Source organism: Cupriavidus sp. 05T42 (assembly GCF_056396345.1).
The window spans coordinates 1-56443 of sequence record NZ_JBFTLH010000013.1 but is presented as its reverse complement, the minus strand read 5'-3'; the positions used below and the strand labels follow the sequence as shown (position 1 = coordinate 56443).

The 56443-nt window shown below is 68.4% G+C and carries 56 protein-coding genes (1 of these 56 cut by a window edge); 26 read left to right on the top strand and 30 right to left on the bottom strand.

The genetic code is table 11. The features are described 5' to 3' along the window. From AC1EJR_RS18105 to AC1EJR_RS18090, 4 genes are all read left to right on the top strand, one after another. Nucleotides 1–319, top strand: the 3' portion of a protein-coding gene (locus AC1EJR_RS18105; protein ID WP_092299146.1) for a carbohydrate-binding family V/XII. Its footprint begins 2108 nt before the window's first position; only the last 319 of its 2427 coding nucleotides appear in the window; the start codon falls outside the window, past its left edge; it ends in the stop codon at nt 317–319. Between the two features lie 171 nt (nt 320–490). Next, nucleotides 491–1684 (top strand): efflux RND transporter periplasmic adaptor subunit, encoded by a 1194-nt coding sequence (locus AC1EJR_RS18100; protein ID WP_092299143.1) that lies wholly within the window; start codon nt 491–493, stop codon nt 1682–1684. 13 nt (nt 1685–1697) lie between these two features. Then, nucleotides 1698–4871 carry an efflux RND transporter permease subunit gene (locus AC1EJR_RS18095; RefSeq protein ID WP_477147348.1) on the top strand — a complete coding sequence of 1058 codons (3174 nt, stop codon included), beginning with the start codon at nt 1698–1700 and terminating at the stop codon, nt 4869–4871. After that, on the top strand, nt 4868–6343 hold the full coding sequence (locus AC1EJR_RS18090; RefSeq protein ID WP_092299463.1) for an efflux transporter outer membrane subunit: 1476 nt from the start codon (nt 4868–4870) through the stop codon (nt 6341–6343). Before AC1EJR_RS18095 ends, AC1EJR_RS18090 begins: the two co-directional genes overlap by 4 nt. Nucleotides 6344–6355: 12 nt before the next feature. Here the strand turns inward: AC1EJR_RS18090 and AC1EJR_RS18085 are convergent, their stop codons facing one another. The 3 genes from AC1EJR_RS18085 to AC1EJR_RS18075 form a co-directional block, all read right to left on the bottom strand. Continuing rightward, a complete protein-coding gene (locus AC1EJR_RS18085) occupies nt 6356–7723 on the bottom strand; it encodes an MATE family efflux transporter (protein WP_441593378.1) in 1368 nt (455 codons plus the stop codon). After that, on the bottom strand, nt 7716–8246 hold the full coding sequence (locus AC1EJR_RS18080; protein WP_441593377.1) for a winged helix-turn-helix transcriptional regulator: 531 nt from the start codon (nt 8244–8246) through the stop codon (nt 7716–7718). The genes AC1EJR_RS18085 and AC1EJR_RS18080 overlap by 8 nt, the downstream gene beginning before the upstream one ends. Before the next feature lie 74 nt (nt 8247–8320). Further along, nucleotides 8321–9241 carry a LysR family transcriptional regulator gene (locus AC1EJR_RS18075; protein ID WP_092299131.1) on the bottom strand — a complete coding sequence of 307 codons (921 nt, stop codon included), beginning with the start codon at nt 9239–9241 and terminating at the stop codon, nt 8321–8323. Nucleotides 9242–9361: 120 nt separating this feature from the next. Between AC1EJR_RS18075 and AC1EJR_RS18070 the strand changes: the two genes are divergently transcribed. The 5 genes from AC1EJR_RS18070 to AC1EJR_RS18050 all read left to right on the top strand — a co-directional run bounded on the left by AC1EJR_RS18070 (nt 9362) and on the right by AC1EJR_RS18050 (nt 14797). Then, nucleotides 9362–10867, top strand: coding sequence for an acyl-CoA synthetase (locus AC1EJR_RS18070; protein WP_477147347.1), 1506 nt, complete (start codon nt 9362–9364; stop codon nt 10865–10867). 51 nt (nt 10868–10918) lie between these two features. Next, nucleotides 10919–11899: a Bug family tripartite tricarboxylate transporter substrate binding protein gene (locus AC1EJR_RS18065; RefSeq protein ID WP_441593375.1), complete on the top strand. Its 981-nt coding sequence runs from the start codon at nt 10919–10921 to the stop codon at nt 11897–11899. A 225-nt stretch (nt 11900–12124) separates the two neighbouring features. Then, complete coding sequence (locus tag AC1EJR_RS18060; protein ID WP_477147375.1) at nt 12125–13495, top strand: chloride channel protein; 1371 nt, start codon at nt 12125–12127, stop codon at nt 13493–13495. 187 nt (nt 13496–13682) lie between these two features. Beyond that, nucleotides 13683–13955, top strand: coding sequence for a hypothetical protein (locus tag AC1EJR_RS18055; protein ID WP_092299119.1), 273 nt, complete (start codon nt 13683–13685; stop codon nt 13953–13955). Between the two features lie 98 nt (nt 13956–14053). Further along, complete coding sequence (locus AC1EJR_RS18050; protein WP_454757363.1) at nt 14054–14797, top strand: hypothetical protein; 744 nt, start codon at nt 14054–14056, stop codon at nt 14795–14797. A 160-nt stretch (nt 14798–14957) separates the two neighbouring features. Here AC1EJR_RS18050 and dapB read toward each other — a convergent pair whose 3' ends face one another. Then, nucleotides 14958–15767: a 4-hydroxy-tetrahydrodipicolinate reductase gene (gene dapB / locus AC1EJR_RS18045; RefSeq protein WP_092299113.1), complete on the bottom strand. Its 810-nt coding sequence runs from the start codon at nt 15765–15767 to the stop codon at nt 14958–14960. Nucleotides 15768–15823: 56 nt separating this feature from the next. Beyond that, nucleotides 15824–16273, bottom strand: coding sequence for an Lrp/AsnC family transcriptional regulator (locus AC1EJR_RS18040; protein WP_092299110.1), 450 nt, complete (start codon nt 16271–16273; stop codon nt 15824–15826). 148 nt (nt 16274–16421) lie between these two features. Here AC1EJR_RS18040 and AC1EJR_RS18035 point away from each other — a divergent pair, with 148 nt between their 5' ends. The 3 genes from AC1EJR_RS18035 (at nt 16422) to AC1EJR_RS18025 (ending at nt 19520) form a co-directional block, all read left to right on the top strand. Beyond that, nucleotides 16422–17633 carry a saccharopine dehydrogenase family protein gene (locus tag AC1EJR_RS18035; RefSeq protein ID WP_477108295.1) on the top strand — a complete coding sequence of 404 codons (1212 nt, stop codon included), beginning with the start codon at nt 16422–16424 and terminating at the stop codon, nt 17631–17633. After that, nucleotides 17630–19150 (top strand): L-piperidine-6-carboxylate dehydrogenase, encoded by a 1521-nt coding sequence (gene amaB, locus AC1EJR_RS18030; protein ID WP_477110542.1) that lies wholly within the window; start codon nt 17630–17632, stop codon nt 19148–19150. Before AC1EJR_RS18035 ends, amaB begins: the two co-directional genes overlap by 4 nt. A 136-nt stretch (nt 19151–19286) precedes the next feature. Beyond that, nucleotides 19287–19520 (top strand): hypothetical protein, encoded by a 234-nt coding sequence (locus AC1EJR_RS18025; protein ID WP_441593371.1) that lies wholly within the window; start codon nt 19287–19289, stop codon nt 19518–19520. A 50-nt stretch (nt 19521–19570) separates the two neighbouring features. Here the strand turns inward: AC1EJR_RS18025 and AC1EJR_RS18020 are convergent, their stop codons facing one another. The 6 genes from AC1EJR_RS18020 to hemA all read right to left on the bottom strand — a co-directional run bounded on the left by AC1EJR_RS18020 (nt 19571) and on the right by hemA (nt 24677). Beyond that, on the bottom strand, nt 19571–20194 hold the full coding sequence (locus AC1EJR_RS18020; protein WP_092299097.1) for a UbiX family flavin prenyltransferase: 624 nt from the start codon (nt 20192–20194) through the stop codon (nt 19571–19573). A gap of 2 nt (nt 20195–20196) precedes the next feature. Then, nucleotides 20197–20508, bottom strand: a complete 312-nt coding sequence (grxD, locus tag AC1EJR_RS18015; RefSeq protein WP_477147346.1) for a Grx4 family monothiol glutaredoxin — start codon at nt 20506–20508, stop codon at nt 20197–20199. A gap of 79 nt (nt 20509–20587) precedes the next feature. Continuing rightward, entirely contained in the window at nt 20588–21472 is an 885-nt protein-coding gene (gene prmC, locus AC1EJR_RS18010) for a peptide chain release factor N(5)-glutamine methyltransferase (RefSeq protein ID WP_092299091.1), read from the bottom strand. Nucleotides 21473–21639: 167 nt separating this feature from the next. After that, nucleotides 21640–21963, bottom strand: a complete 324-nt coding sequence (locus tag AC1EJR_RS18005; protein ID WP_092299088.1) for a hypothetical protein — start codon at nt 21961–21963, stop codon at nt 21640–21642. 203 nt (nt 21964–22166) lie between these two features. After that, nucleotides 22167–23249: a peptide chain release factor 1 gene (prfA, locus tag AC1EJR_RS18000; protein WP_441593370.1), complete on the bottom strand. Its 1083-nt coding sequence runs from the start codon at nt 23247–23249 to the stop codon at nt 22167–22169. A gap of 123 nt (nt 23250–23372) precedes the next feature. Continuing rightward, complete coding sequence (gene hemA, locus AC1EJR_RS17995; RefSeq protein ID WP_477147345.1) at nt 23373–24677, bottom strand: glutamyl-tRNA reductase; 1305 nt, start codon at nt 24675–24677, stop codon at nt 23373–23375. Between the two features lie 171 nt (nt 24678–24848). Here hemA and AC1EJR_RS17990 point away from each other — a divergent pair, with 171 nt between their 5' ends. Then, the gene (locus tag AC1EJR_RS17990) at nt 24849–25091 is read left to right on the top strand and encodes a GlsB/YeaQ/YmgE family stress response membrane protein (RefSeq protein WP_092299079.1); all 243 of its coding nucleotides are present in this window, start codon (nt 24849–24851) and stop codon (nt 25089–25091) included. A gap of 22 nt (nt 25092–25113) precedes the next feature. Here the strand turns inward: AC1EJR_RS17990 and AC1EJR_RS17985 are convergent, their stop codons facing one another. After that, nucleotides 25114–25887 (bottom strand): 5'-methylthioadenosine/adenosylhomocysteine nucleosidase, encoded by a 774-nt coding sequence (locus tag AC1EJR_RS17985; protein WP_441593369.1) that lies wholly within the window; start codon nt 25885–25887, stop codon nt 25114–25116. A gap of 173 nt (nt 25888–26060) precedes the next feature. Here AC1EJR_RS17985 and AC1EJR_RS17980 point away from each other — a divergent pair, with 173 nt between their 5' ends. The 3 genes from AC1EJR_RS17980 to AC1EJR_RS17970 are packed head-to-tail and all read left to right on the top strand — an operon-like array spanning nt 26061 to nt 28689. After that, nucleotides 26061–27077, top strand: coding sequence for a DUF2157 domain-containing protein (locus AC1EJR_RS17980; RefSeq protein WP_441593368.1), 1017 nt, complete (start codon nt 26061–26063; stop codon nt 27075–27077). Beyond that, complete coding sequence (locus tag AC1EJR_RS17975; protein ID WP_477147344.1) at nt 27074–28192, top strand: DUF4401 domain-containing protein; 1119 nt, start codon at nt 27074–27076, stop codon at nt 28190–28192. The genes AC1EJR_RS17980 and AC1EJR_RS17975 overlap by 4 nt, the downstream gene beginning before the upstream one ends. Continuing rightward, nucleotides 28189–28689 (top strand): GDYXXLXY domain-containing protein, encoded by a 501-nt coding sequence (locus tag AC1EJR_RS17970; protein WP_477147343.1) that lies wholly within the window; start codon nt 28189–28191, stop codon nt 28687–28689. The genes AC1EJR_RS17975 and AC1EJR_RS17970 overlap by 4 nt, the downstream gene beginning before the upstream one ends. 80 nt (nt 28690–28769) lie before the next feature. On the opposite strand, the gene ychF is transcribed toward AC1EJR_RS17970, so the two are convergent. Then, on the bottom strand, nt 28770–29861 hold the full coding sequence (gene ychF / locus AC1EJR_RS17965; protein WP_092299064.1) for a redox-regulated ATPase YchF: 1092 nt from the start codon (nt 29859–29861) through the stop codon (nt 28770–28772). 138 nt (nt 29862–29999) lie between these two features. On the opposite strand from ychF, the gene AC1EJR_RS17960 reads away from it, so the two are divergent. The 6 genes from AC1EJR_RS17960 (at nt 30000) to AC1EJR_RS17935 (ending at nt 38075) form a co-directional block, all read left to right on the top strand. Further along, the gene (locus AC1EJR_RS17960) at nt 30000–31307 is read left to right on the top strand and encodes a UbiH/UbiF family hydroxylase (protein WP_477105942.1); all 1308 of its coding nucleotides are present in this window, start codon (nt 30000–30002) and stop codon (nt 31305–31307) included. A 58-nt stretch (nt 31308–31365) separates the two neighbouring features. Beyond that, the gene (locus tag AC1EJR_RS17955) at nt 31366–32124 is read left to right on the top strand and encodes a DsbC family protein (RefSeq protein ID WP_477113511.1); all 759 of its coding nucleotides are present in this window, start codon (nt 31366–31368) and stop codon (nt 32122–32124) included. Nucleotides 32125–32245: 121 nt separating this feature from the next. Then, nucleotides 32246–33247 carry an acrylyl-CoA reductase (NADPH) gene (gene acuI, locus AC1EJR_RS17950; protein WP_092299055.1) on the top strand — a complete coding sequence of 334 codons (1002 nt, stop codon included), beginning with the start codon at nt 32246–32248 and terminating at the stop codon, nt 33245–33247. A 76-nt stretch (nt 33248–33323) separates the two neighbouring features. Beyond that, nucleotides 33324–35147, top strand: a complete 1824-nt coding sequence (locus AC1EJR_RS17945) for a M61 family metallopeptidase (RefSeq protein WP_477147342.1) — start codon at nt 33324–33326, stop codon at nt 35145–35147. Nucleotides 35148–35254: 107 nt separating this feature from the next. Further along, nucleotides 35255–37612 carry an FUSC family protein gene (locus AC1EJR_RS17940; RefSeq protein ID WP_092299049.1) on the top strand — a complete coding sequence of 786 codons (2358 nt, stop codon included), beginning with the start codon at nt 35255–35257 and terminating at the stop codon, nt 37610–37612. Nucleotides 37613–37784: 172 nt separating this feature from the next. Next, on the top strand, nt 37785–38075 hold the full coding sequence (locus AC1EJR_RS17935; protein ID WP_092299047.1) for an acylphosphatase: 291 nt from the start codon (nt 37785–37787) through the stop codon (nt 38073–38075). 14 nt (nt 38076–38089) lie between these two features. Here AC1EJR_RS17935 and AC1EJR_RS17930 read toward each other — a convergent pair whose 3' ends face one another. The 8 genes from AC1EJR_RS17930 to rpe all read right to left on the bottom strand — a co-directional run bounded on the left by AC1EJR_RS17930 (nt 38090) and on the right by rpe (nt 45469). Continuing rightward, nucleotides 38090–38863 carry a uracil-DNA glycosylase gene (locus tag AC1EJR_RS17930; protein ID WP_441593361.1) on the bottom strand — a complete coding sequence of 258 codons (774 nt, stop codon included), beginning with the start codon at nt 38861–38863 and terminating at the stop codon, nt 38090–38092. Between the two features lie 17 nt (nt 38864–38880). After that, nucleotides 38881–39534 (bottom strand): CYTH domain-containing protein, encoded by a 654-nt coding sequence (locus AC1EJR_RS17925; protein WP_092299043.1) that lies wholly within the window; start codon nt 39532–39534, stop codon nt 38881–38883. Between the two features lie 15 nt (nt 39535–39549). Beyond that, nucleotides 39550–40353 (bottom strand): indole-3-glycerol phosphate synthase TrpC, encoded by an 804-nt coding sequence (gene trpC, locus AC1EJR_RS17920; RefSeq protein WP_441593359.1) that lies wholly within the window; start codon nt 40351–40353, stop codon nt 39550–39552. 6 nt (nt 40354–40359) lie between these two features. Then, complete coding sequence (gene trpD / locus AC1EJR_RS17915; protein ID WP_092299037.1) at nt 40360–41388, bottom strand: anthranilate phosphoribosyltransferase; 1029 nt, start codon at nt 41386–41388, stop codon at nt 40360–40362. A gap of 56 nt (nt 41389–41444) precedes the next feature. Beyond that, nucleotides 41445–42014, bottom strand: a complete 570-nt coding sequence (locus AC1EJR_RS17910) for an aminodeoxychorismate/anthranilate synthase component II (protein WP_441593356.1) — start codon at nt 42012–42014, stop codon at nt 41445–41447. Nucleotides 42015–42037: 23 nt separating this feature from the next. Continuing rightward, on the bottom strand, nt 42038–43555 hold the full coding sequence (gene trpE, locus AC1EJR_RS17905; RefSeq protein ID WP_092299031.1) for an anthranilate synthase component I: 1518 nt from the start codon (nt 43553–43555) through the stop codon (nt 42038–42040). A 448-nt stretch (nt 43556–44003) separates the two neighbouring features. Beyond that, the gene (gene gph, locus AC1EJR_RS17900) at nt 44004–44750 is read right to left on the bottom strand and encodes a phosphoglycolate phosphatase (protein ID WP_092299029.1); all 747 of its coding nucleotides are present in this window, start codon (nt 44748–44750) and stop codon (nt 44004–44006) included. A 17-nt stretch (nt 44751–44767) separates the two neighbouring features. Continuing rightward, nucleotides 44768–45469: a ribulose-phosphate 3-epimerase gene (gene rpe / locus AC1EJR_RS17895; RefSeq protein WP_092299461.1), complete on the bottom strand. Its 702-nt coding sequence runs from the start codon at nt 45467–45469 to the stop codon at nt 44768–44770. Nucleotides 45470–45729: 260 nt separating this feature from the next. Between rpe and apaG the strand changes: the two genes are divergently transcribed. Then, on the top strand, nt 45730–46104 hold the full coding sequence (apaG, locus tag AC1EJR_RS17890; protein WP_092299026.1) for a Co2+/Mg2+ efflux protein ApaG: 375 nt from the start codon (nt 45730–45732) through the stop codon (nt 46102–46104). Nucleotides 46105–46117: 13 nt separating this feature from the next. Here the strand turns inward: apaG and AC1EJR_RS17885 are convergent, their stop codons facing one another. Further along, entirely contained in the window at nt 46118–46315 is a 198-nt protein-coding gene (locus tag AC1EJR_RS17885; protein WP_092299023.1) for a hypothetical protein, read from the bottom strand. 179 nt (nt 46316–46494) lie between these two features. On the opposite strand from AC1EJR_RS17885, the gene mltA reads away from it, so the two are divergent. After that, nucleotides 46495–47589 (top strand): murein transglycosylase A, encoded by a 1095-nt coding sequence (gene mltA / locus AC1EJR_RS17880; protein ID WP_255370934.1) that lies wholly within the window; start codon nt 46495–46497, stop codon nt 47587–47589. A 21-nt stretch (nt 47590–47610) separates the two neighbouring features. On the opposite strand, the gene paaK is transcribed toward mltA, so the two are convergent. From paaK to paaG, 3 genes are read right to left on the bottom strand one after another with little or no spacing between them, the layout of a single operon-like run. Further along, the gene (gene paaK, locus AC1EJR_RS17875) at nt 47611–48915 is read right to left on the bottom strand and encodes a phenylacetate--CoA ligase PaaK (protein WP_477147341.1); all 1305 of its coding nucleotides are present in this window, start codon (nt 48913–48915) and stop codon (nt 47611–47613) included. Then, entirely contained in the window at nt 48912–49346 is a 435-nt protein-coding gene (gene paaI / locus AC1EJR_RS17870; RefSeq protein ID WP_441593351.1) for a hydroxyphenylacetyl-CoA thioesterase PaaI, read from the bottom strand. Before paaI ends, paaK begins: the two co-directional genes overlap by 4 nt. Nucleotides 49347–49398: 52 nt before the next feature. Further along, nucleotides 49399–50223, bottom strand: a complete 825-nt coding sequence (gene paaG / locus AC1EJR_RS17865; RefSeq protein ID WP_477108283.1) for a 2-(1,2-epoxy-1,2-dihydrophenyl)acetyl-CoA isomerase PaaG — start codon at nt 50221–50223, stop codon at nt 49399–49401. Nucleotides 50224–50530: 307 nt separating this feature from the next. On the opposite strand from paaG, the gene AC1EJR_RS17860 reads away from it, so the two are divergent. Further along, nucleotides 50531–50755 (top strand): hypothetical protein, encoded by a 225-nt coding sequence (locus AC1EJR_RS17860; RefSeq protein WP_255370941.1) that lies wholly within the window; start codon nt 50531–50533, stop codon nt 50753–50755. A gap of 17 nt (nt 50756–50772) precedes the next feature. Here AC1EJR_RS17860 and AC1EJR_RS17855 read toward each other — a convergent pair whose 3' ends face one another. From AC1EJR_RS17855 to AC1EJR_RS17840, 4 genes are read right to left on the bottom strand one after another with little or no spacing between them, the layout of a single operon-like run. Further along, complete coding sequence (locus AC1EJR_RS17855; RefSeq protein ID WP_441593347.1) at nt 50773–51864, bottom strand: lipase family protein; 1092 nt, start codon at nt 51862–51864, stop codon at nt 50773–50775. Beyond that, a complete protein-coding gene (locus AC1EJR_RS17850; RefSeq protein ID WP_441593345.1) occupies nt 51851–53077 on the bottom strand; it encodes an LssY C-terminal domain-containing protein in 1227 nt (408 codons plus the stop codon). Before AC1EJR_RS17850 ends, AC1EJR_RS17855 begins: the two co-directional genes overlap by 14 nt. Next, nucleotides 53074–54378 (bottom strand): LssY C-terminal domain-containing protein, encoded by a 1305-nt coding sequence (locus AC1EJR_RS17845; protein WP_477147340.1) that lies wholly within the window; start codon nt 54376–54378, stop codon nt 53074–53076. The genes AC1EJR_RS17850 and AC1EJR_RS17845 overlap by 4 nt, the downstream gene beginning before the upstream one ends. 22 nt (nt 54379–54400) lie before the next feature. Beyond that, nucleotides 54401–54961, bottom strand: a complete 561-nt coding sequence (locus AC1EJR_RS17840) for a lipid-binding SYLF domain-containing protein (protein WP_092299003.1) — start codon at nt 54959–54961, stop codon at nt 54401–54403. A gap of 252 nt (nt 54962–55213) precedes the next feature. Between AC1EJR_RS17840 and AC1EJR_RS17835 the strand changes: the two genes are divergently transcribed. Further along, on the top strand, nt 55214–55990 hold the full coding sequence (locus tag AC1EJR_RS17835) for an enoyl-CoA hydratase (protein ID WP_477147339.1): 777 nt from the start codon (nt 55214–55216) through the stop codon (nt 55988–55990). A gap of 165 nt (nt 55991–56155) precedes the next feature. Here the strand turns inward: AC1EJR_RS17835 and AC1EJR_RS17830 are convergent. Continuing rightward, nucleotides 56156–56443, bottom strand: a 288-nt coding sequence (locus AC1EJR_RS17830; RefSeq protein WP_477147338.1) for a hypothetical protein, incomplete at its 5' end; no start/stop codon positions are given.

The window sequence follows — 56443 nt, the reverse complement described above, 5'->3', positions numbered from 1 at the left end:
GGTCAATCCGAACAAGAACAACGCCGTGGCGTGGAACAACGGCAACGTCTACGCCGGCCACGACGGCAACGTCTACCAGCGCACCGACGATGGCTGGCAGCAGCACACCCCCAACGGCTGGCAGCCGGTGCAGCCAAACAGCGACGTGCAGAACCGGCTCGACCAGCAGCGCCAGGCGCGCGATGTCGGCCAGCAACGCTTCGGCAATTCCGCGCAGCAGTGGCAGGGCCGCGGGGGCGGCTTCCAGGGCGGGGGCGGGCGCTTCGGTGGCGGCGGATTCGGCGGCGGAGGCGGTCGCTTCCACGGCTTCCGGCGCTGATCGCGCGCAGTCTCGAACCCGCCTGTCTGCAGAGACTGCATCGAACGATTTTGTTGAAGGCGGCGACGAAAAGATTGAATGGTGGCGCCGCCGACGCCGCTTTAACCTGCCCACACGCACGTTGTGCGGCACGCCGCCGCGCAGCGAGACCCAACCGCAGCGGAGCGGCACATGAAACTGGTTTTCCCCATCGTCCTGGCCGTTGCCGCGCTCGGCCTGGGTGCCTGCAAGAAATCCGAACCCCCGCCGGCAGCCCAGCAGGCCGTGCCGGTGCAGGTGGTCAAGACKGCGGCGCAGGACCTGCCCGTGACCTTCGATTTCGTCGGCCAGACCGAGAGCGACCAGGCCGTCGATATCCGCGCCCGCGTGGCCGGCTTCCTGATCAAGCGCAACTACACCGAAGGCGCGGTGGTCAAGGAAAACCAGCTGCTGTTCGAGATCGACCACAAGCCGTTCCAGGTCCAGCTGGACGCCGCCCGGGCGCAGCTGGCCCAGCAGAAGGCCCGGTTCGAGGTGGCCCGCGCCAACCTCGCCCGTGTGAAGCCGCTGGCGGCGCGCAACGCGCTCTCGCAGAAGGATCTCGACGACGCCAACGGCAACTTCCACGAGGCCGCCGCCGGCGTGGAGCAGGCCCAGGCCGAGGTGAAGACCCAGGAACTGAACCTGTCCTACACCTACGTGCGCTCGCCCGTGGATGGCGTGTCCAGCTTCGCCGTGCTGCCGGTGGGTGCCTATGTCAGCACGTCCAACAGCCTGCTGACCACGGTCTCCACGCTCCAGCCGATGCGGATCAACTTCAGCATCTCCGAGCCCCAGACGCTCGAGTTCCGCGCCCAGCGCGAGGCGAAGTCGCTGGTGGTGCCGCACGACGATCAATACACGGTGACCGTGATCATGGCCGATGGCAGCGAGTACCCACAAAAGGGCCGCATCACCTTCGCCGATGCCACGTACAACCAGAACACTGGCACCTACCTCGTGCGCGCGCTGATGCCGAACCCGGGCGGCCAGCTGCGGCCCGGCCAGTTCGTGCGCGTGCTGGTCAGTGGCGCGAGCCGGCCCGGCGCCATCGTCGTGCCGCAGCGCGCGGTCATGCATGGCCCCAAGGGCGATCTGGTCTACGTGGTGGACAAGGACAACAAGGCCCAGCCGCGGCCGGTGATGGTGGGCGAGCTGTCCGGCTCGATGTGGCGCATCGCCAAGGGGCTCGAGCCGAACGAGACCGTGGTGGTGGACGGCGCCGGCAAGCTGGCGGCCGGCGCACCGGTGCGCGTGACCGGCGAGGCCCCGCCGGCGGCGGTCGGCGAGGGCAGCCGCCCCGTCAGTGCCCCGGCCAGTGCCCCCCCGGCCCCGGCCAAGACCTGAACCGGAGCGCCCCATGATTTCCGCCTTCTGCGTCAAGCGGCCGATCTTCGCGGTGGTGATGTCGATGATCATCGTCATCGGCGGCGGCGTGGCGATGTTCGCGCTGCCGATCGCCCAGTACCCGGACATCACCCCGCCCCAGGTCACGGTCAGCGCCACCTATGCGGGCGCCGACTCGGACACCGTCGCCCAGACCGTGGCCGCGCCCATCGAGACCCAGGTGAACGGTGCGGACAACATGATCTACATGCAGTCCACGTCATCGCCCACCGGCTCGATGACGCTCAACGTCTACTTCGACATCGGCACCGACCCGGACACCGCCCAGGTGCAGGTGCAGAACCGGGTGAACCTGGCGCTGCCGCAGCTGCCCGAGGCGGTGCAGAAGACCGGCATCAACGTGGAGAAGCGCTCCACCAGCTTCCTGCTGCTGATCGGGATCTATTCGCCGGATGGCCGCTTCGACCAGCAGTACATCAACAACTACGCGAACCTGTACGTGCTGGACGCCATCAAGCGCGTCAACGGCGCCAACCAGGCGCAGATCATGGGCTCGGCGGACCTCGCCATGCGCATCTGGCTGCGGCCGGACCGCATGGCGGCGCTCGGCATCACCAGCAAGGACGTGCAGAACGCGGTGCAGAGCCAGAACGAGCAGTTCGGCGCCGGCAGCGTCGGCCAGTCGCCGAACGCCAACCCGGTGGAGCTGTCGTTCCCGCTGGTGACACCGGGCCGGCTGACCACGCCCGAGCAGTTCGAGAACATCATCCTGCGCGCCGATGCCACGGGCGCCGCCATCGTGCGGCTGCGGGACGTGGGCCGCGCCGAGATCGGCCAGCAGCAGTACATGCTGCGCTCGGCCCTGAACGGCAAGCCGGCGACGATCATCGCGGTCTACCAGCAGCCCGGCTCCAACGCGCTCCAGGTGGCCAACGACGTGCGCAAGACGCTCGACGAGATGGCCAAGACCTTCCCGGCCGGCGTGGCGTACAAGGTCTCGCTGGACACCACCGAGTTCGTCAGCGCCTCCATCGAGGAAGTGGTCCATACGCTGGTCGAGGCCGTGATCCTGGTCGTGCTGGTGGTCTTCATCTTCCTACAGAACATCCGGGCGACGGTGATCCCGGTGCTGGCCGTGTTCGTGTCGATCATCGGCACCTTTGCCGGCCTGCTGGCGCTGGGCTTCTCGATCAACCTGCTGACGCTGTTCGCGCTGGTGCTGGCCATCGGCATCGTGGTGGATGACGCCATCGTGGTGGTGGAGAACGTCGAGCGGAACATGGCCGAGTTCAAGCTCTCCCCGCGCGAGGCCACCCTGCGGGCGATGGAGGAGGTCACCGGGCCGGTCATCGCCATCGTGCTGGTGCTCTCGGCGGTGTTCATCCCGGTGGCCTTCGTCTCGGGCACGACCGGCCAGCTCTACCGGCAGTTCGCGCTGACCATCGTCATCTCGGTGGTCATCTCGGGCTTCTGCGCGCTCACGCTCTCGCCGGCGCTGGCGGCGCTGATCCTGAAGCCAGGGCACCACACGCCGTGGCGCGGCTTCGTCTGGTTCAACGAGCGGTTCGACCGCCTGGTGCACCACTACGGCGGCTGGGTGCGCACGATCATGCGGCGCGCGGTGGTCGCGCTGGCGATCTTCGGGGCGATGCTGCTGGCTACGTGGCAGCTGTTCGCGCACATCCCCACGGCCTTCGTGCCGTCCGAGGACCAGGGCTACATCCTCGTGGCGGTGATCATGCCGGACTCCGCGAGCCTGGACCGCAGCGAAAAGGTCACCTCGCAGGTGGCCGAGATGTTCCGCAAGCACCCGGCCGTGGAGGATGCCTCCGCGCTGACCGGCTACAGCTTCATCGACAGCCAGTACAAGACCAACGCCGGCACGGTGTTCGTCGGCATGAAGAGCTTCAAGGATCGCGGTTCCGCCGATCTGGGCGTGCCGGCGATGCTGGCCGAGATGACGCCCAAGCTGCGCGCGATTCCCGAGGCGGTGATCATTCCGGTCAATCCGCCGTCGATTCCCGGGCTGGGCTCGCAGGGCGGCTTCGAGTTCTGGATCCAGAACCGGGGCACCGGCAACACGGCCGAGCTGGAAGGCGTGACGCGCCGCTTCATCCAGGCAGCGGCCGCGCACAAGGAACTGGGCCGGTTGACCAGCACGATCCAGTCGGCCTCGCGCCAGATGCGGGTGGAGGTGGACAAGGAAAAGGCCGAGACCATGGGCGTGCCGATTGCCGATGTCTACGGCACGCTGCAGACGCAATTCGGCTCGCTCTACGTCAGCCAGTTCACGCAGTACAGCCGCGTCTGGCAGGTGATCCTGCAGGCCGAGCCGCAGTACCGGGCCACGCCGACGAATCTCGAATACCTGTACGTGCGTGGGCGGGACGGCAAGATGGCGCCAGTCTCCGGGCTGCTGAAGACCTACTACTCCAGCGGGCCGGACCTGCTCTCGCGCTTCAACAACTTCCCGRCGGCCAAGATCACCGGCGATGCCGCGCCCGGCCACAGTTCGGGCCAGGCGCTGGCGGCCATGGAGGCGGTGGCGCGGGAGGTGCTGCCCGCCGGCTACAGCTTCGCCTGGAGCGGCGAGGCCTTCGAGCAGAAGAAATCCGGCAATACCACCACCATCGTCTTCGTGTTCGGCATCGTCATGGTGTTCCTGATCCTGGCGGCACAGTACGAGTCGTGGTCCTTGCCGCTGTCGATCCTGACCGCCGTGCCGTTCGGCATCTTCGGCGCCCTGATGGCGATCCTGTTGCGGGGCTTGTCGAACGACGTGTACTTCCAGATCGGCATGGTGACGCTGATCGGGCTGGCGGCGAAGAACGCCATCCTGATCGTGGAATTCGCGGTGATGAAGCACAAGGAAGGGCTTTCCCACGCCGATGCCGCCGTGGAGGCCGCCAAGCTGCGGCTGCGGCCGATCGTGATGACCTCGCTCGCCTTCATTCTTGGCGCGGTGCCGCTGTTCATCGCCTCGGGGGCGGGGTCGAATTCGCGGCATTCCATCGGCACCGGCATCATCGGCGGGATGATCGCGGCCACTTCGCTCGCGCTGCTGTTCGTGCCGCTGTTCTCGTGGCTGGTGGGCACGGCCGCCGACAAGTGGGCGGCGCGCCGCCCGCGCAAGGTCGCGGCGCCATCCACTTCGCATCCTTCACCGAGCGCCGGGGAKCCATCATGAATGCCGTACTGCGTAGCACTGCGATGTCGGCCGCCTGTCTGGCGATCCTGGGCGGCTGCGCCATCGGCCCGGACTACGCGCGGCCGGAGGCGGCCGAGCCGCCCAACTACCGGATCGACAGCGGCGTGCTGACCGTGGCCGCCGACAGCGACTGGTGGAACAGCTTCAACGACCCGGTGCTGACCGCGATGGTCGAGGCGGCGCTGCGCAGCAACTACGACGCGCGCATCGCGGCGGCCCGCATCGACGAATTCCGGGGCCAGCTGATGGTGGCGCGCTCGGGCTTCTATCCGCAGCTGAACGCCACCGCCTCGGCGGCGCGGCAGAAAAGCGGCTCGTTCAACGGCACGCCGTTCGCGGCGCTGGGCGGCCCGCGCAACAGCTACGAGGCGCTGCTGAACGCCAGCTGGGAGATCGACCTCTGGGGCCGCATCCGCCGGCAGGCCGAGTCGGCCGAAGCCAGCCTGTGGAATGCCGAGTACACCCGGCGCGGCGTGGTGCTGGCGCTGGCGGCCTCGGTGGTGCAGGGCTACGCCACGCTGCGCGGGCTCGATGCGCAGCTCGAGGTGGCGCGCGCCACGCTCGACGCACGCGGCCGCGCACTCGACATCTTCCAGCAACGCTATCAGGGCGGCGTGATCTCGCAGGTGGAGTTGTCCCAGGCCGAGAACGACTTCTATTCGACCGAGGCGACCATCCCGCCGCTGCGCACGTCGATCGCCCAGACCGAGAACGCGTTGTCCGTGCTGCTGGGCCGCGAGCCGGGGCCGGTGGAGCGCGGCAAGCCGGTGAACGAGTTGACGGCGCCGGCCATCGGCGCCGACCTGCCTGCCGCGCTGCTGGCGCGCCGGCCGGACGTCCTGCAGGCCGAGCAAACCGCCGTGGCCGCCAACGCGCAGGTGGGCGCCGCGCTGGCGCTGTTCCTGCCGTCGGTCAATTTGTCGGGGTTCTTCGGCGCGCTGGCCACCTCGCCGGCGGGCCTGTGGCAGAGCGCCTCGCAGATCTGGGGGTTTGGCGCCAACCTCGCCCAGCCGGTGTTCCAGGGTGGGGCGATCCGGGGGCAGGTGAATACGGCCGAAGCGGTGCGCGACCAGGCCATGCTCGGCTATCAGTTCAGCGTGCTCAATGCGCTGGCCGATGTGAACAACCAGCTGTCCAACGGCATCGAGACCCGTAACCGGCTCGGCAGCCTGCGCCGGCAGGAGCAGAGCCTGCTGATCTACGCGGACCAGTCCAGCGCGCGCTACGAGGGCGGCTATTCCAGCTATCTCGAAGTGACGGACGCCCAGGAGAAGCTGTTCACGGTGCAGTTGGCGGCGATCCAGGGGCAGGTCGATGTCCTGACCGGCACCGCCTCGCTGTACAAGGCGCTTGGTGGCGGCTGGCCCGCCATCCCGAGCGATGTGCGGGACGCCGGCCTGACCGGCGACGCCCGCGCTACTGTGCCGCCTCCGCCCCCTCCCGCTAAATAGAAGTCCCTTCCCTCAGCGCGGCGACCACTCGCCGCGCCGCACGCCCAGTGCCGTCACCAGCCCGTAGGCCGTGATGCCGAGCGCCACGCCGAGGAAATGGCCGTCGATGCCCATCCCCGCCACATTGGCGAGCAGCCAGCCGCCACCGGCCGCCAGCGCGATGCGGCACAGCCCGGCGGCGATGGGGCCGCGCATCCGCCCGGCGCCCAGCGAGGCGAAGTAGAGCGCCATGCCCAGCCCGAAGCCGCCGAAGGCCGGCCCCACCCAGGACAGCGCCCGCGCGGCAATCTCGCGGACTTCGACATCGTCGGTGAACAGCGACGCGAACGACATCGGCGCCAGTCCCACGGCGGCGCCCACGGCCCCCGCGATGACCAGTGCGATCAGCGCGCCCACCCACGCCGTGCGGCGCGCGGTATGCCAGTCCCCGGCGCCTACGGCACGGCCGACCAGCGCGGTCAGCGCCGAGCCCACGCCGAACGCGAGCGGAATCATCAGGAATTCCAGGCGCGCCGAAATGCCATACGCGGCCACCACCGAGGTGCCGTAGTGGCGCAGCTGCGCGGTGACGAGGATGGTCGTCAGGTTGGCCACCGAGGCCAGCGCGCACGCCACCAGCCCGACCGACAGGATGCGATGGAACAGCGCGCCCGAGGGCCGCACGCGCAGCGTCGGCACAAAGCCGGCGCCCCCGCGCATCACCACCCAGGCCATGGCGAGCGAGGCCGCCCAGGACACCGCCGCCAGCGCCGCGCCGATGCCGGCGAGACCCATGCCCATACGCTCGGCGAAATACCACGACAGCACCGGGAACACGATCCACATCACGCACAGCACGCGCGCGGCCAGCGCGTGGCGCCCGCCGCCGCGCAGCACCGAGGCCAGCGTGTTGGTCAGCCAGGCGGGAATCGCCCCCACGCCGAACAGCCAGATCGCGTAGGTCGCGGCGGCCTCGGCGGCGGTGGGGCCGGCCACGGCGCCGAACACGGCATGCGGGAAGCCGGCCAGCGCCACGGCGAAGGCCAGGCCGGCCACCACGGCGATGATCACCGCGTGCATGACCAGCGACGAGGCGTCCTCGCGCTTGCCGGCCCCGAGCGCGCGGGCGATGGCGGACACCACGCCGCCGCCCATCGCGCCGGCGGACATCTGCTGGAGCAGCAGCGCAAAGGGCAGTACCACGGCCCAGCCGGCCAGCGAGGCGGTGCCCTGGCGCGCGGCCAGCCAGGTTTCGATCAACTGCGCGCCGGCCTGGAGGAAGGCCACCAGGCTGGTCGGCGCGGCCAGCACGGCGATGCGGCGGGCGAGTTCGGAGGCGGGAACGGGGTCGGCAGGGGCCTGGGCGCTCGCGCCGAGGGTGAGGGCATCGGGCTTATTCATGGTCGATGGCCTCGGTGCCGGCGCCGGCTTCGACGCTGGCTTCCCCTTCGCCGAAGCGCGCGCGGATGTAGCGGCCCGCGCCGGGGCCGGGCCGCACGCGCAGGTCGTCCGCGGTGATCGTGCTGCCATCGGGCCGGGTCAGGCCGCCGGCGACGATCTCGCCGCCGTCGCGCTTGTCCTCGAAGATCGTCGGCGGCCCTTTCTCATCGGCCAGCCAGCGCTCCGCCCACTGCTTGAGCGACACGTACACGGGGAAGAAGTCGCGGCCCATCTGGGTCAGCGTATAGATATGGCGCGCGCCGCCGCCCGGCGCCGGTGACTTCTCCAGCAGGCCATGGCTGACCAGCGTCTTGAGCCGCGCGCTGAGAATGTTCGGCGCAATGCCGAGGTGCCGTTCGAATTCGTCGAAGCGCGTGCTGCCGTAGTAGGCCTCGCGCATCAGCAGGATCGCCCAGCGCTCGCCGAGCATCGCCATCGAGCGCGCCACGGGGCAGGGCATGTTGGAAAAATCGGTGGGGGCCATGTCTCCTCTTTTACTTTTGATCTGCAAGTTGAGGAGAGAATAGCTTGCAAATTGAAAGTTCGCCAGCCCGTTTTCTAGGATGTGCGGAAGACGTCGAGCCCGGCCACCGCCTCCCGCAGGAACGAAATCAGCGCCCGCGTGGCCATCGACGGATGCGGATTCGGCGTGGTGATGATGTAGAGCCGATTGCCCAGTCCTTCGGGCTTCCAGTCTGGCAGCACCGGCACCAGTGAGCCGCGCCGCACATCCTCCCAGCCGGCGTAGACCGGCAGCAGGCTGATGCCATGGCCCTCGCGCACGGCCCGGATCAGGAAAGGAAAGTGTTCCGACTGCAGGTAGGGGGTGATCTCGACGCTACATCGTTCCGGCCCATTGCAGCTATCGCGGCCCAAGGTCAATGAGAATCGTCTGGTTGTGTAGGGCGGACAGAGAAATCGGCATGCGGCGAGATCGGCCGGCTCCCGCACGGGCGGCACCTGAGCGAGGTAGCCCGGCGAGGCGCACAACTGCCAGCGGATGGCGCAGACCTCGCGCGCCACGGTGTCCAGCGGCGGCTCGGAGGTCACGCGCAGTGCCACGTCGATCTCGGCGGCAATCAGGTCCGTCACGCGGTTGGCGAAGAACACGCGCAGCGAGATGCCCGGGTGCCGCTCGGCAAACTGCAGCAGCAGCGGGGCGATAAAGGCGTCCCCCAGCCCGGTGGGCACGCTGACCCGCACATGGCCGCGCAGGGTCTTGCCCAGGCTGTCGATCTCGGCCTGCGCCGCCGCCACCTCCTGCAGGATGCGCAGGCCGTGCTCGTAGAGGGACTGGCCCGAGTCCGTCATCTCCAGCCGCCGCGTGGTTCGCCGCAGCAGTTGCGTGCCGGCCTGATCCTCGAGCTGCCCGAGCTGCCGGCTGATCTGCGAGCGCGTGACGCCGCGCCGCCGGCCCGCCTCGGCGAGGTTGCCGGCTTCCACGATATCGACGAAGGCCTGAATCAGGTTGAGGTCCATGCGAGGTGTCTGAAAGATTGTAAAGTCTGGCGCAACATTGTGATTCCGAACTACCGGATTGTCGATCTCAGGGATGGGCTTTACGATGGACCGCTTGTCGAATGTTGAGATGGAGACCGCATGCCCGCAGACCTTTGGTTCGAATCGCTGCACCGACCCGGCACGGAGGTACTGGCACGCGGCACGCACCTCGCGGGCGGCTTGCGACGGCTGGGTTTGCAGGAGGGCGACGTGGTGGCCGTGCTGCTGCGCAACGACCCGGTCTTCGCCGATGTGATCTTTGCGTGTCGTACCGCCGGCACCTATTACTGCCCGATCAACTGGCACTTCACGGCCGAGGAAGTGCGCTTCCTGCTCGAAGACAGCGGCGCGCGCGTGCTGATCGCCCATGCGGACCTGCTGCCTGCCCTCAACGCGGTGATCCCCGCCGGGGTGGCCGTGCTGGCGGTGGGTGGCACGCATCCCGGCACCTCCGCTGACGCCATCGAATACGAACCCTGGCTTGCCAGCCAGACCCCGTACGACGGCCCGCGTGTGGCCCCGCGCGGCCATCTGGCCTACACCTCCGGCACCACCGGCCGCCCCAAGGGCGTGTTGCGCGAAGCCGTGCCGCTGGACCAACTCGACGACCAGCTCACCCGCATGCGCTCGGTGGTGGCCAAGGCCATCGGCGTGGTGCCCGGCTGCCGCGCGCTGATGTCCGCGCCGCTCTATCACAGCGCGCCGGGCGTGTTCATCCAGAACGCCCTGCAGATGGCCGAGCGGCTGGTGCTGACGCCGCGCTTMGACGCCGAGCAGGTGCTGGCGCTGGTGGAGGAACACCGCATCGACGTGCTCTACCTCGTGCCGATCATGTACGTGCGGCTGCTGAAGCTGCCGGCCGAGGTGCGCGCGCGCTACGACCTGTCGTCGATCCGCTTCGTGGCATCTACCGGCTCGCCGTGCTCGCCCGAGGTCAAGCGGGCGATGATCGAATGGTTCGGGCCGGTGATCCACGAGACCTATGCGTCGAGCGAGGCCGGCATGATTACCGTCGCCACGCCCGAGGACGCCGCGCAGCGGCCCGGCACGGCGGGCCGGCCTGTCGATGCCGCCAGCGTGCGCATCCTCGACGAAGCCGGCCAGCCGTGCGCGCCCGGCGAAACCGGCCTGGTCTACGTGCGCCAGCCGGCCTACCCGGACTTCACCTACCTGAACAACGACGCCGCGCGCCGGGCCATCGACCGAGAAGGCCGGGTCACGCTGGGCGACCTCGGCTACCTCGATGCCGATGGCTACCTGTTCATCTGCGACCGCGCCTCGGACATGGTGATCTCGGGCGGCGTGAACATCTACCCGGCCGAGATCGAGCATGAACTGGTGCGCTATCCGGGCGTGGCCGACTGCGTGGTGTTCGGCGTGCCGGACGACGAATACGGCGAGCGGCTCCACGGCGTGATCGAGCCGATGCCGGGCGCGGAGATCGTGCCGGCGGCCGTGATCGACTGGCTCAAGGCGCGGCTGTCGGGCTTCAAGGTGCCCCGGACCATCGAAATCACCGCGCGCCTGCCGCGCGACGAGACCGGCAAGCTGGCCAAGCGCCGGCTGCGCGACCAGCACTGGGCGGGGCGCCAGCGGCGGGTCTGAACCCCGGCCCGGCGCACCCGCCCTCTATATAAATACAAACAGGAGACAACCATGCATCGCACATTCGCCCAACTGGCGGCGGGGGCGTTCGGCCTTGCGCTGGCCATCGGCCACGCACCGGCGACCTTGGCGGCCTGGCCCGAGCGGCCGGTCAAGCTGGTGGTGCCCTACACCCCGGGCGGCTCCACGGACCAGTTCGGCCGGGCGCTGGCCGAAGGCATGGCGCGCGACCTGAAGCAGCCCGTGGTGGTGGAGAACCGCCCCGGCGCCAACACCATGGTGGGCACGCAGAGCGTGGCGCGCGCGCAGCCGGACGGCTACACCATGCTGATGGGGACCAGCGCGAGCATGGTGCTCAATCCCATGCTGTACAAGAAGACCGGCTATGACCCGAAGGACTTCAAGGTCATCGCMATCGGCATCGAGGTGCCGCTGGTAGTCGTCACCAACACGCAGGTGCCGGCGGCCAATATCCGGGACTTCGCGGCCTACGCCAAGGCGGCCGGCGGCAAGCTCAACTACTCGTCCGTGGGGCTCGGCAACCCGCTGCAGCTGGCCACCGAGATGCTGAAGTCCGAGCTGGGCATTGACATGACCCACGTGCCTTACAACGGCAGCGCGCCGGCGTTGTCGGCGCTGCTGGCCAATGACACCCAGTTGATGGTCGATGTGGTCAGCACCTCGCTGCCCCATATCAAGGCTGGCAAGCTCAAGGCGCTGGCCGTGACCAGCAACGCGCGACTGGACGTGCTGCCCAACGTGCCGACGGTGGCCGAAAGCGGCTATCCGGGCTTCCACGCCGCCACGTGGTTCGGGCTCGCCGTGCCGGCGCAGACCCCGCCCGAGGCCGTGGCCCGGCTCCAGGCCGCCGCCGCGCGCGTGCTGGTCGATCCGCAGTTCCGCAGCACCTTCGGCGCGCTGGGGCTGGTCGTGCAGGCGCCGCGCACGCAGGCCGAGATCGACCGCTACGTGGCCGCCGACCGCGACAACTGGGGCAAGGTCATCCGGGCMAACCACATCAGCCTGGACTGAGCCAACGGGGCGATCGGGGGCAGCTTGGGGGAGGGTGGGGGCGTATAGTACGGGGACGTTTCGATCCTCACCGCCCCCGCCATCACCGATTCCGCCGAGCCGCCAGATCCGTCCGCTTCGTCCGATTCGCCTGCATCGCCACCTTCGTCCGCTTCGCCTCCCTCGTCAGATTCCCCGACGTCCCCCCCGCCCGCCGATTCCCGCGCCGCCGCCGAGACCGGCCGCCTGCGCGCGCTGCACCTGCAGGCCCGCCACGCGGCTCGGCGCAAGACCCGCCAGGTCAGCCGCATCTCGCGCACGTCGCTGCGCTACGGCGTGTTTATGTGCGGCGCCGGCTGCGTCGCGCTGTTCTCCATCGTCTTCGCCTATATCGCCGAACTGGCGTTGCGCTGGAACGCGCAGGTGACCACGGCMACGCCGTGGCTGGCGTTCGTGCTGCTGCCGTTCGGGCTGGCCGCGCTGCGCTGGCTGACCATCCGCCTCGCCCCGCAGGCGCGCGGCAGCGGCATTCCGCAGGTGATTGCCGCCGTCACGCTGCCGCCCGATGGGGTGGCGCAGGGCGTGCTGGTGTCGTTCCGCCAGTCGATGTGGAAGGTGCTGCTGACCACTGGCGCGCTGATGGCCGGCGCCTCGGTGGGCCGCGAAGGCCCATCGGTGCAGGTCGGCGCGGCGGCGATGCTGGCCTGGGGCCGCTGGTGCCAGGACAAGTTCCGCTTCCGGATCGGCTTTCATCCCAATGCGCTGATCGCCGCCGGCGCGGCGGGCGGGCTGGCCGCCGCGTTCAATACCCCGCTGGCCGGTGTGGTGTTCGCCATCGAGGAACTCGGACGCGGTACCGCCGTGCGCTGGGACCGCCTGGTGCTGTCCGGCGTGCTGACGGCCGGGTTCCTGTCGCTGGCCGTGCTCGGCAACAACCCGTATTTCAACGTGAAGGTGCCAATGCTGGTGCTCCACGACGCCTGGGGCCCGGTGCTGCTCTGCGCCGTGGTCAACGGCGTGTTCGGCGGGCTGTTCGCCAAGGTGTTGATTGCGGGCGTGCCGGGGCTCACGCCGTCGCGCTGGCGCGCGTGGGTGGTCGACCATCCCATCTGGGTGGCATTCGGCTGCGGGCTGGTGGTGGCGGCGCTAGGCTGGGCCACGGCCGGCGCTACTTTCGGCACTGGCTACGAGCAGGCGTCCGCGCTGATCAATGGCGAATCCCACCACACGCTGTGGTTCGGGCTGGCCAAGCTGGGGGCCACGGTGGTGTCGTACTTCGCCGGCATTCCGGGCGGGATCTTCACGCCGGCGCTGGCCATCGGGGCGGGCATCGGGGAGACCGTGTCGCACTTCCTCTCGGGCATGACCGAGCCGCGCGTGCTGGCGCTGGTGTCGATGGCCGCCTTCCTGGCCGCCGCCACGCAGGCGCCGATCACCGCCAGCGTGATCGTCATGGAGATGACCCGGACGCAGGACCTGACGCTGTTCCTGCTGGCGTCGTCGCTGCTGGCGTMGTTCCTGTCGCGCCAGTTCAACCCGCATCCGTTCTATCACCACATGGGTCACGCGTTCCGGCGCGAGGCCATGGCGATCGGCCGCAAGGCCGCCCCGGGCTGACCTCCTGGCGGGCGCGTTTCCGCGGGGGTGTCTCAGTTTCGCATCGCCCCCCTTGGCCGTTGTGGCGTGGGGGCTGGCGATGGCATACCATGTGCCGCGCGCGGACCGGCAGCAGCAGACTTCCCGGCCGCGCTGTGTACCGGCGGCACACCGCGATGCGTCGGGAATCTTCTGAGGGGGAGCTGGAATGGGATCGCAACGACCGGCCGGCACGCGCCCGGCCACCAAGCCGACGACATCGACCGCCACACATCGTCCGATCGTGCAGGATCTGGGCGCCGACACGGCGATCTGGCACACGCGCGGGCTGCAAACCAATTCCCGCATGCGCACGCCGCTGGTCCAGCGCACGCCGTCGACGCAACTGCCGCCGAGCATCGTGCCGCGCCTGATGCTCTGGGCCGTGGTCATCGGCATCGCCCTGGTCGGCTGCCATTACCTGAAACAAGTGCTCTATTAAGTGCGTTATTAAGCGCTCTTGCGCGCCGTGGTAAGGTCGCGGCTGGAACCCCTGCCACGGGGTGGGCTCCAATGCGGAGCCGATTTCAGGAGTCAGTTTTGAGAGTTTCCCTCGCCGGGCTGGCCGCCGCCGCCCTGCTGGCGGCCACGGCCGCCCATGCCGCACCGAAGGCCGCCGCGTCGCAGCCTGCCGCCACCCCCGCCGCCCCCGCCGCTCCGTCCACATCCGCCACGCCGTCCGCCAATGACTTGCTGGCGCCGATGCTCCACGTGCTGGAGATCGGCAATCCGCTGCCCACACTGCCCGATTGCGCCGACCATCGCACCCCCGATGGCCGCGACGTGACCGCGTTCTGCGTGGAATTGCGCGGCGACGGCGTGATGCGCCAGGTGGGCGTGCCGCGCGACAAGCGTCCCGCGTTCATGGATGGTGCGCGCCTGGTGGCGTTCGTCGATGGCAACGCGCTGGTCGGCGTAATCGTGCCGACCGACGGCATCCGCTCGCAGGACGCCGCGGTCCAGTCGCTGACCGCGCGCTATGGCAAGCCGTTCCGGCAGGAACAGGAAGACATGAAGGACAAGGCCGGCAAGCCCGTGAAGGCGATCCACGCCGGCTGGATGCGTCGCCCGCTCACCGTGGAGCTGTACGCGATTCCCGAGAATCCGAACGAGGGCACCATCGAGCTGATGCTGCCGCAGGCGCGTGCGTTGATGGCGAACCGCGATGCCGAGGTGGACAAGGCGCTCGCCCCGCCGGCTTCGGCGCCGGCTGCGAAGAAGGCGGAAAAGTCAGAGAAGTCGAAGAAGGAGCCGGCCAAGCCGGTGAATCCGGGTTCCTGGTGATTGGGGTGTAGTCGGGTAGCGGGCGCTCGCCCTCTCCCCCGACCCCTCTCCCAAAGGGAGAGGGGAGGAACACCGCCGGTTTGCTCCCCTCGCCCGCTTGCGGGAGAGGGGCCGGGGGAGAGGGGCGGCGCATCCAATTCGCGCCGGCCTTCCCCGGTGCCTACAGCCCTTCCATCACCTTATCCAGCCCCCGCACCAGCCCGCGCAGGCCGCGCACCTTGCGGATGGCCAGCAGCGCGCCGGACACATACGGCTTCGAGCCATCGCCCGCCTCGTGCTTGAGGTGCAGGCGCTGGCCGTCCGCGCCGAAGATCACTTCGACGCCCAACTGGTACCCGGGCAGCCGCACGGCATGGACCTGCGAGCCGGACATCGTCGCGCCGCGCGTTTCCTTCGGCCCGTTGACCTGATCCACCGGCACGACCTGCGTGGCGGCCTTGATCTCGCCGAGCCGGAAGGCCAGTTCGCGCACCGTGCCGGACGGCACATCGACCTTGCCCGCCTTGGCGTAGTCGATGATTTCCCAGTGGTCGAGGTGGCGCGCCGCCAGCTCGGCGAACTTCTGCAACAGCACCACCGTGATCGCGAAATTGCCGCAGGCGAGCACGCCACGGTCGGCCTGCCGCGCGGCGGCGTCGATCTCGGCGTAGTCGTCGTCGGTCAGCCCGGACGTGCCCACCACCACGTGCGCGCCATGCGCCAGCGCCTGCAGGATGTTGTGCTTGGCGATGTTCGGCTTGGTGTATTCGACGTAGACGTCGTAGGGCGTGGCGCCCAGCGCCTCGATGCTGGCGGCGGCCACGCCGGGGGTGTCCGCATGGCCGGTCACCTGCGCCAGCGGCTGCCCGGCGGCGCCGCGCGAGAGGCCGGCCACCAGCGTCATGTCCGGCGCGTGCGCCACGCCGCGCGCCAGTTCGCCGCCGGCCCAGCCGGTGACGCCKCCCACGGCAACGCGAATCCGATCGCTCATCGTCATCTCCTTAATGTTGGCCAAAGCGCCTGACCAAAGCGCCCAAGCATAGCGCGCTATCCGGCCGCGCGCCGGCGGTCGATCTTGCGCGCCAGCACGATCGACGTGGTGGTGTGATTCACCCCATCGAGCATGCCGATCTCGTCTAGCAGTTTGTCGAGGCGGGCGTGGGTATCGCAGCGGATCACGGCCATGTAGTCCACCGGGCCGCTGACCGAGTTCAGTTCCTCGATCTCCGGAAAGCGCTGCAGCGCCCGGACGACCGTGGGCGCGGCCTTCGGCTGCACGGACAGGCCGCAGAAGGCCAGGATCGCGTTGTCCTCCATCCGCCCGCCCAGCCGCACGCCAAAGCCGGCGATCACGCCGGACTTTTCGAGCCGGGCGATGCGCGCCACCACTGTGGTCCGGGCGATGCCCAGCACGCGGGCGAGATTGGCTGCGCTCTCGCGCGCGTTGCCCTGCAGCAGGGACAGCAGGTGCCGGTCGGTCTGGTCGAGGTCTGCCATGGTGTTCGCTCGGGGTGACGTTTCGTCAGGATGGATCGTCGATACGTCCGATTATGGGGCGCTTTCGTCGATCTTGCAGCTACAAAACGTGCGCGCCGCTGCCCATACTTCCCTCACGGATTCACGCATTTTTGACGGGGGAGCCATCATGCAACCATCCAACCTCGGTCCCGGCGCAGCACGGGACCTGACCCAGTCGCCCCGGCCGCTGTCGGTCGTCGTGCTCGGCGCCGGCAAGATCGGCCGTGTGATCGCGACGATGCTCGCCGACACCGGCGACTACCGCGTCTGTCTGGTCGACCATGACCCGCACCGGCTGGACGGCCTGCCGCGCCAGATCGCCGTGCGCGCCGGGGACCCGACCGAGCCCGGCACTTGCGCCGCCTTGCTGGCTGGCGCCGATGCCGTGCTCAACGCGCTGCCGTTCCACGCGGCCATCCACGTGGCCACCGTGGCCGCGCGGCTCGGCGTGCATTACTTCGATCTGACCGAGGACGTGGCGGCCACCCACGCCATCCGCCAACTGGCCCAAGGCGCGCGCTCGGTGCTGATGCCGCAGTGCGGCCTGGCGCCGGGATTTATCGGCGTGGTGGGCAATGATCTGGCGCGGCGCTTCCTGCGGGACGGCGGCGACCTGCTCGACCTGCGCATGCGCGTGGGTGCGCTGCCGCGCTACCCKAGCAACGCGCTCAAGTACAACCTCACCTGGAGCACGGAAGGGCTGATCAACGAGTACTGCAACCCGTGCGAGGCCATTGTCGATGGCCGCCGCGTGGAACTGCCGGCGCTGGAGGGCCAGGAGTCCTTCGCGCTGGACGGCATCGAGTACGAAGCCTTTAATACCTCAGGGGGCCTGGGCACGCTGCCGGATACCCTGGCGGGCCGCGCGCGCCATGTCGATTACAAGTCGATCCGCTACCCGGGGCACTGCGCCCAGATGAAGCTGCTGCTGAACGACCTGCGGCTGCGCGAGCGCCGGAGCTGGCTGCGCGAGATCTTCGAGCACGCCATTCCGGTGACCGAGCAGGATGTGGTGATCGTGTTCGCGAGCGCCACGGGGCATCCCGGCGCCAAAGCTGGGCAGGGTGGCCATGGCGGACAGGGTGGGCGGGGGCCGCTGACGCAGGCGTCCTTCTCGGCGCGGATCGGCGGGATGGAGGATTTTGGCGGCATCGGGCACGTCAACGCCATCCAGCTCACCACGGCCGCTGGCATCTGCACCGCGCTGGACCTCGTGGCGACGGGCGTGCTGCCCCAGTCCGGCTTCGTGCCGCAGGAAGCCATGCCGCTCGATCGCTTCCTGGCCAACCGGTTCGGCCAGCATTACAGCCACCACCCGCTACAGGAGACGCTCGCATGAAAGCGCAGGACATAGCCGCATGCTGGCAGGCCATGGGCCTGCGCCAGCCTTGGGACGATTCGCATGGCGCGGGCGAGGCCCTTGCGCTGCGCTCGCCCGTCGATGGGGAAATCTTCGGCCACCTGCCGGCCTGCCCCGTGGCCGACGCCGATGCCCGCATCGCCCGCGCGCACGCGGCGCAGACCACCTGGGCGCTGACCCCGGCCCCGGCGCGTGGCGAGGTGGTGCGGCGCTTCGGCGAGGCGCTGCGCATGCACAAGGCCGCGCTGGGGCGGCTGGTGGCGCTGGAGTCCGGCAAGATCCTCCAGGAAGGACTCGGCGAAGTGCAGGAGATGATCGATATCTGCGACTTTGCCGTCGGACTCTCACGCCAGCTTCACGGGCTGACGATTGCCTCGGAGCGCCCCGCGCACGCGATGCGCGAGACCTGGCATCCGTTCGGGCTGTGCGGGGTGATTTCGGCGTTCAACTTCCCGGTGGCGGTGTGGGCGTGGAACGCGGCGCTGGCGCTGGTCTGCGGCAACGGCGTGGTCTGGAAGCCGTCGGAGAAGACGCCGCTGTGCGCGCTGGCCGCGCAGGCGCTGCTCGATCGGGTATTCGATGAGGCGGCGCCCCAGCACGCCGGCCTCTGCGTAGTGCTGCCGGGCGGGCGCACGCTMGGCGCGCAGCTCGTGCAGCATCCGGCCGTGCGGCTGATCAGCGCCACCGGTTCCACGCGCATGGGCCGCGAGGTGGGCATGGCCTGCGCGGGGCGGTTCAAGCGCGCCATCCTCGAGTTGGGCGGCAACAACGCGGCCATCGTCGCGCCATCGGCCAACCTGGAACTGACCATCCGCGCGATGACCTTTTCGGCAGCCGGCACCGCCGGCCAGCGCTGCACCACGCTGCGACGCGCCTTTGTCCACGTCGACCTGATCGAGACCGTGACCAACCGGCTGCGCCAGGTCTACGCGCGGCTGCCGGTGGGCGATCCGCTGCAGGCGGGCACGCTGGTCGGCCCGCTGATCGACATGGCCGCCGGCGACACCATGGCCAACGCGCTGGCCGCCTGCCGCGCGCAGGGCAACGTCGTGCACGGCGGCGAACGGCTGCTGGCGGACCGCTATCCGCACGCCTGCTACGTGCGGCCCGCACTGGTGCTGACCGACACCCAGCACGACACCATGCTGACGGAGACCTTCGCGCCCATCCTCTACCTGATGCCGTACACCTCGCTCGACGAGGCCATCGCGCTGAACAACGCGGCGTCGCACGGGCTGTCGTCCTGCCTTTTCACCGAGTCCCTGCGTGAGGCCGAACTGTTCGTCTCGGCGGCGGGCAGCGACTGCGGCATCGCCAACGTGAACATCGGCACCAGCGGCGCCGAGATCGGCGGCGCCTTCGGCGGGGAGAAGGCCACCGGCGGCGGGCGCGAGTCCGGCTCCGATGCGTGGAAGGGCTACATGCGCCGGGCGACCAATACCATCAACTACGGCGATGCATTGCCGCTGGCACAAGGCATTCGCTTCGATCTGTAATACATCGTAATAATGCGAAGGATGAACCCGTAGCGACTCGTAACAATAGTTACGGGGTCTTGACGCTGTATTACCAAACCGCCCCGTATAACGTTCATGAGGGCAGGCACTGCCTGACACACTCAAGGACAACAACATGCGAGCGAAAGCGATAGGTGCGATGGGTTTGGTGGCGATTGGCGCGGCGATGCTGGGCGGCTGCGCTGTCTATCCGACGCCGTACGGCCCCGCCGTGGCCCCGGCTCCGGTGGCCGTGGCGCCTGCGCCGGTCTATGTCGGACCGCCCGCCGTGGTGGTGCGGCCCGCGCCGTATTACTACGGTGGTCGTGGCTACTACGGCGGCCGCCGTTACTATCGCGGCGGCTGGTAAATCGACGAGAGCTACGCAGCAGGTGACAACAAGCAGAAGCGGGCAGAGCCCTAGTTGCCGGCATCGGCCGCAGCCGGGTTCAGCCCGCCCCAACTTGGCGTGAGCGACTGACCGATCTCTGGCAGATCGACGAGATCGAGCACGCGCCCGACCGTATGGTCGACCAGTTCCGCAATCGTCTGCGGCTTCTGGTAGAAGCCGGGCACCGGTGGGAACACGATCCCGCCCATCTCCGTGACCGCCGTCATATTGCGCAGGTGCGCCAGGTTCAGCGGCGTTTCACGCACCATCAGTACCAGCTTGCGCCGTTCCTTGAGCGTGACGTCCGCCGCGCGGGTGATCAGGTTGTCGGAGAGGCCATGGGCGATGGCGGCCAGCGTGCGCATCGAGCAGGGCGCCACGACCATCGCATGGGCGCGGAACGATCCGCTGGCGATGGTCGCGCCGATGTCGCGCACGTTGTGCACCACGCCTGCCAGCGACTCCACCTGGGCACGGCTGATATCGAGTTCGTGCTGGAGGTTCATCACGCCGGCGGGCGAGATCAGCAGATGGGTTTCCACCCCCGCCACGCCTTGCAGCACCTGCAGCAGCCGGACGCCATAGATGGCGCCCGTTGCGCCCGTGATGGCGACGATCAGCCGTTGCGGCACGGCGCCATCCGGTACGGGCATGATTACGACTTCAGCAGCGATTGCAGTTCGCCGTTCTGGTACATCTCCATCATGATGTCCGAGMCGCCGACGAACTCGCCGTTCACGTAGAGCTGCGGAATCGTGGGCCAGCTCGCATATTCCTTGATGCCCTGGCGGATGCCTTCGTCCTCGAGCACGTTGACCGTGGTCGGGGTGTCCACGCCGCAGGCCTTCAGGATCTGGATGGCACGGCCGGAGAAGCCGCACATCGGGAACTGCGCCGTGCCCTTCATGAACAGGACCACGGGGCTGCCCTTCACGATCTGGTCGATCTTCTGTTGTACGTCACTCATGGTGTGTAGCTTCCGGTTGCGCGCGGCGCCGTGTGGCGTCGCCAGTGTCTGGGGATGGGGATTTCCGCCGAAGCGGATGTCAGGTCGGAATTTTACCGGATTCGCCCGACCATCGCCCGCCGCTGCACCGCTCCTGCCCGGCGAGGTCGCGGGCGGTGGCCACCTCGGTAAATCCACCCGCCTCAAGCAGCGCCCGCGTGGCCGCGCCCTGGTCGTAGCCGTGCTCCATCAGCAGCCAGCCGCCGGGCAGCAGGCGATCCGCCGCGCCGGCCACGATGGTGGCCAGGTCGGACAGGCCGTCCTCGTGGTCGGTGAGGGCGTCGATCGGCTCGAAACGCAGGTCGCCCTCCACCAGATGCGGGTCGCCGGAGGCGATGTAGGGTGGATTGCTGACGATCAGGTGGAAGCGCAGGGTGTCCGGCACGGCTTCGTACCAGTCCGACACCAGGAAGTGGATGCCATGCGCCTCGAGCGCGCGGGCGTTGTCCTGGGCCACCATCAGCGCACCCGGCGAGATATCGGTCGCCCAGACCTCGGCGTCGGAGCGCTCGCGGGCAATCGTCACAGCCAGGATGCCGGAGCCGGTGCCGAGGTCCAGCACACGCGGCGCGTGCACATGGGCCACGCGCGCCAGCGACATTTCCACGGCTATCTCGGTATCAGGACGCGGAATCAGCACATCGGGCGTCACGCGGAAAGTGCGGCCGAAGAATTCGCGCTCGCCCAGCAGGTAGGCCATCGGCTCACCGGCCAGCCGCCGCGCCATCAACGTGGAGAATGCATCACGTTGTGCTGCATTGAGATGGTCGGTATCACGCGTGATGAGTTGCGTACGCGTGAGGCCGGTCACGTGGGACAGCAGCATGCGGGCTTCGAGCGCCGGCAGGCCGGTCATCGCAGCCAGCGTCTGGGCTTCGCGCAGCGTGGGGGCGGGCGACAGGGCGCCCGACGGTGTGGAAGACATCGGAAATAGATGGCTGAAACTGGGAGAGCGGGTGCAAAAAACCCCGTCGGGGCCTGGCGCGACGGGGTTCTTTGCTGGCGCCACAAGGGCGCCCGGTATTAGCCGCTCAGTGTAAGCCGATTTGGCAACGCGCGGGCGCGCGAGCGGCGTGATTCCATATGGACCAATTACTTATTGACGGTTTCCTTGGCCTTGTCTGCCGTGGTGTTCACGGCATCGCGTGCGGCTTCCTTGGCGTTGGCCATGGCGTGGCCGGCATCGGTCTTGGCCTGTTCGGCGGCGGCCGAGACATCGGCGGCGGCACCGCTCGCGGCGGCCTTGGCGGCGTCCGCGGCGTTTGCTGCGGCGGCGGCGGCATCGCTGGCGGCGGCCTTGGCCGATTCGGCAGCGCTCTGCATGGCGGCGTCGGCGTTGGCGGCCGGGGCGTCTTCCTTCTTGCTGCAAGCCGCCATGGCGGCGGTGATCATCAACAGGGCGAGCAGTTTCTTCATGATTTCATCCTTGGTGTCTGTTTTGAGGAGTCGACTTCAGCCCAGACTTCGTATGCCACCAGGTGCGGAAAGTGACGCATGGGGGCGGTCTGGTCGAATCGATTATAGACACCGCCTTTTGGCGGGCCAGTGCTGTTTCAAGCATTTACCTCCGTTACAAACACTTGCCCACGGGTGATGAAATCATCACTGCGTGATGAAAATCAGCCCTCGTCGCCGAGTGCGGCGAGCTGGTCGGCCTGGTGTTCGGCGGAGAGCGAGGCGAGCAATTCGTCGAGGTCGCCGTCCATGATCATGTCGATCTTGTAGAGCGTGAGGTTGATGCGGTGGTCGGTCACGCGGCCCTGCGGGAAGTTGTAGGTGCGGATGCGGTCGCTGCGGTCGCCCGTGCCGATCAGGTTGCGCCGCGTGCTGGCTTCCTTGGCCTGCGCCGCGCGCAGCTGCATGTCCTTGATGCGCGCCGCCAGCACCTTCATCGCCTTGTCCTTGTTGCGATGCTGGCTGCGGTCGTCCTGGCACTCCACCACGATGCCGGTGGGCAGGTGGGTCAGCCGCACCGCCGAATCGGTCTTGTTCACGTGCTGGCCGCCCGCGCCGGACGCGCGGAAGGTATCGACGCGCAGGTCGGACGGGTTGATCTCCACCTCGCCCACCTCGTCCGCCTCCGGCATTACCGCCACGGTGCAGGCCGAGGTGTGGATGCGGCCCTGCGCCTCGGTGGCCGGCACGCGCTGCACGCGGTGGCCGCCCGACTCGAACTTCAGCTTCGAGAACGCCGCGTCGCCGGCAATCCGCACGATCACTTCCTTGTAGCCGCCCAGGTCCGACTCGGACTCGCTCATCACCTCCACCTGCCAGCGCTGCCGTTCCGCATAGCGCGTGTACATGCGGAGCAGGTCGGCGGCGAACAGCGCGCTTTCCTCGCCGCCGGCGCCGGCGCGGATTTCCAGCAGCAGGTTGCGGTCGTCGTTGGGATCCTTCGGCAGCAGCAGGGTCTGAAGGCTGGCGGCGAGGTCTTCCAGCCGCTGGCGCGCCGCGCCGATCTCGTCGGCGGCGAACTCCTTCATCTCGGGGTCGTCCAGCAACGCCTGCGCCGTGGCCAGATCCTCCTGCGCCTGCCGGTACTGGCCGTATTGCTCGGCCACCGGCGACAGCTCGGCATGCTCCCGCGAGAGCTTGCGGTACTGGTCGATGTTGGCCGTGGCGTCCTCGCGGGCAAGCAGGGCGTTGACTTCATCGAGTCGCTCGGCCAATTGGTCGAGCTTGTTGAGCATGCTGGCTTTCATGGGCATCCGAAAGGAAACTGGGGCGCGATGGGCGGGAGGTCTGCGCGGCGCCGTGGAGGGCGAACCGAGGGGCGCTGGCAGGGACGCCAGCGGGCCGGCGCGGCCGGCCGGGGACGAGCGCGGCTAGCGCTCGGAGTGGCTGCTGTGGCGGAACAGGCCCGGTACCAGGCGCAGCAGCGCCTCGCGGTCTTCGCCCTGGGTGTGGTTCAGCGCGTGGGTGGGGCCGTGCAGGAACTTGCGGGTCAGCGCGCCGGAGAGGGCTTCCAGCACGGCTTCGGGGTCGTCGCCACGCGCCAGCATGCGGCGCGCGCGTTCGAGTTCGGCCTGGCGCATGGCCTCGCCGTTGGACTGGATCTCGCGGATCACGGGCACCACGCTGCGCGTCTCCAGCCAGTGCATGAAGTTCTGCACGCGGCTTTCGATGATCGCCTCGGCCTGCGCCACGGCGGCCTGGCGCAGCGCGCTGCTCTCGCGCACCACGGCGCCGAGGTCATCCACGGTGTACAGGAACACGTCGTTCAGGCGCGCTACCTCGGGTTCCACGTCGCGCGGCACGGCCAGGTCGACCATCATGATCGGGCGATGCTTGCGGCGCTTGACCGCGCGCTCCACGGCGCCCAGGCCGATGATCGGCAGCGAACTCGCGGTGCAGGACACCACGATGTCGAACTCATGCAGCCGCTCGCCCAGATCCTGCAGGCGGATGGCCTGCGTGGTCAGGCCCTGTTCGGCCAGTTGCTCGGCCAGCCGCTCGCCACGCTCGACGGTGCGGTTGGCCACCACGATCTGGCGCGGCATCTGCGCGGCGAAGTGCGTGGCGCACAGCTCGATCATCTCGCCCGCGCCGATGAACAGCACGCGCTGGGTCGAAACACTTTCGAAAATCCGCTGGGCGAGCCGCACGGCGGCGGCAGCCATCGACACCGAATGGGCGCCGATCTCGGTCTGGCCGCGCACTTCCTTCGCCACGGCGAAGGTGCGCTGGAACAGCTGGTTCAGGTAGGTGCCAAGCGCGCCGGCCTCGCCAGCGGTGCGCACCGCGTCCTTGAGCTGGCCCAGGATCTGCGTTTCGCCGAGCACCATCGAGTCGAGTCCGCTGGCCACGCGGAACGCGTGACGCACGGCTTCGGACTGGGGCAGGGCATACAGATGGGGGGCCAGTTCGCCGGCCGGCACGTTGTGGTGCTGGGCCAGCCAGCGCAGCGTGTGCTCGAAGCCGTCCGCACCGGGCTGCAGCACATCGGTGGCGCAGTAGATCTCGGTACGGTTGCAGGTGGAGAGGATGGCGGCCTCGGTGCCGCTGCGGCCGGCCAGGTGGGTGCGCAGGGCGCCCAGGGCCGGTTTGATCTGCTCAAGCGGAAACGCCACACGCTCGCGGAGCGAGACGGGTGCCGTAGTGTGATTGATGCCGATCGCGAGCAGTTGCATTTGTGGGGTTCGTTKCCATCCGGATCGTAGCCGGAAGCGATGGCCATTATACCGCCGGGCCGCGATTTTGCAGGGCGAGGGGGCGTTTTGTTCCAAGTGCGCCAAAACGCCAGTATTGTTACGGCGCGGTCACGCGGTGCTGGCCGAATCCGGATCAAATAGGGGGTGCCGATGCTCGGCTTGGTGGTGGTGGGGGCGATCGTGGGCCTGGCGGGACGCCAGATGCACCCGGCCGGGCGAGTCGTGAGCCTGCCGGCCGCGCTGGTGCTGGGTGTGCTCGGCGCGCTGGGCGCCTTCTACGGCGGGCGCGCGGCCCACTTGTTTACCGACGGCCAGCTCTCGGGCTGGACCGCCGCGATCGTCGGCGCGGCGCTGCTGGTCGGCGTCTGGGGTGTGGCGCGCCCGCGACGGTAGGGCTGTCCGCCCCGCCGGCTGCCTAGGCTTGACCCCGCGCGGACAGGAAGCGCCGCAGGATCGCGCTCGAATAGTGGCTCGCCACGTCGCGCAAAAATGCCGAAAAGTCCACATGCGCGACATCGTCGGCCCGGTCCGATACGGTACGCATGACTGCATAGGGCACGCCGTACTCGTAGCAGATCTGGGCCAGCGCCGCGCCTTCCATCTCCACTGCCTGCACGCCCGGCAGGCGCTCCCGCAAGTCAGCCACGGCCGCCGGGGCGTTGATGAACTGGTCGCCGCTGGCCACCATGCCCACGTGCAGGCGCGGCGCGGCCACGCCGAAGCGGGCCAGCACGCCGTCCGGCACTTCGGTGGCGAGGTCGTGGCGCAGGAAATCGGCAGCCGCCGCGCGCAGCGCCGCCGTCAGTTCGGCATCGGCCGGAAACTCGGCGCGCGCCAGCAGCGGCACCTCGTGGCGCGGGAACAGCGGGCGGGCGTCCAGGTCGTGCTGGAGGGTGCGGTCCGCCACGACGATATCGCCCACGCGCACCTCGGGCCCCACGCCGCCCGCCAGCCCCGTGAACACGATCTCGTCGACGCCGAACTCGCGGATCAACGTGACCGTGGTGGCCGCCGCCGCCACCTTGCCCACGCGCGCGAGCACCAGCACCACGGACTGCCCGTGGAGCGTGCCGGCGTAGTAGTCCCGCATGCCGATGGTGCGCACGGTGGCGCGCGCGTCTTCGTGCCGCATGGCGGCGATCAGTCCATCGACTTCGTCGTGGAGCGCGGCAAGGATGCCGAGGGTCATGGCTGCCCGGATTGGATGAGAAAGGCGCCAGCATACCGGCGCCGGGAGCGCGGCGAAAGCGGGGCGCCGCGTTTTCAGAACCCTCTCATAGGCACGGGCAGGCCGCTTTGCTACAGTGCGCTTGCGTTCGCATTCCATCGTTTTCCATCGCATTCCAGCCCGGGAGAATTCCGTTGGAACCCCTTTCAGATCGACGCATGGCCCAGCAGGCGCTGGCCGACTGGCGCGCCCAGGATCGCCTTGGCGCGGAAAGCCTTGCGCCCGCGTGGGCCCGCACCTTGCCGGCGCGGGCCGACTGGCACCGCTGGCTCGAGCGGGCGCTGCTGGCGCTCGGCACCGCGCTGCTCTGCGCCGGCGTCATCGTCTTCTTCGCGTTCAACTGGGAGGCGCTGCACAAGTTCGCCAAGTTCGGGCTGCTGGCGGGCCTGCTGACCGGGCTTGCGGCGCTGGCGGCATGGCGGCCGGCCGGGGACGGCATCGGGCAGGCCGCGCTGGCCGGCGCGCAGGTGGTGTCGGGGGTCTGGATGGCCGTGATCGGCCAGACTTACCAGACCGGCGCCGATGCCTGGCAACTGTTCGCCCTGTGGACGCTGCTGGCCGTGCCATGGGCGCTGGCCGCGCGGGCGGCGCCGCACTGGTGGCTGGTGATCGTGGTCGGCAACGTGGCGCTGCTCCGTTATGGCAGTGTGCGGCTGGGCGTGGGCAGCATGTTCGACCTGCTGTTTTCGGGGCGCCATGCGCGCGAGACCACGCTGTTCCTGCTGCTGGCGTGTTGCATCCAACTGGTGATCTGGTACGTGCTGGCGGCCCGCGCGGCCCGCTGGGGTTTTCGGGGCGATGCCGGCCCGCGCCTGATCGCCGTGCTCGCCTGTGGATATGCGGCCTGGCTGGGCCTGACGAGCGTGCTGGTCCATCGCGTGGAGGCGGTGGGGCTAGTGGCCGGCGCGGTGGCGCTGGCCGGGCTCGGCGCCTGGTTCCGGCGGCGCGCGTCGTTCGACATCGTCGTGCTGAGCCTCGCGTGTCTCGCCGGCATCGGGCTGGTGGTGTCGGCGCTGGGGCGCCTGCTCGCCGAGGGCCATGGCGACTTCGGCATCTTCCTGCTGCTCGGGCTGGTCACGGTAGGGCTGGCTGCTGCGGCGGCGGCATGGTTGCTGCGGGCATGGCGTGACGCCAGCGGGAGGCCGGCATGAGCGCGCAAGCGGTGGAGCGAAAGCTCTGGGACGACCTCACAGCACAGGGCGTGGTCGAGGGAGAGTACGTGGCCACGCAGCGCACGCCGTGGCCCATTCGCCTGCTGATGGGCGCGGCGGGCTGGCTCGGCGCGCTGTTCTTCCAGGTATTCCTGCTCGGCTCGGTGTTCGCGGCAACGAGCGGCAACGGCCCGGCCATGCTGGTGACCGGGCTGCTGATGCTGGKCGGGGCCGTGCTGCTGTACCGGATGGCCGGCGAGGGCAGCGGGCGCATCGCGCTCGGCCAGTTCGCGTTGGCCCTGAGCCTGGGCGGGCAGGGCATGGCGATCTTCGGCACGGCCCAGATGCTCGGCGGCGAGTGGCTGGTGGACCGCGCGGCGTTCTGGCTCGCGGTGGCCGTGTTCGAGGTGGCGCTGTACGCCATCGTGCCGAACCGGCTCCATCGTTTCGTGGTGGCGCTCGGCGCGTGGACGGCGCTGGCGTTCGCGCTGAATATCGCGCTGGCCGGCGCCCGGCACTACGGCTGGGTCGTGCTGCCGTGGTCGCTCGGATGGCTGATGCCGCTGGCCTGCGCGGTGGTCACCGTCTTCGTGCTGAAAGAGCATTGGCTGGCGGCGCGCGGCGACCATGGGCGATGGGAGCCCGGCGCGGACGCCACGCTGGTCTTCGCGCTGGCGGCGGCGCTGCTGGTCACCGGGGCAAACCATCCGCTGGCTGGGGTTTTCGATGAACGTGGCGCACCGCGCCTGCTCGCGCCGTGGCTGGCCGGGGCGCTGACCGAGGCGGTGCTGCTGATGTTCGCGTTGTTCGAATGCCGGCGCCTGCATGTCGAGCCGCGCATCGGTGCGGCGGTGCTGGGTGTGACGCTGGCCTTCGCCACGCTGATGGTGATGGCGCCGGCAGTCGGTGCCGGCGTGCTGGTACTGGCGCTGGCCCTGCGGCGCGGGTCGCTGGCATGGCTCGGGCTCGGCATCGCGGCGGTCATCGCGGGCTTTGTCTGGTACTACGGCTCGCTCCAGTGGACGCTGCTGGCCAAGTCCGCCACGCTGGTGGCGGCCGGCGTGCTGCTGCTGGCGGTTCGGATCGTGATGCGACGGATGGAGGCGCGACCATGAAACGATGGATCGTGGTGGCATGGCTGCTGGTGATGGGCGTGGCCGGGGCGGTCATCGTCGGCAAGGAACGGGTGCTGTCGCATGGGGAGGTCGTCTACCTTCGGCTGGCACCCGTGGACCCGAGGTCCCTCATGCAGGGCGACTACATGGCGCTGAATTTCGCCCTCGGGCTGGAAATCGCCGCCGCCCAGGCCCGCGCCCAGTCCCCGCGCGAGCGGGAGACCGAAGTGGTGATCCGCCGCGACGCCGCCGGGGTCGGGCAACTGGTCCGGCTGCAGAACGGCCAGCCGCTGGCCGAGGGCGAGCGGCGCCTGCGCGTCCAGAACGTCCCCTCGCGCTGGGGCGGCCCGATCGTGCAGGTCTCCACCGACGCGTGGTTCTTTCAGGAAGGACAGGCGGAGCGGTTCGCCAAGGCCCGCTACGGCGAATTCCGGCTGGATAGCAGCGGTCAGGCGCTGCTGGTGGGCATGCGGGATGAACAGTTGAAGCCGTTGTAGCCGCGAGCGAGGGCTCGCGCTGCGCCCTAAAGCAAAAAACCCGGCATCTGCCGGGTTTTCTCGGGTTTGTTACGCCTGCCTCAGACGTTGAACAGGAAGTTCATCACGTCCCCGTCCTTCACCACATATTCCTTGCCTTCGGCGCGCATCTTGCCGGCTTCCTTCGCGCCCTGTTCGCCCTTGAACTGGATGAAGTCATCGTAGGCGATGGTTTGCGCGCGGATGAAGCCGCGTTCGAAGTCGGTGTGGATCACGCCGGCGGCCTTGGGGGCGGTGTCGCCCACGTGGATCGTCCAGGCGCGGACTTCCTTCACGCCTGCCGTGAAGTAAGTCTGCAGGCCCAGCAGCGTGAAGCCGGCGCGGATTACGCGGTCCAGGCCGGGTTCTTCCATGCCCAGGTCGGCAAGGAATTCGGCCTTGTCGGCGTCTTCCAGGTCGGCAATCTCGGCTTCGATGGCTGCGCAGACGGCMACGACCGGCGAATTGGTCAGCTTGGCGTGCTCGCGCACTGCGTCGAGGTGCGGATTGTTCTCAAAGCCGTCTTCGCGCACGTTGGCCACGTACATCGTCGGCTTGGCGGTGATCAGGCAGAACGGGCGGATGGCTTCCCATTCCTCGGGCGACAGGTCCAGCGTGCGCACGGCCTTGGCCTGATCGAGCACGGTTTGTGCCTTCTCCAGCACTGCCACGAGGCGCAGCGCTTCCTTGTCACCGGCGCGGGCGGGCTTGATATAGCGCGCGTGGGCCTTTTCCACCGTGGCCAGGTCGGCCAGCGCCAGTTCGGTGTTGATGACTTCGATGTCCGACAGCGGATCGACCTTGCCCGCCACGTGGATCACGTTCGGATCCTCGAAGCAGCGCACGACGTGCGTGATGGCGTCGGTTTCGCGGATATTGGCCAGGAACTGGTTGCCCAGGCCTTCGCCCTTGGACGCGCCCGCCACCAGGCCGGCGATATCGACGAATTCCACCGTCGCCGGCAGGATGCGCTCTGGCTTGACGATGTCAGCCAGCTTCGTAAGCCTCGGATCCGGCACTTCCACGACGCCCACATTGGGTTCGATGGTGCAGAACGGATAGTTTTCGGCGGCGATGCCGGCCTTGGTCAGGGCATTGAACAGCGTGGACTTGCCGACGTTGGGCAGGCCGACGATGCCGCATTTGAGGCTCATGGTGTCTGGCTGGAAATAGCAAAGGCTGTATTCTAGCGGATGGCCACCCTTGGCCAGCCTTTATCCCTCGGCGGGCGGCCCGCCACGGCTTGTGAGATGTCTCCGATGGCGCGCACGTCACGTCGCTATAATCGAGGCATGACCGGATCAGCCGCACCGGCGCGTCGCGCCGCCTCCCATTCCATGCCCTCGACTCCATCCTCCCGCTTTCAGATTGCCGTGGTCGGCGGCGGTATCGTCGGCAAGGCCTGCGCACTGCTGCTGGCCCAGCAGGGCATGCAGGTGGCCCTCGTCGCGCCGCGCCCCGTGGGCGAGACCGCGCGCACCGGGGAAGACGACTGGGACAGCCGCATCTACGCGTTCTCGGCCAGCTCGCAGCAATTGCTGGAGCGGCTGCGCGTCTGGGAGGCCCTCGACCCGGCCCGTGTGCAGCCCGTGCGTGACATGCGCGTCTTCGGCGACGTCAGCGCCGCGGAGGCCAGCCCCTCGCCCCATGGCGATCTCCATTTCTCGGCTTACGCCGCCGCCGTGCCGCAACTGGCCTGGATCATCGAGTCGAGCCATGTGGAGCGCGTGCTGGACACCGCGCTACGCTTCCAGCACCAGGTGCAATGGTTCGATGAGGCGGCCGAAGGGCTCGATCGTGACGTTGACGGCGTGACCCTGACCCTCGCCAGCGGCGCCCGCGTGCGCGCCAACTGCGTGGTCGGCGCCGACGGCGCGCGCTCCTGGGTGCGCCAGCAATGCCATATCGGCACCAGCCAGCGGCGCTACCGCCAGCTTGGCGTGGTGGCGAACTTCGCCTGCGAACTGCCGCATCAGGAAACCGCATGGCAATGGTTCCTGGGCGCGCCCGAGAAGCTCATGGCCGACGAGGAACTCGCCAATGGCGAGATCGTCGCCATGCTGCCGCTGCCCGGCAACCGCGTGTCGATGGTCTGGTCCGCCGATGAAGCCCACGCGCAGGACCTCGTCGCGCTGTCCCCCGAGGCCCTCGCCGCCACCGTGGCCCAGGTGGCCAACGGGGCGGTCGGCGCCCGGTTCGGCGCACTGCGCTGCCTGACGCCGGCCAAGGGCTTCCCGCTGGTGCTCCAGCGTGCCGAGCAGTTCGTCCAGCCGCACGTGGCGCTGGTCGGCGATGCCGCGCATGTGGTCCATCCGCTGGCCGGGCAGGGCATGAATCTTGGTTTACGCGATGTGACGGAACTTGGGCGCGTGATGGCCGACAAAGAACCGTTCCGATCGGAAGGCGACTTGCGCCTGTTGCGCCGCTACGAGCGTGCACGCGCCACGGACCTGCTCTCCCTGACTGCCGCCACCGATGGCTTGCACCGGCTGTTTTCGCTGCCGGGCGCGCCCGCGCGGCTGATACGCAACGCCGGCATGCGCGCCGTGGGCGGCCAGGGGCTGCTCAAGCGCTTCCTGATCGGCCGCGCGCTGGGCTGAGCCGGCCAACCACTATTTAAAGATTCTGCCGACAAGGCACCCGAACCCTGGAGTCACCATGTTGCAACTGTTCCGCCGCCGTTCCGCCCGCATGGGCGCCCTTGCTGCCCTGGCCGGTGGCCTGGCCCTGGGCGGCTACGCCCTGCACGCGCTGGCCGCGGACGAGCCGGGCACGGACCGCATCAAGGCGTCCATCCAGAAGATGCTGGGCGGCCGCGCCGAGGTGAAGAGCGTGACCAAGGCGCCGGTACCGGGTTTGTATGAAGTCAACGTGGGCGGCCAGATCGTGTACACCGACCCCACCGGGCGCTACATCATCAATGGCGAGGTCATCGACACCAAGACCAACACCAACCTGACCGAGGAGCGTCTGGCCGAGCTGAACAAGATAAAGTGGTCCGATCTGCCGCTGGCGCGCGCCATCAAATGGACGAAGGGCGATGGCAGCCGCACCGTGGCGGTGTTCTCGGACCCGAACTGCGGCTACTGCAAGAAGATCGAACAGACCTTCCAGCAGATGGACAACATCACGGTCTACACCTTCCTCTACCCGGTGCTGTCGCCCGATTCGACGACCAAGGCCAAGCAGGTCTGGTGTGCAACAGACCGTACCAAGGTGTGGCGCGACTGGATGCTGAACCACGTGGCCATCACCGGCAACGGTAGCTGCAAGACGCCGGTGGACGAGAACCTGGCGCTGGGCCAGAGCCTGAATATCTCGGGCACGCCGGCAGTGTTCTTCACCGACGGCACGCGCATCCCGGGCGCGGCGGACATCGCCACGCTGGAGCGCAAGCTCGCCAGTCTGAAGAAGTAACGCGCGGCGCCGGACCCTCCCGGCTGTCTGAAGCGGCCGGCACTGTCCGGCCGCTTTGCTTTCCGGCGCCTGCGCTGCGTTACCAAATTCCCTGAAAAATCAAAGAGATCGAGGAGACACCATGACGTTCCAGGCTTTGCTGCTGACCCAGGCCGATGGCAAGACGGCCGCCGCCGTCACCCAACTCGATGAATCCGCGCTGCCGGCGGACGGCAACGTGCTGGTGGCCGTCGACTATTCGACGATCAATTTCAAGGACGGCCTGGCAATCACGGGCCGCGCGCCGGTGGTGCGCAAGTGGCCGATGGTGGCGGGGATCGACGGCGCCGGCACGGTGCTCGATTCGAGCGACCCGCGCTGGCGCACCGGCGACCGCGTGGTGCTGAACGGCTTCGGCGTGGGCGAGACGCACTGGGGCTGCCTGGCGCAGCGCGCGCGGCTGCAGGGCGACTGGCTKGTGCGGCTGCCCGATGCGTTCACGTCGCGGCAGGCCATGGCGATCGGCACGGCCGGCTACACGGCCATGCTGTCGGTGCTGGCGCTGGAGCGCGGCGGCGCGCTTGGGCCCGTGAAGCCCGGCGATGGCGAGGTGCTGGTCACGGGCGCCTCGGGCGGCGTGGGCTCGGTGGCCATCGCCATCCTGTCGAAGCTCGGCTATCGCGTGGTGGCTTCCACCGGCAAGACCGCCGAGGCGGATTTCCTGCGTGCGCTGGGCGCCGCCGACGTGATCGACCGGGCCGAACTGGGCGCGCCGGGCAAGCCGCTCCAGAAGGAGCGCTGGGCGGGCGTGGTGGATTCGGTCGGCTCGCACACGCTGGTCAACGCCTGCGCCCAGGTGCGCTACGGCGGCGTGGTCACGGCGTGCGGGCTGGCGCAGGGCATGGATTTCCCGGCCTCGGTGGCGCCGTTCATCCTGCGCGGCGTGACGCTGGCCGGCATCGATAGCGTGATGGCGCCGATGTCGCTGCGCGAAACCGCGTGGAAGCGGCTGGCGCGGGATCTGGCCCCGGACCGGCTCCAGGCCATCACGCGTGAGATCCGGCTGGGCGAGGCCATCGACGCCGCCAGCCAGATCATGGCGGGCGGCATGCGCGGCCGCGTGGTGGTCGATGTGAACGCCTGAGGGAACGTCCGAGGGAACGCCCACAAGACAAGTCCACGTTCGAAGGGAGACGGGGCGTGGCGCTACAATCACAACCATGACGCCGATCCGCTACGCCATCGCCCCGCTTCAGCCCGAAGCCCATCTGTTCGCCGTGACCGTGACGGTGGACGTCCCCGACCACGCCGGCCAGGTCTTCACGCTGCCCGCGTGGATTCCCGGCAGCTACATGATCCGCGACTTCGCGCGCAACATCGTCCGCATTCGGGCCGATGCGGGCGGGTTGGCGGTGCCACTGACCAAGCTCGACAAGCAGAGCTGGCAAGCCGCACCGGTGGCTGCCGATGCCGGGCCGCTGGTCCTGCAATACGAGGTCTATGCCTGGGACCTGTCGGTGCGCAGCGCGCACCTCGACACCACCCACGGCTTCTTCAACGGCAGCTCCGTGTTCCTGCGCGTGGTGGGGCAGGACGACCAGCCGTGCACCGTCGATCTCCATGCGCCCGCCGGCGAGGCCTATGCCGACTGGCGCGTCGCCACGGCGCTGCCCGAGGCGCGCGGCCCCGGCGGCGCGCGCCGCTACGGCTTTGGGCGCTATCAGGCAGCCAACTACGACGAACTGATCGACCATCCGGTGGAGATGGGCACGTTCGCCATGGCCAGTTTCCGTGCCTGCGGCGCCCAGCACGACGTGGTGTTCACGGGCAAGGTGCCGAACCTGGACCTGYAACGCGTCTGCCGCGACCTGAAACAGATCTGCGAGGCCCAGATCCGGCTGTTCGAGCCGCGCTCGGCCCGCGCGCCGTTCCTGGACAGCAATCGCCGCTACGTCTTTATGACGATGGTGACCACTGACGGCTACGGCGGCTTGGAGCACCGCGCCAGCACGGCGCTGATGTGCGCGCGCGGCGACCTGCCGGTGCGCGGCAACGCCGAGACCAGCGAGGGCTATCGCACCTTCCTGGGGCTGTGCAGCCACGAGTACTTCCACACCTGGAACGTCAAGCGGATCAAGCCGGCGGCGTTCGTGCCGTACCAGCTCGCGCAGGAAACCTATACGCCGCTGCTGTGGCTGTTCGAAGGATTTACGAGCTACTACGACGATCTGATCCTGGCCCGGACGGGGCTGGTTTCGACCACCCAGTACGTCGAGATGCTGGCCAAGACCTGGAACGGCGTCTTGCGTGGCAACGGCCGCACCAAGCAGAGCGTGGCCGACAGCGCCTTCGATGCCTGGACGAAATACTATCGGCAGGACGAGAACGCGCCGAACGCCATCGTCAGCTATTACACCAAGGGTTCGCTGGTAGGGCTGGCGCTGGACCTGACCATCCGCGAGAAGACCGGCGGGCGGAAATCGCTCGATGACATCATGCGCGCGCTCTGGCAGCGCTACGGTCGCGACTTCTACGCGCCGGGCGCCACCCAGCGCGGCGTGACGGAAGCCGAGGTCCACGCGCTGTTCGATCAGGTGACCGGGCTGCGGCTCGGCACGCTGCTGCGGGCACTGACCGAGGGCACGGGCGAGATCAACCTGCCGCCGCTGTTCCGCGCCTTCGGCATCAAGGCCGAGAAGGTCGAGCCGGGTAAGCCGTCCGCCGGCGCGGCGCTGGGTATCAAGACCCGCAACGAGGAAGGCTGGGTGCGCGTGAGCCAGGTGCTCGACGGCGGGGCGGGACAGGCCGCCGGCGTCTCGGCGGGTGACCTGCTCGTGGCGCTGGACGGCCTGCGGCTGGCGCCCGGCCAGCTCGACAAGCAACTGGCGCGCTACCGGCCCGGCGACGCCGTGCAGCTCCACCTGTTCCGGCGCGATGAACTCCAGGTGCTGCCCGTCACCCTGGCGCGCGAGCCGGCCATGCAGTACAAAGTGAACGTGGAGCCCGGCAAGCATGCGGCCCGCACGCGCTGGCTGGGGCAGTAACCGGCCGATGACGGCGCCCGGGTCCTGACACCGGGCGCCAGTCGACAGTCGACAATCGCCCCCCGCTGCCCCAACGTCGCCATCGTCCGCCAGCCCAACATCGCCCCATGGAATACGCGCACGATCCTCGTACGTTTCTGTTCTCTCACTATATCTACCGTGGCCTGCGCTCGGCCACGGGGGTCATCGGCGCCACGCTGCTGGCCATGCAGGTCATGGACCTGCCCAGCGCCATGGTCGTGTCGATGGGCGCGCTCTGCACCAGCCTGATGGACCTGCCCAGCCCGCTGAACCACAAGTTCAACGAGATGCTGGCCAGCGTGCTGCTGTGTACCGCCGTGACCGCCGTGGTGGCGCTGGCCACGCCGTTCCCGCGCGTGCTGCCGTGGGTGCTGGTGCTGGTGACCTTCCTCGCCGGCATGATGACGGTCTATGGCAACAAGACCATGCCGTTGCAGTTTTCGGCATTGTTCGTCATGACGCTCACCGTCAACGAGGACTTCGTGCTCCAGAAGGCGTTCGTCCATGCCGGGCTGTTCGGGGCCGGGGCGGTGGCCTATATGGCCTATGCGATGGCGGTCAGCTGGGTCATGGAGCGGCGCACGCGCCAGCAGATACTGGCCGAGTCGCTGTACGAAATGTCTCACTACCTCGAGATCAAGGCAGGTTTCTACGATGCCGGCACCGACTACGAGGAACAGTTCAACCAGCTGGTGCGCCAGCAGATCGTGGTGGCCGAGCGCCAGCAGGCGGCGCGCGATCTGGTGCTGCGTGGAAACCGCACCAAGCGTGACGGCCTGCTGGTACGCGTGCACCTGCGGATGCTCGATCTCTACGAGTACATCCTTTCCACCAACACCGACTATCCCTTGCTGCGCCAGACCTTCGGTGGCACGCCGGCGCTGGACGCGATACGGCGGCTGGTACGTGGGCTGGGCAAGGATCTCGAGGAAATCGCCTACGACGTCACACGCGGCAAGCCTTCGTACAGCGCCCATGACTACGGCCCCGACCTGCGCGCCGTGACGACGGAAATCGAACAATTACGACATCACCACGTGTCGGCGGCGGCCATGACGGCGGTCGCGGAGACGATTGAGATGATTCGCGGTGCCATCACGCTGGTCGGCCAGTTGCACGAGGCGTCCCGCACACCGGTGGAGCCGGCCAAGGTGATGCCGGGGTCGGACATGACACCGTTCCTGACCCGCCAGAAGTACGAGCTGGGCGTGATCCTGGACAACCTGCGCTGGCGCTCGCCGGCGTTTCGCTACTCGCTGCGCATCACGATGGCGGTGGCGGTGGGACTCTGGCTGGGCGACCGGCTGCCGTATGCGTCGCACAGCTATTGGATTCTTCTCACGATTGTCGTAATCCTGAAGCCGAACTACAGCCTGACCAAGCAGCGCTATAACGACCGGCTGATCGGCACGCTGATTGGTTGCCTGATCAGCGTGGTGGTGCTGCGCGTGGTGACGGAGCCGCTGGCGCTGCTGGCGGTGCTCTACGTGGCACTGGTCGCCAGTTCGGCGTTTTCCACCATCAAGTACCGCTACACGGCCATCGCCGCCTGCGTGCAGGTGCTGATCCAGATCAACCTGCTGATGCCGGGCAGCCAGACCGTAGTGGGCGAGCGGCTGATCGATACGGTGATCGGCGGCGTGATCGCGTCCATCTTCAGCTTTGTGCTGCCGAGCTGGGAGTACCGGGCGATTCCCAAGCTGGTGGAGAACGTGCTTCAGGCCAACCGGCGCTATATCGCCGCCACGCGCGACCTGCTGCTGCGCCGCGCCCAGGACGACTTTGCCTACCGCGTACAGCGCAAGCAGTTCATGGACAACCTGTCGGCGCTGATCGCCTCGTTCCAGCGCATGCTCGACGAACCGCGCAGCCGGCACCGCGCCGTGGACAACCTGAGCCGCTTCATCAATCAGAACTATCTGGTGGCGGCGCATGTGGCGGCGGCGCGCATCCAGGTGCGCCAGCACTACGAGGAACTGGACGTGCCGGCGGCCGAGGCGGCCATCGAGCAGGCCACGGAAGCCGCCACGCGCAGCCTGACGCTGGCCAGCGAACGGCTGGCGGGCGAGGAGCGGCACGGGCCGCGCGGCGCTGGCTTTATCCGCACGCCGACGGAAACTGCCGTCGCCGGGGTGGGCCTGCCGCCGCACGAACTGGTCGCAGGGGCCGCCGCCGATGACGACGAAGCCAGCGAGCGCCGCGCACGGATCGCCGATTCGGCGGATCGGCGCAAGGCGGACGTGCTGGTCCAGGCCGCCGCGGCGGGCGAGATCGGCGCGGACGAGCGCGATGCCGCCGCGCAACCTGCCGAGTCGGGCGCGAGTTCGACCGGCCGCGCCGCCAACGCGGTGCTGGAGCGCCGCCTGCGCGCGCTGCGCGAAGACGCCGCCAAGATCGCGCTGCGCACCGGCGCGATTGGCCGGTCGATGGCGGAGAAGGATTGAAAGAACCGTGCGACTGGATGCGCCGACCCTCTCCCCCGGCCCCTCTCCCGCAAGCGGGCGAGGGGAGACCACAGGCAGCGGCTGAAGGGTAATGGTTTGCTCCCCTCTCCCTCCGGGAGAGGGGCTGGGGGAGAGGGCAGGCGCCCGCAGCACCTCAAACGGAGAATCACCGATGACAGCCATTCATGAAACCTGGCATCTCATCGCCCATGGCCGCGTGCAGGGCGTGGGCTATCGCGCGGCCTGCGCGGACCGCGCCGTGGCGCTGGGGCTGGTGGGATGGGTGCGCAACCGGACCGATGGCACGGTCGAGGTGATCGCGCAGGGGCCGCGCGACCCGCTTGAGGCGCTGCGGACGTGGATGGCGGCGGGCCCGCCGGCCGCGCAGGTGTCGAAGGTGGAGATGACCCCGGCGGACGACGAAGGGCCCTTCAGCGGGTTCCGCTGGCTGCCGACTGCTTAAATATTAGACAGCGCTTAGTCGGCCTTCAGCCAATCAATCGGCGCCCGGCCATGCCGTTCCAGCCAGTCATTGGCCTGCCGAAAATGCCCGCAACCCAGGAATCCGCGATGCGCGGACAGCGGCGACGGATGCGGCGCCTCCAGGACGCAATGCGTGTGCGCGGTCTGCCCATCGAGCAGTGCCCGCTTGGCCTGCGCATGGCTGCCCCATAGCAGGAACACGAGATTGGGCTGCGACGCCGCCAGCGCGTGGATCAGGCAATCGGTCACCGCTTCCCAGCCGCGCTTGGCGTGGCTGGCCGCCTGGCCTTGCTCCACGGTCAGCACGGTGTTCAGCAGCAGCACGCCCTGACGCGCCCAGCCCTCCAGATTGCCGGAGGCGCGCGTGGGCTCGGCGCCGTACTCGGCACCGATTTCCTTGAAGATATTGCGAAGGCTCGGCGGCACCTTGACGCCCTCGGGCACCGAGAACGCCAGCCCGTGCGCCTGCGGAATCTCCGCGCCACCGACCACGCCGGTGCCGTGATACGGGTCCTGCCCCAGGATCACGACCTTGACGGCATCGGGCGGGGTCAGGTGCAGCGCGTGGAAGACCGCGTGCGGAAACACCGGCTTGCCGGCGGCGCGCTCGCCATCGACAAAGCGCGCCAACTCGTCCCACGCGGCATGGCCGAGGCACGGCGCGAGCAGGGTGCGCCACGCGGCGGGCAGCGCATCGACCTGGGTTTGCAAAGGGGCGATGGCAGGAGGCTCGGCGGCCACGGGTGCAGCAAAGAAGTCGGCTTGCATGCGGGGAGGGGAGAGCGTCAGGAGAGTTCGCCGCCCGTCAGGCGATAGCCGCGCGCGGCCTTGCTCAGATCGGACGGGGTGAGCGGCGCCACATGGGACAGCCGCGCGGCGAACGCACGCAGCGCGGCTTCGGCAAGCTGGCTGTCGTCGGCCCCGCCGTTGTCATCGCCCGGCAGCCATTCGAGTTCGAGTTCCTGGATGGTCTCGACCTGGGCCTGCCCCGGCGCGGTGATCTTGCCAGTATCGAGCGCGGCTTCGATGCGCGCGCCGTCCTGCATGACGATCCATGTGCGGCGGACGAAATCGGTGCGGAATACCGGCGCCAGATGGTCGGCCAGCGGCGCCAGCACGGCGCGCGCCTCGTCGGGGAAGCGGGACAGCTCGATGGCCTCGCCGGCCACGTCGCACTCCCACTCGTTGCGCGAGGCCATCCCGCCCTGGCTGCTGCCGGCGGTCTTCAGCGTCTGGAGCCACTGGCTGCCCTTCTGGTCGCCCTTTTGGCGCAGTCGGAGCGCGGCACGCTGGCGGGCGAGGTCGCGCGCGGGCGTGTCCAGGTAGACGTTGAGCAACGTGGTTTCGCCGCGCGCCTCGCCGTTGGCATCGAGCCACGCGGCCACGGCCGCCAGCGCGGCGTCTGGCACGGCCAGCTTCAGTTCGATTTCACGCGGCATGGCAGCGATCCGTCGTTATGCGAACAGCCGTGCCAGTTCCACGCCCGGATCCGGCGCGCGCATGAACGCCTCGCCCACCAGGAACGCGTTGACGTTGGCGTCGCGCATCCGCTTCACATCGGCCGGGCCGAGGATGCCGGACTCCGTGACCACCAGCCGCTCCGGCGGCATCGACGGCAGCAGGTCCAGCGTGTTGTCCAGCGAGACCTCGAAGGTGCGCAGATTGCGGTTGTTCACGCCGACCAGCGGGGTCTTGAGGCGCAGCGCGTGGTCCAGTTCGTCGGCGCCGTGCACTTCCACAAGCACGTCCATGCCCAGTTCCAGCGCGCAGGCTTCCAGTTCGGCCATCAGGCCCGGGTCCAGCGCGGCCACGATCAGCAGGATGCAGTCGGCGCCCCAGGTACGGGCCTCGTAGACCTGATACAGGTCGACCATGAAGTCCTTGCGCAGCGCCGGCAGCGGGCAGGCCCCGCGCGCGCGCTTCAGGAAATCGGCATGGCCCTGGAAGAAGTTCACATCGGTCAGCACGGACAGGCAGGCCGCGCCGTGGCTGGCGTAGCTCTCGGCAATGGCCTCGGGCACGAAATGCTCGCGCAGCACGCCCTTGGACGGCGACGCCTTCTTGACCTCGGCAATCACGCCCGCGTGGCCCGTCGCGATCTTCTCGCGCAGGGACCGCTCGAAGCCGCGCGGCGCCAGGCCGGGCTCGGTGCGCAGGGCCTCGGCCTCGGCGCGCAGGCTGGGCAGGTCGCGCTTCTTGCGCGCGGCGGCCACTTCGTCGGCCTTCACGGCCAGGATTTTTTGCAGGATGTCGGACATGGCGGATTACTTGAATTGCTGCGTGGCACGCACGAACTGGTCGAGCTTCTCGCGGGCGGCGCCGCTGGCGATGGCCTTGCGGGCGCGTTCGATGCCGTCCTCGATCGAGCTGGCCACGTTGGCTGCGTAGAGCGCGGTGCCGGCGTTCAGCGTGACGATCTCGCGCGGCGTACCCGGCACATCGGTCAGCGCTTCGAGCAGCATCTCCTTCGATTCCACGGCATCGGCCACCTTCAGGCCCCGGTTGGAGATCATCGACAGGCCGAAGTCCTCCGGGTGAATCTCATACTCGCGCACCTCGCCATCCTTGAGTTCGCCGACCAGCGTGGCGGCACCGAGCGAGACCTCGTCCATGCCGTCCTTGCCGTACACGACGATGGCGTGCTTGGCGCCCAGGCGCTGCATCACGCGCACCTGAATGCCAACGAGGTCCGGGTGGAACACGCCCATCAGGATATTGGGGGCGTCGGCCGGGTTGGTCAGCGGGCCGAGGATGTTGAAGATGGTGCGCACGCCCATCTCCTTGCGGATCGGGGCGACGTTCTTCATGGCCGGATGGTGCGTCGGCGCGAACATGAAGCCGATGCCGGTCTGCTCGATGCACTGGCCGACCTGCTCCGGCGTGAGCATGATGTTCACGCCCAGCGCCTCCAGCACATCGGCGCTGCCCGACTTGGACGACACGCCCCGGTTGCCGTGCTTGGCGATCTTCGCGCCGGCGGCTGCCGCCACGAACATCGACGCCGTGGAGATGTTGAACGTATGCGACCCATCGCCGCCCGTTCCCACGATATCGACGAAATTGTCGCGGTCCGTCACCGGCACCTTGTTGGCGAACTCGCGCATCACCTGCGCCGCCGCCGAGATCTCGCCGATGGTTTCCTTCTTGACGCGCAGCCCGGTCAGGATGGCGGCCGCCATCACGGGCGAGATCTGCGCCTGCATGATCTGCCGCATCAGGTGCAGCATCTCGTCATGGAAGATCTCGCGGTGTTCGATGCAGCGCGTCAGCGCTTCCTGCGGCGTGATGGACATGGCGGATTCTTGAATAGGGTCGGGGGCGGGGGCGAACGTTGCGGGATCGAGCCGCCTCATCGCGGCACCTTCAGGAAGTTGGCCAGCAGCGCATGGCCGTGTTCGGACAGGATCGATTCCGGGTGGAACTGCACGCCTTCCACGGCCAGCGTCTTGTGGCGCACGCCCATGATCTCGCCGTCCGGCGTCCACGCGGTCACTTCCAGGCAATCGGGCAGGGTCTCCCGCTCGATCGCCAGCGAATGATAGCGCGTGATGTCGAAGTGCCGGGGCAGGCCGGCGAACACGCCTTCCTGGGTGGTTTCGATGGTGCTGACCTTGCCATGCATCACCTGCTTGGCGCGAATCACTTTTCCGCCAAATGCCTCGCCGATGGCCTGGTGGCCGAGGCACACGCCCAGCAGCGGGATCTTGCCCGCGAAGTGTTGCAGCACGGCCACCGAGATGCCGGCTTCCTTCGGGCTGCACGGGCCGGGCGACACGCAGATGCGCTCCGGGTTGAGCGCCTCGATCTCCTCGAGGGTGATCTCGTCGTTGCGGTAGGTCCGCACATCGGCGCCGAGTTCGCCGAAGTACTGCACCAGGTTGTAGGTAAACGAATCGTAGTTGTCGATCATCAGCAGCATGGTCGTTTCTCCAGTTCCTGGGGTCAGAGGTCGGCGTCCAGGCCGTCCTGGACTTGCTCGGCGGCGCGGATCACGGCGCGCGCCTTCGCCTCGGTTTCCCTCCATTCGGCCTCGGGGTCCGAGTCCGCGACAATGCCGGCGGCAGCCTGCACATAGAGATTGCCGTCCTTGATGATGCCGGTGCGGATGGCGATGGCGAGGTCCATTTCGCCGCCGAACGACAGGTAGCCCACCGCGCCGCCATAGATGCCGCGCTTGCGGGGCTCCAGTTCGTCGATGATTTCCATCGCCCGCACCTTGGGCGCGCCGGACAGCGTGCCGGCCGGGAAGGTGGCACGCAAAACGTCCAGATTGCTCATGCCCTCGCGCAGCGTGCCTTCCACCGAGCTGACGATGTGCTGCACGTGCGAGTACTTCTCGATGACCATCTTGTCGGTCACCTTGACCGTGCCGGTTTCGGCAATGCGCCCGATGTCGTTGCGCGCCAGGTCGATCAGCATCACGTGCTCGGCAATCTCCTTCGGATCGTTGAGCAGTTCGGTGGCGAGCTGGGCGTCACGCTCGGGCGTGCTGCCGCGCGGGCGCGTGCCGGCCAGCGGGCGGATCGTCACGATGTGCTTGCTGTCGGCATCGCCGTTGGTGCCCATCTTGCGGGTTTCCTGGCGCACCAGGATCTCCGGCGAGGCGCCCACCACCTGGAAGTCGCCGAAATTGTAGAAATACATATAGGGCGACGGGTTCAGCGAGCGCAGCGCGCGGTACAGCGACAGCGGCGAGTCGCGGTACGGCTTGACCAGCCGCTGGCCGATCTGCACCTGCATCATGTCGCCGGCCATGATGTATTCCTTGGCCTTGTGCACGGCGGCGATGTAGTCCGCCTTGGCGAATTCGCGGTAGACCTCGGACTGCACGGACGGGCTGGTCACCGGCACGTCCACCGGCTGGCGCAGCTTCATGCGCAGTTCGCGCAGGCGCTGGCGGGCGCGCGGGTAGGCTTCGGGGGTGGTCGGGTCGGCGTAGACAATCAGGTACAGCTTGCCGGACAGGTTGTCGATGACCGCCAGTTCCTCGCACAGCAGCAGCTGGATGTCGGGCAGGTCGAGATCGTCCGGCTTCTGCCTGTCGGCGAGCTTTTTCTCGATATAGCGCACCGCGTCGTAGCCGAAGTAGCCGGCCAGGCCGCCGCAGAAGCGCGGCAGGCCGGGGCGCATGGCCACCTTGAAGCGGCTCTCGAACGTGGCGATGAAGTCGAGCGGATTGCCCTCATGGGTCTCGACGACCTTGCCGTCGGTGACCACCTCGGCGCGCTGGCCGTAGGCGCGCAGCAGCGTACGGGCATGCAGGCCGATAAACGAATAGCGGCCGAAGCGCTCACCGCCCACCACCGATTCCAGCAGGAAGGTGTTCACGCCGCGCGTTTGCGACTGAGCCAGCTTCAGATAGAGCGAGAGCGGCGTCTCCAGGTCGGCCAGCGCCTCGGCGATGATCGGAATACGGTTGTAGCCCTGGTCGGCCAGCGATTTGAATTCCAGTTCGGTCATGTCGATCCTCTTCTTGCGGCACCCGCGTATCGGATGTGGGGCGCGGCACCGCTTGTGTCGGCAGGGGAGGGCTGGCAACGCTGGCAACCCGCCCCGGGGGCGGACCGTGGTGCGAAGGGCTTGCACGAAGGCGCACAAGCGCGCACACGGCCGGGCGTGGCGTGCGGCGCGTTCTTGAGCTAACCGTAGCACATGCGGCTACGGCGCTGGCGGAGGGATCTGGGGATCGGCGCGGAGGCCGGCCTGGTGTGGCGGGGCCGGGTCCGGCGGAACCGGAACTCGTCGGGGGCGGCTGGCCGCGTGAAGCAGCTTGGTCCGGCCCGGCAAGTCCGTCAGGTGACTCGCGAACGCACTTTACGCCTGTTCAGAGGCGCGCCAGCGACGCCAGGGCCAGGCCTGCCGATCACTGCCAGAAAAGATGCGTTTGCGGTTGAGAAACATGGAGTTTTCAGCGTGGTACCCGCTGTGCGCGCTGTGCGGTAACAAGCGCTGCGGCGCGGGCAATGTCGGGGACTATACCATCGGCGTCAACGCCTTGTACAGGGTTCCCATGGTTGTAGCCATATGGCACCAACAGCACACCCATGCCGGCCGCGCGGGCCGCCTGCGCATCGTTTTCGGAGTCGCCGATGGCCAGCACGGCGGCCGGATCGAGGCGGAATGCCTCGGCCACCCTGAGCAGCGGGAACGGATCGGGCTTGCGCAGCGCGAAGGCGTCGCCGCCGTAGACCAGTTCGAAAAACGGCGCCAGGCCGGTCTTGGCCAGCAGCGGTTCGGTGAAATTCCAGGGCTTGTTGGTCACGCAGGCCAGCCGCAACCCGGCCGCCTTCAGCGCCGCCAGCCCCTCGCGCACATTGGGGTAGAGCGCCGAGAACTGGCCGTTGATGCGCACGTACTCGCGGTCATAGAGCGCGTAGGCCTCGGCGAACAGCCCGTTGGCGTGCAGCGGCGAGAAGCGCGCGTCCAGCACCCGGCGGATCAGGTTTTCCGAGCCCTTGCCGACGAAGCTGACGATCTCCTGGGTGGACATCGGCGCCACCGGCCCCAGGTGCGGATGCAGGTGCGCCAACGCCAGCAGCATCGCGTTGACGGAGGCGTGGAAGTCGCCCGCCGTATCGACCATGGTGCCGTCCAGATCGACGATCACCGCCTCGATGCCGCTCCAGTCCGTGCGGCGCAGGATTTCAAGACCCATCTGTCCGGCCCGCCCGCTCAACGGCCAGCCGTGGCCAGCGCGTCGCGCAGCTGGCCGAGGACGCCGCGGTAGCCGCCATCGGCGTCCGGCTTGCTGAACACGGCGGAGCCGGCCACGAAGGTGTCCGCGCCGGCCGCGGCGATCTCGGCGATGTTGTCCACCTTCACGCCGCCGTCCACTTCCAGCAGGATCTGCCGGCCGGTGCGGGCCGTGTAGGCGTCGATGCGGGCGCGCACGGCGCGCAGCTTGTTCAGTGTCTCGGGAATGAACGACTGGCCGCCGAAGCCCGGGTTGACGGACATCAGCAGGATCACGTCCAGGCGGTCCATCACATGGTCCAGGTGGTGCAGCGGCGTGGCCGGGTTGAATACCAGGCCGGCCTGGCAGCCGTGGTCGCGGATGAGGGCCAGCGAACGGTCGATGTGATCGCTCGCCTCCGGGTGGAAGGTGATGATATTGGCGCCCGCCTTGGCGAAGTCCGGGATGATGCGGTCTACCGGGCGCACCATCAGGTGCACGTCGATCGGGGCGGTCACGTGCGGGCGGATGGCCTCGCAGACCAGCGGGCCCACGGTCAGGTTCGGCACGTAGTGGTTGTCCATCACGTCGAAATGGATCCAGTCGGCGCCGGCTTCGGTGACGCGGCGCACTTCCTCGCCCAGGCGGGCGAAGTCGGCGGACAGGATGGACGGGGCGATGCGGTAGGTGGGCGTGCTCATGGTGTGGGGCGGTGCGGGCGGGGCGGGTGGCCCGGCCGGCATCCGGATCGTCGGCATGGGAATGGCGCGTATTTTACGCCGGACCGGGCCCCTGGCGCCGGCGTCGCCCAGAATCCCGCCCAACCACGCCCAAAATCCGCCCGCTTGCCCCTGCCGGGGCCTTGCCGCACAATGCGGACACCCGACCGTGGCGCCTGGCGCCGCAGGCCGCCCCGATCCTCCATCCGATCCGTCGATCCCGGTCGACGCATGAGCCAGCAATGAGCGAGTACGCTTTTTCCGTGGCGGTACGCACCCAGTACCTGCCCGACCAGTCGGACCCCGATCGCGGACGTTTTGCGTTCGCGTACACCATCACCATCCACAACACCGGCGAAGTGGCCGCGCAGCTGATTTCGCGCCACTGGACCATCACGGACAGCGACAACGCCGCGCAGGAAGTGGCCGGCCTCGGCGTGGTGGGCCATCAGCCGCTGCTCAAGCCGGGCGAGCACTTCGAATACACGAGCTGGGCGACGATTTCCACCCCGGTGGGGTCGATGAAGGGCCTGTACTTCTGCGTGGCCGAGGATGGCCATCGCTTCGAGGTGCCGATTCCCGAGTTCGCGCTGGTGCTGCCGCGCATGCTCCACTAAGACTGGCGGGAACTCAGGCGGCGGGCGGCGGGTCTGCGTCCTTCGGTGCCTCGGCGGTCCGGGATGGATGATCCTTGGGCGCGCGGCTCGGGCGCGGATGCTTGCGCGCCGTGCCCATGGTCCAGACCACGATGAAGATCAGCAGCAACAGCGCCACGCCGGCTTCGGCCGCGAGCAGCAGGGTGGGATGGTCTTCGAAGAACTGGCTCATCGGGATCAGGATCGGGATCGAGGCGTGGATCGGTCAGACAGGTACGAGATTGTAGGACATGCGTGCCGCCGTGCAGCGCGCGCACGGTGCTAACAACGAAGACGATGGCATATCAGGAATCCTTTGGGGCGGTATCTCCGTGCAACCGGCCGGCAACGGGCGGGAAATCGGTGACATCCATGGCTGGATGGCGCACGTGGCTGGCGCTGGCCGGGGCAGCCGTGCTGCTGGCCGGCTGCATGAGCGGCCCGCCGCCGCGCGTGGAAGGCCCGGGCGGCACGCCCGGCACCCCGACGCCGCCGCCCTCCGCCAACGCCGGCCGGCTGCAGCCGGCGAGCTGGGCCGAGATCGGCGGCTGGAGCCAGGACGACGTGCGCGCCGCCTGGCCCGCGCTGCAGGCCAGCTGCCAGGCCCTGAAGAAGCGCGCTGACTGGAACCGCGTCTGCGCGGTCGGCCTGATGGTGGATGCCGGCGACCTCGCCGCCATGCGCGAGTACTTCGAGACCCATTTCCAGCCGTTCCGCGTGATCAATGGCGACGGCACCGATAGCGGCCTGATCACCGGCTATTACGAGCCGATCCTGCACGGATCGCGCACGCGCCAGGGCACCTTCCAGATTCCGCTGTACCGCCGTCCGCCGCAACTGGGCAAGGGCGCGCTGCCGGCCCGGGCCGAGCTGCTGCGCAACCCGGCGCTGCGCGGCAACGAGGTGGTGTGGGTGGACGACGCCGTGGAAGCCGCCTTCCTCCAGATTCAGGGTTCGGGCCGTATCCGGCTGCCCGATGGCTCGGTGATGCGCGTCGGCTTCGGTGGCACCAACGACCAGCCGTTCCGGTCCTTCGGCAAATGGCTGCTCGACCGGGGCGAGATCACGTCCGCGCAGGCCACGATGCAGGGCATCAAGGCGTGGGCGCGCGCCAATCCGGCCCGCGTGGAGGAGATGCTCAACGTCAATCCGCGCTACGTCTTCTTCCGCGAACTCCCCGCGAACAACGACGGTCCGGTCGGCGCGCTGGGCGTGCCGCTGACGGCCGAGCGGTCGATTGCCGTCGATCCGGCCACGATTCCGCTGGGCGTGCCGGTGTTCCTCTCGACCACCCGGCCGCTCTCGACCGAACCGATCCAGCGCCTGATGTTCGCGCAGGACACCGGCTCGGCCATCAAGGGCGGCGTGCGGGCCGACTTCTTCTGGGGTGCCGGCGACGCCGCCGGCGAGACGGCCGGCCGCATGAAGCAGGGCGGCCGGATGTGGGTGCTGATGCCGCGCAGCTAAGCGGCAGCCTTCCACTTCGGGCTAGCGCGGCCGTTGATCCACGATGCGCCGCGCCTTGCCCACCGACCGCTCCACGCCGCCTTCGGGCAGGATCTCGATGGCGGCGGTGACGCCGATATACGCCTTGATATCGTGGACCAGCCCCGACCGGGCGTGCTGCGCCCCCTCGGGCTCGGCGCCGTGGGCGCATTCCACGCGCACCGTCAGCGTATCCATCGGCCCTTCCTTGCCCAGCACGCACTGGTAGTGCGGCGCCAGTTCGGCGTGCTTCAGGATCAATTCCTCGATCTGCKACGKGAACACGTTCACGCCACGCACGATCATCATGTCGTCGGTGCGGCCGGTGATCTTCTCCATCCGGCGGAACGCGGCGCGCGCCGTGCCCGGCAGCAGCCGCGTGAGGTCGCGCGTGCGGTAGCGGACCACCGGCATCGCCTCCTTGGTCAGCGAGGTGAAGACCAGTTCGCCGAACTCGCCATCGGGTAGCACTTCGCCGGTGTCCGGGTCGATGATCTCGGGGTAGAAGTGGTCCTCCCAGATCGTCGGGCCGTCCTTGGTCTCGGCGCATTCGTTGGCCACGCCGGGGCCCATCACCTCGGACAATCCGTAGATATCGACCGCCGAGATGCCCATGCGGCGCTCGATGGCCAGGCGCATCTCGGGCGTCCACGGCTCGGCGCCGAAGATGCCGATGCGCAGCGAGGTGCTGGCCGGGTCGATGCCCTGCCGCTCGAATTCATCGGCAATCGCCAGCATGTAGCTGGGCGTGACCATGATGATTTCGGGCTTGAAGTCCTGGATCAGTTGCACCTGGCGCTCGGTCTGGCCGCCGCCGAACGGGATTGCCGTCAGTCCGGCCTTTTCCACCCCGTAGTGCGCGCCCAGCCCGCCCGTGAACAGGCCGTAGCCGTAGCTGACGTGGACCTTGTCGCCGCGCCGCGCGCCCGAGGCGCGGATCGAGCGCGCCATGACCGTGGCCCAGGTATCGATATCGCGCAGTGTGTAGCCGACCACCGTGGGCTTGCCCGTAGTGCCGGAGGACGCGTGGATGCGCGCGATCTGGTCCTGCGGCACGGCGAACATGCCGAACGGGTAGTGGTCGCGCAGGTCCTGCTTGGTGGTGAACGGAAAGCGCGCCAGGTCCGCCAGCGACTGGATCTGGTCCGGATGGACCCCGGCGGCGTCGAACTTGCGCCGATAGACCGGCGAATGGTCGTAGGCATGGCGCACGGACCATTTCAGGCGATCGAGCTGCAGGGCCTGGAGGTCTTGCCGGCTGGCGGTCTCGATGGGCTCCAGCGGCAGGTCGGTGAGGCGCGCGCTCATGTCGGCTCCACCACGTGGCCCTTGATCTGGGCGGACTTGCCCCGGAACATCGCCACCGGCTCGCCGGCCTGGTTGGACACGCGGATGTCGTAGACGCCGTGGCGGCCGGACAGCACCTGCTCCTGGGCCTCGGCCGTCAGCACGTCGCCGCCGTGCACCGGGCGCAGGAACTCGATCGAACAGCCGGCGGCCACGGTGTTGATGTTGTGGCTGTTGCAGGCGAACGCGAAGCTGGAATCGGCGAGCGTGAACATCAGCCCGCCATGGCAGATGCCGTGGCCGTTGAGAAATTCGGGCCGCACCGGCATCGAGAGCCGGGCGTACCCGGGGCGCACGGCTTCCACGACGATGCCGAGCCAGCGGCTGCACGCATCGGCCTCATACATGGCGGCGGCGGCCGCTTCGGCGAGGGCCTGGGGGTCTTGGGGCAAGCGGGTCTCCTCGGGCTGTCTATATATATAGGGGGCGATGTTGGGCAGCGGGCTATCGGCCGGTGAAGTGCGGGGCGCGTTTCGCCAGGAAGGCGTTCACGCCTTCCGTGTAGTCGTGCGACTGGCCGAGGTCGCGCTGGAGGTCGCGTTCGAGGTCGAGCTGGGTGTCGAGCGTGTTCGTGGCGCTGGCGTACATCGCCCGCTTGATCGCCGCCAGCGCGCGGGTGGGCTGGGCGGCGAGGTGGGTGGACAGCGCCATCGCCTGTTCGGCCAGCAGGGGGTCGTCCATGACTTCCCAGACCAGGCCCCATTTCTCGGCTTCGTCAGCGCTGAGTCGGTCGCCGGTCATCGCCAGCCCCATCGCGCGGCCCATGCCGAGCCGCTTGGGCAGCAGCCAGGTGCCCCCGGAGTCCGGCACCAGGCCGATCTTCACGAAGGCCTGGATGAAGCAGGCCGAGCGGGCCGCCAGCACCATGTCGCAGGCCAGCGCGAGGTTGGCGCCAGCGCCGGCTGCCGTGCCATTGACGGCCGCCACCACGGGCAGCGGGAGCGCCTGGAGGCGGCGGATGAGCGGGTTGAACCAGGTGTCGATCAGTTCGCCGAGGTCGGTGCTGTGGCCGGGCGTGAAATCGAGATCGGCAAGATCCTGGCCGGCGCAGAAACCGCGTCCGGCACCGGTCAGCAGCAGGGCGCGGGCGCCGCCGGCTTCCACGTGGTCGAGCGCGGCGACCAGCGCCTCGTGCATCTGGTGCGTGAAGCTGTTGAGCTTGTCGGGGCGGTTCAGCGTGACCACGGCCACGTCGCCCTGCCAGCGCAGCAGGATCGGGCCGGCGTCGAGCGTCGCCCGGGCCGTGGCCGACGATGAGGATGGGGGCATGGTTGTCTCCTGCGCCATATTGTTCTCCGGGTCGGTGAGTGGATCTGACGCCACGATGCGCGCCCGGCCATTGTAGACAGCCATCGCGCGCAATTAAATAAACCGACCAGTCGGTCGGCAAATAATAGTAGGCCTGCGGATTGGGCGCAAGATGGGGTTACGCGCAGCCGCCTCGATCAGGCCGACTGCCATCCCCTCGCAGATTTGACAATTCTTGCCCTTCGACTACGGTTAGCGCGTGAGCTAGCGCTTTCATCACCTCTGCGAGGCCCGTATGCGCAAATGGAATCCATGGCTGGCCGTCCTGATGGCGGCGCTGGTATTACCCGTGGTGCCCGCCACGGCCTCGGCCACCGAGCAGGCCCAGCAACGCCGCGAAGGGCGCGACGTGCGCCAGGACACCCGTCAGGGATCGCGGGAGACGAAGCAGGATTGCCGCGCCAACGACCAGAAGAGCAATCCGCAGTGCCGGCAGGACAAGCGCCAGACCAAGCAGCAGGGCCGGGAGACCGCGCGCGACATCAAGTATTAATAGGCGGATCTCTGGATCTAGCGCGCCGGTTTCGCCAGTTCCTCGTCGATATAGCGCAGCAGCGCCTCTGACAGCGCCTCGCGCGGGTAGGCGTTCTGCGTGACGAACAGCGCGGCGACGGTGGTGCGCGTGCGGGCGATTGGCACGGCGAGTGCCCAATGGTCCGCATTGACGTAGGCCAGCAGCGTGCTGCCCGGAATCACCTGATCGTAGAACAGCATCTGGCTGTCATTGCGGGGATCGATCTGCGCCAGCTTCTCATGGCTCGACGTCAGGATCGACGAAATACGCCCCGGCTGGGGAAACGTCACCAGTGAGTAGTAGCGCGGCCCCGCCGGCAACGGATGTGCCGCCAGCCAGGCCTTGCGGACGGCCGGCCGCAGGCTCATCACGCCGCCGCCATCGCCGGGCTGGCAGGTGGAGCCGGGGAAGTGCTGGAGCAGGTCCGCCTGATATTGCTCGGCATCGTTGGCGAGCGGCGAGCCGCCCACCGCGCCCGCCGCGCTGACCACCGCCGCCACGCGGCCGAGGATCTCCGGGTAGTTGACCAGGGCCTCGAGGATGTCCGGCGCGCCCTTCGAATAGCCGATCAGTACGAGTCGCGGCCCAGCGGGGTCGAGCGGCGTGGCCATGACCGCGTCGCGGATCTGGCGCGCGTTGTAGGCCGAACTGGACAGCGCATCGACCGACAGCATCGCCCCGTCATAGCCGAACTCGCGCAGGTGCTTGCCCACGGCATCGGGCGGATTCAGCCACGGCGCGAAGCAATTGAAGCCGATGCCGGGCACGACCATCGCCACCAGTGGCCGGCGCGCAGGGCCGAGGTCGGCCGGCTTGCCGGTGCCGGACGGCTCCGTGCCGACGCGCGTCAGGGCTTCCTCGCAGGGGCGATAGTCGGGCACGGTCTGCTGGCGGGTCTGCAGGATCGCGCAGAAGATCTCGCGGAAGCGCGCCCGCCCATCGCCCACGCCGGCGGCGGCGGCGGGCAGCAGGACCAGCGGCGGGGTCTCGGTGGAGTAGGGCACCAGCGGCTTCGAGGCGCAGCCCGCCAGGGCCAACGCCAACGCCAGTACCAACGCCAGTACCAACGCCAGGCTACTCGCTCGCATGGGACTCCCCTTCGACGATCGGCTCCCAGTCCAGGATGTCGATGTCCGACAGGCTCAGCGGGCGGAGCACGAAGAACATCACCGCCCGCCGCCCGTCGGTGTGGTAGTGGGCGCCGCTGAAGGTGGCCCGCTCCTGCGCCAGCGGCACCGGCGTGGGGCCCCGGACGAAGGCCAGCTTCTCCAGGCCCTCCGAATACATGCAGTCCTGGACCATCAGGTTGCGCGCCTCATCGACATCCCCATGCATCAGCTGCGCGACATCGGCCGCCGCGAAGCGCCCCCCCACCGGGCGGCCAACCTGCAGCAGGTACACCGGCCGCCCCTGATAGCTGATGGGCGCCAGCCAGACGCGGATCCACGTGGCCGGCGCCCCCGCCTGCGCCTGCTTGCGCAGCACCGCGTCCGGAATCCGGCCGAACACGCGCTGGGCGTTGTCGAAGTCCTGCTGGTTGCGCCGATAGTTGCGGCGGATCATGGCCGCGCTGAAATCCGCCACGGCGCCGACGACGATGCCGTTCAGCGGCTCGCCCACGCCCTGCCCGGCGGCGTCCGTCGCACAGCAGGGCAGGCGCTCCAGCGCGGCGCGCAGGCTGCCGAGGTCGGGATAGTCCGTCACGGCGGCGGGCGGATAGGCGAACAGCTTGCGCGAGAAGTCCGGGTGGCTGGCATCGTCCGGCACGCTCAGGAACAGCGTGAAGGCGATCAGGGTTTGATCGCCGAGCAGATCGACATTCAGCAGCTTGGTGCCGCGCGACGGATTGGTGAACACCACGCCGGAGCGGGTGGCGCCGGCCGGGATCGGATTGCGGAAGCCCTGCCGGTTGAACCACTCGTCCAGCCGCGCGTTGGACTTGCGGTCGAACCAGCTATGCACGGACCACGCCACTTCGAGCGGCGAGAAGTAGTCCGGATCGGTGCCGGTGCGGAGCAGGATCATCGACCGCTCGGAGGCGTTCTCCACCTCGATCCATACCGGCTGGACCCCCGTGCCCCGGATGTCGATGCCGAACATCCGGTCGGTGTCGGCCTGGCTCAGCACGGCGGCGCGGAGCGTGATGCCCTGCTTGGACGTGGTCTCCGCGCGGGCGCGCAGCGCGGTCACCGCGTCTGTGGTTGGCGGCTGCCAGGTGGAGCAGCCGGCCAGCAGCCAGGCGAGGAACGTCATCGGGAAGAGCGCGGGCAGCCAGCGCAGGGAGAATCGCCGCAGGGTCATCGGCCGATCCCCGGGGTGGCCCGGCGCTGGGCGTCGTGGTCCTGCCAGCGGAAGAACTGGATGCTGTCCAGCGACACGGGCCGGCGGTCGAACACCATCACCAGGCGGTCCCCATCGGTGTAGTACGGGTCCGTGGTCAGGTTCTGGCGCGGCTGCTCGGGCGGGGCGGCGCCGACGCCCKAGGCGTAACCGATCATCACCAGGCTTTGCGAATACGCCATGTCCTCGGCCAGCGCGGTGCGGGCTTCATCGACATCCGGGTCGATCTTGTGCGTGGTCAGCGTGGGCGAGTGGATGGTCAGGCGGCTGCCGATGTCGCGGCTGATCTGGCCGACCCAGACCGGCTTGCCGCGATAGCGCAGGGGGCTGAGCCAGAGCCGCAGGTGGTTGCGCTGGTGGATGGTGTCGCGCGCCTTCTGCAGCGCGAGGTCCTGCGGGCGGCCGAACAGGTAGAGATCGCTGACGGGCGCGTTGAGGTAGCGCTCGCCTGAGAGTGCCGATGAGACAACTCGCATGATGGCGCCCGACCATTTGGTCTCCGTCGGCCGCCAGCCGCGGCGCACGAGGGCCGGGAAGGCATCGTCCAGCCCGCCAACGATCACCAGGTTGAGCGGATCGGCGGGCTTGCTGCCGCCCTCGTTGGTGGCACAGCAGGGCAGGGCCTCGAGCGCCGCGCGGAAGGCGTCGTCATCGTCGTAGTCCCGAATCTGGTCGGGCGGATAGACCTCGCGGCGGAAGACGGCGCTGGTCTGGTAATCGCCGCGAAAGCCCGGCACGACGGTGAAGATCGAGAAGGCGTGGGCGTGGTCCTTGGCGACGAGGTCGAGCTGGATCAGCTTGACGCCTTCCTCKAGGTGGGTCAGGACCATGCCCGAACGGGTTTGGCCGGGGAGTACCGGGTTGCGGAAGGCGAGGCGGCCAAATCGCTCGGCGGCCTCGCGCCGCGCTTCGCGGGAGGCGTCGGCGGCAAAGACATCGGCGGCTTCGGAGCTGGGGAAGAAGCTGGGGTCCAGTCCTACGTACATGAGCCAGATCGGGCGATCTGTCTCATTGCCGATCTCGACCCAGACCGGCTGCATGCCCCGCTTCGCCAGCGGCACCCCGTAGAGCGCTTCGCTCTCCGTCGCGGACAGGACCGAGACCGACACGTTGACGCCGCCATCCGAACGTGACCGCATGCGGTCCCGGTAGCCGGCGCCGGACTCGGGCGCCGGGCCGGCGCAACCGGTCACGAGCACGGCCATGCCGATGGTCGCCGCCACCCAGGCGGCCAGTCCGGCCCGCGAATGCCCGGGCGACATGGCGGCGCACGCGCAGGGCGACTCAGTTCAGGTCTTCATCCTTGTAATACTTGGTGCCCTTGGCCGTCAGTTCGACGGCCAGCCCGCTGTCCGTGATCTGGTAGACCCAGATCCCCGGCGCGACGGCCACCGCGCCCTGGAAGGCGCTGCCGCTGTCACCGGTTTTCGCGGCGGCGGTGGCTTGCCCCCCAATCGTCCAGCCAGAGTTGATGAATTCGTTCAGCGCCTTGTCGTTCTCGAACACCCAGACCATCTGGAATTTCTTCACGCCGATGCCCAACCCGGCCTGCAACTCGACCATCTTCATATAGACCATGGACTTGGTCTTGTTGTTGACGGCGATGCCTTCCCCCTTGCCGCTCCCCGCCAGCAGGATCTTCATGCCGAAGTTACTGAACGCGGCGTAGCCGGCGGCGGACTCGACCTGCTTGCGCGCCGCCGGCTGCGCCTTGTAAAGCGCATTCAGGGCATTTTGCGCAGCCTTGCGTACTTCAGCCTGCTCTTCCGCCTTGCTCGCGCCAAAGGCGAGGCCTGGGAAGGCGATCAGGGGGATTAAGGAGAATGTGGCCGTGCGACGATTCATGATGGCTCCCTTCTCCGCATCGACGGGGTCGAATGCGGATGCTGGCAAAGCATCTGGGATGCCGCTCGGCGCAATAGGAGGTGCGGCGCTTTTTGTAAGTGTTACCGCAAAATCGTGGGTTCAGATTAGGCGACGGTATGGCGCCGCGCAAGCGTCGCGCCGGTCTTCCCGCTTGACCGCCACGCCGCCCGCGCGCCAGTATCGTGGGCTGGCAGCAGACCTAATCCCATTGATAGAGAGAGAGGAGCAGACATGTCGTACGAGAACATCCTGGTGGAAACGCGCGGGCGCGTTGGCCTGGTGACGCTGAACCGCCCCAAGGCGTTGAACGCGCTGAACGACGCGCTGATGGACGAACTCGGTGCCGCGCTGACCGCATTCGACCAGGACGAGGCGATCGGCTGCATCGTCATTACTGGCAGCGAGCGCGCCTTCGCGGCGGGTGCCGATATCGGGATGATGGCGAAGTATTCGTTTATCGACGTCTACAAGGGCGATTACATCACCCGGAATTGGGAAACCATCCGGCGCATTCGCAAGCCCGTGATTGCCGCGGTGGCCGGTTACGCGCTGGGTGGCGGCTGCGAGCTGGCGATGATGTGCGACATCACCCTCGCGGCGGATAGCGCGAAGTTCGGCCAGCCCGAGGTCAAGCTCGGCACCATGCCCGGCGCCGGCGGCACCCAGCGCCTGCCGCGCGCGGTCTCCAAGGCCAAGGCGATGGATTTGTGCCTGACGGCCCGCATGATGGACGCGGCGGAGGCGGAACGTGCCGGGCTGGTATCGCGCGTGGTGCCCGCCGACAAGTTGCTCGAGGAAGCCTTCGCCGCGGCGGACGCCATCGCGAGCTATTCGCTGCCCGTGGTCATGATGATCAAGKAATCCGTGAACGCCGCCTATGAGACGACACTGAATGAAGGCGTCCACTTCGAGCGCCGGCTGTTCCATGCCACCTTCGCCACGGCAGACCAGAAGGAAGGCATGGCCGCGTTTGTGGAGAAACGCGCACCTGATTTCAAGCATCGTTGAGTACTGACTAGGGAATACCCGAGGCCAGTTGAGGGGTATTATCCCGCGGCAAAAATATTCTGCGGAGTGGAATTTCCTTATCGATCAAGGGTTTGTCTGGATAATGCGCGCTTGTCACGCACGGTGGCATGACAAGCGTGTTGCAAAGCCTTGGAAACGGGCCTACTATTCGTCCCCTCGCAACACAAACCGCGCTGCAAACGCAGCAGCGACAAGGGTTGCGGGGTTGATGGGTGGTCGGGCTGAGGAGTTTTCCAGCGCTGACCGCAGCGAAAAAAACTTCGCTGACCTGTTGACGAARCGCAGGTTGTTCTTCATAATCTCGTTTCTCTGCTGCGACGCAAACGRCGCAGCGCAGACAAGCAGTACCGCCCCCGGCAAAGCCGGTGTGGCCAGTTCTTTAACAACCAAACAACCGATAAGTGTGGGCGCTTGATGGCGAACGCCGCGGCG

Coding starts and splice junctions, on each gene's coding strand:
- AC1EJR_RS18090 (WP_092299463.1), top strand. CDS start 4,868: ATGAATGCCGTACTGCGTAGCACTGCGATGTCGGCCGCCTGTCTGGCG.
- AC1EJR_RS18085 (WP_441593378.1), bottom strand. CDS start 7,723: ATGAATAAGCCCGATGCCCTCACCCTCGGCGCGAGCGCCCAGGCCCCT.
- AC1EJR_RS18080 (WP_441593377.1), bottom strand. CDS start 8,246: ATGGCCCCCACCGATTTTTCCAACATGCCCTGCCCCGTGGCGCGCTCG.
- AC1EJR_RS18075 (WP_092299131.1), bottom strand. CDS start 9,241: ATGGACCTCAACCTGATTCAGGCCTTCGTCGATATCGTGGAAGCCGGC.
- AC1EJR_RS18055 (WP_092299119.1), top strand. CDS start 13,683: ATGGGATCGCAACGACCGGCCGGCACGCGCCCGGCCACCAAGCCGACG.
- AC1EJR_RS18040 (WP_092299110.1), bottom strand. CDS start 16,273: ATGGCAGACCTCGACCAGACCGACCGGCACCTGCTGTCCCTGCTGCAG.
- AC1EJR_RS18025 (WP_441593371.1), top strand. CDS start 19,287: ATGCGAGCGAAAGCGATAGGTGCGATGGGTTTGGTGGCGATTGGCGCG.
- AC1EJR_RS18020 (WP_092299097.1), bottom strand. CDS start 20,194: ATGCCCGTACCGGATGGCGCCGTGCCGCAACGGCTGATCGTCGCCATC.
- prmC (WP_092299091.1), bottom strand. CDS start 21,472: ATGTCTTCCACACCGTCGGGCGCCCTGTCGCCCGCCCCCACGCTGCGC.
- AC1EJR_RS18005 (WP_092299088.1), bottom strand. CDS start 21,963: ATGAAGAAACTGCTCGCCCTGTTGATGATCACCGCCGCCATGGCGGCT.
- prfA (WP_441593370.1), bottom strand. CDS start 23,249: ATGAAAGCCAGCATGCTCAACAAGCTCGACCAATTGGCCGAGCGACTC.
- hemA (WP_477147345.1), bottom strand. CDS start 24,677: ATGCAACTGCTCGCGATCGGCATCAATCACACTACGGCACCCGTCTCG.
- AC1EJR_RS17990 (WP_092299079.1), top strand. CDS start 24,849: ATGCTCGGCTTGGTGGTGGTGGGGGCGATCGTGGGCCTGGCGGGACGC.
- AC1EJR_RS17985 (WP_441593369.1), bottom strand. CDS start 25,887: ATGACCCTCGGCATCCTTGCCGCGCTCCACGACGAAGTCGATGGACTG.
- AC1EJR_RS17970 (WP_477147343.1), top strand. CDS start 28,189: ATGAAACGATGGATCGTGGTGGCATGGCTGCTGGTGATGGGCGTGGCC.
- AC1EJR_RS17960 (WP_477105942.1), top strand. CDS start 30,000: ATGACCGGATCAGCCGCACCGGCGCGTCGCGCCGCCTCCCATTCCATG.
- AC1EJR_RS17955 (WP_477113511.1), top strand. CDS start 31,366: ATGTTGCAACTGTTCCGCCGCCGTTCCGCCCGCATGGGCGCCCTTGCT.
- AC1EJR_RS17940 (WP_092299049.1), top strand. CDS start 35,255: ATGGAATACGCGCACGATCCTCGTACGTTTCTGTTCTCTCACTATATC.
- AC1EJR_RS17935 (WP_092299047.1), top strand. CDS start 37,785: ATGACAGCCATTCATGAAACCTGGCATCTCATCGCCCATGGCCGCGTG.
- AC1EJR_RS17930 (WP_441593361.1), bottom strand. CDS start 38,863: ATGCAAGCCGACTTCTTTGCTGCACCCGTGGCCGCCGAGCCTCCTGCC.
- AC1EJR_RS17925 (WP_092299043.1), bottom strand. CDS start 39,534: ATGCCGCGTGAAATCGAACTGAAGCTGGCCGTGCCAGACGCCGCGCTG.
- trpC (WP_441593359.1), bottom strand. CDS start 40,353: ATGTCCGACATCCTGCAAAAAATCCTGGCCGTGAAGGCCGACGAAGTG.
- trpD (WP_092299037.1), bottom strand. CDS start 41,388: ATGTCCATCACGCCGCAGGAAGCGCTGACGCGCTGCATCGAACACCGC.
- AC1EJR_RS17910 (WP_441593356.1), bottom strand. CDS start 42,014: ATGCTGCTGATGATCGACAACTACGATTCGTTTACCTACAACCTGGTG.
- trpE (WP_092299031.1), bottom strand. CDS start 43,555: ATGACCGAACTGGAATTCAAATCGCTGGCCGACCAGGGCTACAACCGT.
- gph (WP_092299029.1), bottom strand. CDS start 44,750: ATGGGTCTTGAAATCCTGCGCCGCACGGACTGGAGCGGCATCGAGGCG.
- rpe (WP_092299461.1), bottom strand. CDS start 45,469: ATGAGCACGCCCACCTACCGCATCGCCCCGTCCATCCTGTCCGCCGAC.
- apaG (WP_092299026.1), top strand. CDS start 45,730: ATGAGCGAGTACGCTTTTTCCGTGGCGGTACGCACCCAGTACCTGCCC.
- AC1EJR_RS17885 (WP_092299023.1), bottom strand. CDS start 46,315: ATGAGCCAGTTCTTCGAAGACCATCCCACCCTGCTGCTCGCGGCCGAA.
- mltA (WP_255370934.1), top strand. CDS start 46,495: ATGGCTGGATGGCGCACGTGGCTGGCGCTGGCCGGGGCAGCCGTGCTG.
- paaG (WP_477108283.1), bottom strand. CDS start 50,223: ATGCCCCCATCCTCATCGTCGGCCACGGCCCGGGCGACGCTCGACGCC.
- AC1EJR_RS17860 (WP_255370941.1), top strand. CDS start 50,531: ATGGCGGCGCTGGTATTACCCGTGGTGCCCGCCACGGCCTCGGCCACC.
- AC1EJR_RS17855 (WP_441593347.1), bottom strand. CDS start 51,864: ATGCGAGCGAGTAGCCTGGCGTTGGTACTGGCGTTGGTACTGGCGTTG.
- AC1EJR_RS17850 (WP_441593345.1), bottom strand. CDS start 53,077: ATGACCCTGCGGCGATTCTCCCTGCGCTGGCTGCCCGCGCTCTTCCCG.
- AC1EJR_RS17840 (WP_092299003.1), bottom strand. CDS start 54,961: ATGAATCGTCGCACGGCCACATTCTCCTTAATCCCCCTGATCGCCTTC.